At 56.9% G+C, this 57,671-nt stretch carries 46 protein-coding genes and 5 tRNA genes (1 of these 51 running past the window's edge); 26 read left to right on the forward strand and 25 right to left on the reverse strand.

The window, feature by feature from the left end:
• Nucleotides 1–383: autotransporter outer membrane beta-barrel domain-containing protein (locus BLV48_RS13115; RefSeq protein WP_139253923.1), on the forward strand; the 383-nt coding region annotated here is incomplete at its 5' end.
• Nucleotides 384–468: 85 nt separating this feature from the next.
• Here BLV48_RS13115 and ychF read toward each other — a convergent pair.
• The 7 genes from ychF to BLV48_RS13150 form a co-directional block, all read right to left on the reverse strand.
• Nucleotides 469–1,560: a redox-regulated ATPase YchF gene (gene ychF / locus BLV48_RS13120; RefSeq protein WP_091827252.1), complete on the reverse strand. Its 1,092-nt coding sequence runs from the start codon at nucleotides 1,558–1,560 to the stop codon at nucleotides 469–471.
• A 20-nt stretch (nucleotides 1,561–1,580) separates the two neighbouring features.
• A complete protein-coding gene (pth, locus tag BLV48_RS13125; protein WP_091827253.1) occupies nucleotides 1,581–2,168 on the reverse strand; it encodes an aminoacyl-tRNA hydrolase in 588 nt (195 codons plus the stop codon).
• A 22-nt stretch (nucleotides 2,169–2,190) separates the two neighbouring features.
• The gene (locus tag BLV48_RS13130; protein ID WP_091827254.1) at nucleotides 2,191–2,781 is read right to left on the reverse strand and encodes a 50S ribosomal protein L25/general stress protein Ctc; all 591 of its coding nucleotides are present in this window, start codon (nucleotides 2,779–2,781) and stop codon (nucleotides 2,191–2,193) included.
• A gap of 121 nt (nucleotides 2,782–2,902) precedes the next feature.
• Complete coding sequence (locus BLV48_RS13135; RefSeq protein WP_091827255.1) at nucleotides 2,903–3,844, reverse strand: ribose-phosphate pyrophosphokinase; 942 nt, start codon at nucleotides 3,842–3,844, stop codon at nucleotides 2,903–2,905.
• A 63-nt stretch (nucleotides 3,845–3,907) separates the two neighbouring features.
• Nucleotides 3,908–3,982, reverse strand: a tRNA-Gln gene (locus tag BLV48_RS13140).
• Nucleotides 3,983–4,087: 105 nt separating this feature from the next.
• Nucleotides 4,088–4,663, reverse strand: a complete 576-nt coding sequence (gene lolB / locus BLV48_RS13145; protein WP_091827256.1) for a lipoprotein insertase outer membrane protein LolB — start codon at nucleotides 4,661–4,663, stop codon at nucleotides 4,088–4,090.
• On the reverse strand, nucleotides 4,660–6,375 hold the full coding sequence (locus BLV48_RS13150) for a tetratricopeptide repeat protein (RefSeq protein ID WP_139253924.1): 1,716 nt from the start codon (nucleotides 6,373–6,375) through the stop codon (nucleotides 4,660–4,662). The genes lolB and BLV48_RS13150 overlap by 4 nt, the downstream gene beginning before the upstream one ends.
• 199 nt (nucleotides 6,376–6,574) lie before the next feature.
• Here BLV48_RS13150 and hemA point away from each other — a divergent pair, with 199 nt between their 5' ends.
• From hemA to BLV48_RS13175, 5 genes are read left to right on the forward strand one after another with little or no spacing between them, the layout of a single operon-like run.
• Nucleotides 6,575–7,849 (forward strand): glutamyl-tRNA reductase, encoded by a 1,275-nt coding sequence (gene hemA, locus BLV48_RS13155; RefSeq protein ID WP_091827258.1) that lies wholly within the window; start codon nucleotides 6,575–6,577, stop codon nucleotides 7,847–7,849.
• A 25-nt stretch (nucleotides 7,850–7,874) separates the two neighbouring features.
• Nucleotides 7,875–8,960: a peptide chain release factor 1 gene (prfA, locus tag BLV48_RS13160; protein ID WP_091827259.1), complete on the forward strand. Its 1,086-nt coding sequence runs from the start codon at nucleotides 7,875–7,877 to the stop codon at nucleotides 8,958–8,960.
• Complete coding sequence (gene prmC / locus BLV48_RS13165) at nucleotides 8,953–9,825, forward strand: peptide chain release factor N(5)-glutamine methyltransferase (RefSeq protein ID WP_091827260.1); 873 nt, start codon at nucleotides 8,953–8,955, stop codon at nucleotides 9,823–9,825. Before prfA ends, prmC begins: the two co-directional genes overlap by 8 nt.
• Nucleotides 9,815–10,579, forward strand: a complete 765-nt coding sequence (gene moeB / locus BLV48_RS13170) for a molybdopterin-synthase adenylyltransferase MoeB (protein ID WP_091827261.1) — start codon at nucleotides 9,815–9,817, stop codon at nucleotides 10,577–10,579. Before prmC ends, moeB begins: the two co-directional genes overlap by 11 nt.
• Nucleotides 10,569–10,991, forward strand: coding sequence for a CoA-binding protein (locus BLV48_RS13175; protein WP_091827262.1), 423 nt, complete (start codon nucleotides 10,569–10,571; stop codon nucleotides 10,989–10,991). The genes moeB and BLV48_RS13175 overlap by 11 nt, the downstream gene beginning before the upstream one ends.
• Before the next feature lie 4 nt (nucleotides 10,992–10,995).
• Here BLV48_RS13175 and BLV48_RS13180 read toward each other — a convergent pair whose 3' ends face one another.
• The 4 genes from BLV48_RS13180 to BLV48_RS13195 are packed head-to-tail and all read right to left on the reverse strand — an operon-like array spanning nucleotide 10,996 to nucleotide 14,062.
• Complete coding sequence (locus BLV48_RS13180; protein ID WP_091827263.1) at nucleotides 10,996–11,619, reverse strand: ankyrin repeat domain-containing protein; 624 nt, start codon at nucleotides 11,617–11,619, stop codon at nucleotides 10,996–10,998.
• 27 nt (nucleotides 11,620–11,646) lie between these two features.
• Nucleotides 11,647–12,603: an AEC family transporter gene (locus BLV48_RS13185; protein ID WP_091827264.1), complete on the reverse strand. Its 957-nt coding sequence runs from the start codon at nucleotides 12,601–12,603 to the stop codon at nucleotides 11,647–11,649.
• A 53-nt stretch (nucleotides 12,604–12,656) separates the two neighbouring features.
• Entirely contained in the window at nucleotides 12,657–13,163 is a 507-nt protein-coding gene (locus BLV48_RS13190) for a SixA phosphatase family protein (RefSeq protein ID WP_091827265.1), read from the reverse strand.
• Nucleotides 13,164–13,174: 11 nt separating this feature from the next.
• Nucleotides 13,175–14,062, reverse strand: a complete 888-nt coding sequence (locus BLV48_RS13195) for a DMT family transporter (protein ID WP_091827266.1) — start codon at nucleotides 14,060–14,062, stop codon at nucleotides 13,175–13,177.
• Nucleotides 14,063–14,440: 378 nt separating this feature from the next.
• On the opposite strand from BLV48_RS13195, the gene BLV48_RS13200 reads away from it, so the two are divergent.
• Together BLV48_RS13200 and BLV48_RS13205 are read left to right on the forward strand one after the other, a co-directional pair.
• The gene (locus BLV48_RS13200; protein WP_091827267.1) at nucleotides 14,441–15,361 is read left to right on the forward strand and encodes a diacylglycerol/lipid kinase family protein; all 921 of its coding nucleotides are present in this window, start codon (nucleotides 14,441–14,443) and stop codon (nucleotides 15,359–15,361) included.
• On the forward strand, nucleotides 15,361–16,176 hold the full coding sequence (locus tag BLV48_RS13205) for a metallophosphoesterase family protein (RefSeq protein ID WP_217633019.1): 816 nt from the start codon (nucleotides 15,361–15,363) through the stop codon (nucleotides 16,174–16,176). Before BLV48_RS13200 ends, BLV48_RS13205 begins: the two co-directional genes overlap by 1 nt.
• Here BLV48_RS13205 and BLV48_RS13210 read toward each other — a convergent pair.
• The 6 genes from BLV48_RS13210 to BLV48_RS13235 are packed head-to-tail and all read right to left on the reverse strand — an operon-like array spanning nucleotide 16,140 to nucleotide 22,407.
• Nucleotides 16,140–17,555, reverse strand: a complete 1,416-nt coding sequence (locus BLV48_RS13210; protein ID WP_091827269.1) for an MFS transporter — start codon at nucleotides 17,553–17,555, stop codon at nucleotides 16,140–16,142. The two genes, BLV48_RS13205 and BLV48_RS13210, sit on opposite strands and share 37 nt — an antisense overlap.
• Before the next feature lie 12 nt (nucleotides 17,556–17,567).
• The gene (locus tag BLV48_RS13215) at nucleotides 17,568–18,269 is read right to left on the reverse strand and encodes an ABC transporter ATP-binding protein (protein WP_091827270.1); all 702 of its coding nucleotides are present in this window, start codon (nucleotides 18,267–18,269) and stop codon (nucleotides 17,568–17,570) included.
• Nucleotides 18,269–19,033, reverse strand: coding sequence for a high-affinity branched-chain amino acid ABC transporter ATP-binding protein LivG (gene livG, locus BLV48_RS13220; protein WP_091827271.1), 765 nt, complete (start codon nucleotides 19,031–19,033; stop codon nucleotides 18,269–18,271). The genes BLV48_RS13215 and livG overlap by 1 nt, the downstream gene beginning before the upstream one ends.
• Entirely contained in the window at nucleotides 19,030–20,286 is a 1,257-nt protein-coding gene (locus tag BLV48_RS13225; protein ID WP_091827272.1) for a high-affinity branched-chain amino acid ABC transporter permease LivM, read from the reverse strand. Before BLV48_RS13225 ends, livG begins: the two co-directional genes overlap by 4 nt.
• A 12-nt stretch (nucleotides 20,287–20,298) precedes the next feature.
• Complete coding sequence (gene livH, locus BLV48_RS13230) at nucleotides 20,299–21,225, reverse strand: high-affinity branched-chain amino acid ABC transporter permease LivH (RefSeq protein WP_091827273.1); 927 nt, start codon at nucleotides 21,223–21,225, stop codon at nucleotides 20,299–20,301.
• 57 nt (nucleotides 21,226–21,282) lie between these two features.
• Nucleotides 21,283–22,407: a high-affinity branched-chain amino acid ABC transporter substrate-binding protein gene (locus BLV48_RS13235; RefSeq protein WP_091827274.1), complete on the reverse strand. Its 1,125-nt coding sequence runs from the start codon at nucleotides 22,405–22,407 to the stop codon at nucleotides 21,283–21,285.
• A gap of 219 nt (nucleotides 22,408–22,626) precedes the next feature.
• Between BLV48_RS13235 and BLV48_RS13240 the strand changes: the two genes are divergently transcribed.
• The 8 genes from BLV48_RS13240 to BLV48_RS13275 all read left to right on the forward strand — a co-directional run bounded on the left by BLV48_RS13240 (nucleotide 22,627) and on the right by BLV48_RS13275 (nucleotide 31,919).
• Entirely contained in the window at nucleotides 22,627–23,196 is a 570-nt protein-coding gene (locus BLV48_RS13240; protein WP_091827275.1) for a hypothetical protein, read from the forward strand.
• A gap of 23 nt (nucleotides 23,197–23,219) precedes the next feature.
• Nucleotides 23,220–23,570: a putative quinol monooxygenase gene (locus tag BLV48_RS13245; protein WP_091827276.1), complete on the forward strand. Its 351-nt coding sequence runs from the start codon at nucleotides 23,220–23,222 to the stop codon at nucleotides 23,568–23,570.
• A 143-nt stretch (nucleotides 23,571–23,713) separates the two neighbouring features.
• Entirely contained in the window at nucleotides 23,714–24,133 is a 420-nt protein-coding gene (locus BLV48_RS13250; protein ID WP_091827277.1) for a hypothetical protein, read from the forward strand.
• Nucleotides 24,134–24,239: 106 nt separating this feature from the next.
• The gene (locus BLV48_RS13255) at nucleotides 24,240–24,560 is read left to right on the forward strand and encodes a hypothetical protein (protein WP_091827278.1); all 321 of its coding nucleotides are present in this window, start codon (nucleotides 24,240–24,242) and stop codon (nucleotides 24,558–24,560) included.
• 52 nt (nucleotides 24,561–24,612) lie between these two features.
• Entirely contained in the window at nucleotides 24,613–25,203 is a 591-nt protein-coding gene (locus BLV48_RS13260) for a CBS domain-containing protein (protein ID WP_091827279.1), read from the forward strand.
• Nucleotides 25,204–25,331: 128 nt separating this feature from the next.
• Nucleotides 25,332–28,976: a pyruvate:ferredoxin (flavodoxin) oxidoreductase gene (gene nifJ / locus BLV48_RS13265; RefSeq protein WP_175527675.1), complete on the forward strand. Its 3,645-nt coding sequence runs from the start codon at nucleotides 25,332–25,334 to the stop codon at nucleotides 28,974–28,976.
• Complete coding sequence (locus tag BLV48_RS13270; RefSeq protein WP_091827280.1) at nucleotides 28,969–29,970, forward strand: dihydroorotate dehydrogenase-like protein; 1,002 nt, start codon at nucleotides 28,969–28,971, stop codon at nucleotides 29,968–29,970. Before nifJ ends, BLV48_RS13270 begins: the two co-directional genes overlap by 8 nt.
• A 167-nt stretch (nucleotides 29,971–30,137) precedes the next feature.
• Entirely contained in the window at nucleotides 30,138–31,919 is a 1,782-nt protein-coding gene (locus BLV48_RS13275; protein WP_139253925.1) for a sensor domain-containing diguanylate cyclase, read from the forward strand.
• Here BLV48_RS13275 and BLV48_RS13280 read toward each other — a convergent pair.
• Nucleotides 31,894–32,799, reverse strand: a complete 906-nt coding sequence (locus tag BLV48_RS13280; protein WP_091827282.1) for a MurR/RpiR family transcriptional regulator — start codon at nucleotides 32,797–32,799, stop codon at nucleotides 31,894–31,896. The two genes, BLV48_RS13275 and BLV48_RS13280, sit on opposite strands and share 26 nt — an antisense overlap.
• A gap of 192 nt (nucleotides 32,800–32,991) precedes the next feature.
• On the opposite strand from BLV48_RS13280, the gene BLV48_RS13285 reads away from it, so the two are divergent.
• Together BLV48_RS13285 and BLV48_RS13290 are read left to right on the forward strand one after the other, a co-directional pair.
• Nucleotides 32,992–34,254, forward strand: coding sequence for a pyridoxal phosphate-dependent aminotransferase (locus tag BLV48_RS13285; RefSeq protein ID WP_091827283.1), 1,263 nt, complete (start codon nucleotides 32,992–32,994; stop codon nucleotides 34,252–34,254).
• A gap of 105 nt (nucleotides 34,255–34,359) precedes the next feature.
• Entirely contained in the window at nucleotides 34,360–35,991 is a 1,632-nt protein-coding gene (locus BLV48_RS13290; RefSeq protein ID WP_091827284.1) for a methyl-accepting chemotaxis protein, read from the forward strand.
• Here BLV48_RS13290 and acnA read toward each other — a convergent pair whose 3' ends face one another.
• The 6 genes from acnA to BLV48_RS13320 all read right to left on the reverse strand — a co-directional run bounded on the left by acnA (nucleotide 35,992) and on the right by BLV48_RS13320 (nucleotide 48,465).
• The gene (acnA, locus tag BLV48_RS13295; RefSeq protein ID WP_091827285.1) at nucleotides 35,992–38,709 is read right to left on the reverse strand and encodes an aconitate hydratase AcnA; all 2,718 of its coding nucleotides are present in this window, start codon (nucleotides 38,707–38,709) and stop codon (nucleotides 35,992–35,994) included. It abuts the gene before it with no gap.
• Between the two features lie 45 nt (nucleotides 38,710–38,754).
• A complete protein-coding gene (locus BLV48_RS13300; RefSeq protein WP_091827353.1) occupies nucleotides 38,755–41,148 on the reverse strand; it encodes a Lon protease family protein in 2,394 nt (797 codons plus the stop codon).
• A 23-nt stretch (nucleotides 41,149–41,171) separates the two neighbouring features.
• Nucleotides 41,172–42,422 carry an MgtC/SapB family protein gene (locus BLV48_RS13305; protein WP_091827286.1) on the reverse strand — a complete coding sequence of 417 codons (1,251 nt, stop codon included), beginning with the start codon at nucleotides 42,420–42,422 and terminating at the stop codon, nucleotides 41,172–41,174.
• A gap of 158 nt (nucleotides 42,423–42,580) precedes the next feature.
• Entirely contained in the window at nucleotides 42,581–44,950 is a 2,370-nt protein-coding gene (locus tag BLV48_RS13310) for an IPTL-CTERM sorting domain-containing protein (RefSeq protein ID WP_175527676.1), read from the reverse strand.
• Between the two features lie 311 nt (nucleotides 44,951–45,261).
• Nucleotides 45,262–46,776, reverse strand: coding sequence for an acetyl-CoA hydrolase/transferase family protein (locus tag BLV48_RS13315; RefSeq protein ID WP_091827288.1), 1,515 nt, complete (start codon nucleotides 46,774–46,776; stop codon nucleotides 45,262–45,264).
• 327 nt (nucleotides 46,777–47,103) lie between these two features.
• Nucleotides 47,104–48,465: a DEAD/DEAH box helicase gene (locus BLV48_RS13320; RefSeq protein WP_254775043.1), complete on the reverse strand. Its 1,362-nt coding sequence runs from the start codon at nucleotides 48,463–48,465 to the stop codon at nucleotides 47,104–47,106.
• A gap of 139 nt (nucleotides 48,466–48,604) precedes the next feature.
• On the opposite strand from BLV48_RS13320, the gene BLV48_RS13325 reads away from it, so the two are divergent.
• From BLV48_RS13325 to BLV48_RS13360, 8 genes are all read left to right on the forward strand, one after another.
• Entirely contained in the window at nucleotides 48,605–49,066 is a 462-nt protein-coding gene (locus tag BLV48_RS13325) for a C40 family peptidase (RefSeq protein WP_091827289.1), read from the forward strand.
• 516 nt (nucleotides 49,067–49,582) lie between these two features.
• The gene (locus tag BLV48_RS13330; protein WP_091827290.1) at nucleotides 49,583–50,557 is read left to right on the forward strand and encodes an ABC transporter substrate-binding protein; all 975 of its coding nucleotides are present in this window, start codon (nucleotides 49,583–49,585) and stop codon (nucleotides 50,555–50,557) included.
• Nucleotides 50,541–53,333 (forward strand): bifunctional diguanylate cyclase/phosphodiesterase, encoded by a 2,793-nt coding sequence (locus BLV48_RS13335; protein WP_091827291.1) that lies wholly within the window; start codon nucleotides 50,541–50,543, stop codon nucleotides 53,331–53,333. Before BLV48_RS13330 ends, BLV48_RS13335 begins: the two co-directional genes overlap by 17 nt.
• A 78-nt stretch (nucleotides 53,334–53,411) precedes the next feature.
• A tRNA-Ser gene (locus BLV48_RS13340) sits at nucleotides 53,412–53,499 on the forward strand.
• A gap of 23 nt (nucleotides 53,500–53,522) precedes the next feature.
• Nucleotides 53,523–53,598: transfer RNA gene (locus BLV48_RS13345), tRNA-Asn, on the forward strand.
• A 44-nt stretch (nucleotides 53,599–53,642) separates the two neighbouring features.
• Nucleotides 53,643–53,718, forward strand: a tRNA-Lys gene (locus tag BLV48_RS13350).
• 15 nt (nucleotides 53,719–53,733) lie between these two features.
• Nucleotides 53,734–53,809, forward strand: a tRNA-Lys gene (locus BLV48_RS13355).
• Between the two features lie 240 nt (nucleotides 53,810–54,049).
• Nucleotides 54,050–56,893, forward strand: coding sequence for a transporter substrate-binding domain-containing protein (locus tag BLV48_RS13360; RefSeq protein ID WP_217633020.1), 2,844 nt, complete (start codon nucleotides 54,050–54,052; stop codon nucleotides 56,891–56,893).
• Nucleotides 56,894–57,010: 117 nt separating this feature from the next.
• On the opposite strand, the gene BLV48_RS13365 is transcribed toward BLV48_RS13360, so the two are convergent.
• On the reverse strand, nucleotides 57,011–57,671 hold the 3' portion of the coding sequence (locus BLV48_RS13365; protein WP_091827293.1) for a TRAP transporter substrate-binding protein. The gene runs 386 nt beyond the window's last position; only the last 661 of its 1,047 coding nucleotides appear in the window; its start codon lies beyond the right edge, outside the window; its stop codon occupies nucleotides 57,011–57,013.

A 57,671-nucleotide genomic window follows, 5' to 3' on the forward strand; every position in this document is an offset into this window, starting at 1 on the left:
AGCGTAATGATGCGTTTAAGGAATCAGGTGGCTCGGCGGCTCTGGCGGTGGAACGCACGGAGTCGAATACCGGTTTTGCCAATGTTGGTGTACGTGGTGGTGCAGAACTGGGCGCGGACCCCTTGCCGGTGCGTGTACAGGGCTCTATCAGCTGGCGCCATGCTGTTGAGGATATTGACACGGTCAGTGAGCACCGCTTCCTGGGGGGCGACAGCCGTTTCACGATCAAGGGCGCGCCGATTGCCGAAAATACGGTTGTGCTGGACGCGGGCCTGGTTGTCCCGGTATCGAAAAATACCGATATCAGCTTTGGTTACAGAGGTGAGCACTCGGATGAGAGTGATGTGCAGGAGGGATATATTCAGATGAGTGTGCGTTTCTAGTCCAGACGCATGGTCATGGCAGGCGAAGGGCGATATCGCCTGCCATGACGGGGCCTGGCACCGGTGTCGGTGTCAGGCGATGGACTTATACGTTGAAGCGGAAGTGAACCACATCACCGTCTTTGACGATGTACTCCTTGCCTTCCAGGCGCCAGCGGCCGGCGTCCTTGGCGCCCTGTTCACCCTTGTAGGCGATGAAGTCGTCGTAGCTGATCACTTCAGCACGGATGAAACCCTTTTCGAAGTCAGTATGGATCACACCAGCCGCCTGAGGCGCGGTAGCACCGATCTTGACGGTCCAGGCGCGGACTTCCTTTACACCGGCGGTGAAATAGGTTTGCAGGCCCAGCAGGCTGTAACCGGCGCGGATGACGCGGTCAAGGCCGGGCTCGTCCATACCCATCTCCTGCAGGAATTCGATTTTTTCCTCGTCTTCCAGCTCGGCAATTTCAGACTCCAGCTTGTTGCAGATGGCAACTACCTCGGCGCCTTCGGAGGCGGCCAGTTCCTTCACTTGATCCAGGTAGGGGTTGTTTTCGAAGCCATCTTCGGACACGTTGGCGATGTACATGGTTGGCTTGGTGGTCAGCAGGTGGAAACTGCGGGCCAGCTTGCGCTCGTCATCGCTTAGCTCAAGTCCTCGTACAGGCAGACCTTCCGCCAGGTGCGGGATCATTTTTTCCAGCAGTGCCTTGGCTGCAATCGCGTCCTTGTCACCGCCCTTGGCGTTGCGCTGAACACGCAGAAGCTGCTTTTCGCAGGAATCCAGATCCGACAGAGCCAGCTCCATATTGATGGTTTCAATATCTTCCAGCGGATGAATACGGTTGGAAACGTGGATAACGTTGTCATCTTCGAAGCAGCGCACTACATGCGCGATGGCATCGGTTTCGCGGATGTTGGCCAGGAACTTGTTGCCCAGACCTTCGCCCTTGGAGGCGCCTGCAACCAGGCCGGCGATATCCACAAACTCCATGGTGGTCGGGAGGACGCGTTCGGGTTTGACGATTTCGGCCAGTGCATTGAGGCGTGGGTCCGGCATGGGAACAACGCCGGCATTCGGCTCAATGGTACAGAAAGGAAAGTTCTCGGCGTCGATGCCCGCTTTGGTCAGGGCATTGAAGAGCGTGGACTTGCCGACATTGGGAAGTCCGACAATACCGCATTTGAAACCCATGATCAGATCCTGTATTGAGGTTAGCCGTTGAAACTGTGCAGCTGGTTCATGGCACGTGCCCAGTCACCGCTGACGGCAAGGGGCAGCGCACGCAGCGCTTCATCAATGGCAGCCTGTGTCTTGTCGCGTTCAGCCACCGGTGCTTTGCTCAGTACAAAGCCGGAAACCTGGGCAGCGCTGCCCGGATGGCCGATGCCAAGGCGCAGACGATAGAAATTACGGTCGTTCCCCAGCTTACTGATAATGTCGCGCAGGCCGTTGTGTCCGCCGTGTCCGCCGCCCTGTTTCAGGCGAGCGGTGCCGGGCTGGATGTCCAGCTCATCGTGCACGACCAGTATGTCGCTGGTAGGAATCTTGTAGAAGTTGGCCAGGGCTGCCACGGACTGTCCGCTGCGATTCATGTAGGTTGTGGGAATCAGCAGATGGACCAGTTGGTGGTTGATCAGCACCTTGCCATAGAGGCCGAAGAATTTCTTCTCCGATTGCAAGGAGATGTGCTGGTGGGCAGCAAGCTGCTCCACCAGCTCGGCGCCGGCATTGTGACGGGTCTGGCTGTACTCTGTCCCGGGGTTGCCGAGACCGACGATCAGTTGAATCCGGTCATTCATGCCTTTGCCTGTCTGTCAGAACTTACTTGGCGGCGCGAGCACCACGCGGTGCGTAGCAGTAGCCAACGCTCTGGTCGTGGTCTTCACCGCGACGCAGGGCGACGATTTCAACGCCTTCCGGCAGTGAAATGTCGGACAGGTGAGCGGTCTGGCCCATTTCGATCTGGCCCAGTTCCACTTCCAGAGCTTCCGGCAGGTCTTTCGGCAGGCAGGAAATTTCAACGGTGGCAGCTTCCTGAGCGAACTTGGCTGCGGCCTTGGCGGCAGCAGACTTTTCGAAGTTCACGAAGGCCAGCGGAACCTGCAGCTTGATCTTCTGGCTGTCATCGATGCGCTGGAAGTCAGCGTGCAGTACAACCGGCTTGGACGGGTGGCGCTGCAGATCCTTGATGATAACCGGCTGGTCCTGACCGTCGAGGTTCAGGGTCAGGATGGACGAGTAGAAACCGTCTTCCAGCAGCATGCGGTACAGGTCTTTGCCGATCACAGAGATCGCCTTGGGCTCGGAAGAGCCGTAGATGATGCCCGGTACCAGACCTTCACGACGCAGGCGGCGGCTCGCACCTTTCCCCTGATCGTCACGGGCAACAGCGTTTACAGTAAATTTAGCCATGTTTTATATACCTTATATATTAAAGCTGCACACCCCCGCGACCAGAAGCATGCAGCATGTGGGCGGTCCATGGTGGACCTTCAAGTCACGGGACGTGCCCGTGGTTCAGTACCCGTTCCGGTTAGCGGAACATGGCACTGATGGATTCTTCATTGCAGACGCGGCGTACCGCTTCTGCCAGCAGAGGGGACAGTGAAAGCTGACGAATCTTGTCACACTTCTGCGCCTGCTCGGACAGCGGGATAGTGTCGGAAACGACCAGTTCATCCAGCTGAGAGCCGATAATGTTGTTGATTGCCGGGCCGGACAGAACCGGATGGGTCACGTAGGAGACGACGCGGGCGGCGCCCTTGTCTTTCAGTGCCTTGGCAGCCTTGCACAGGGTGCCGGCGGTATCACACATGTCATCGACCAGAATGCAGGTACGACCGGACACATCACCGATAATGTTCATCACCTGGGATTCGTTGGCACGCTCACGACGCTTGTCGATGATCGCCAGGTCGCAGTCAAGCTGTTTGGCAACGGCACGGGCACGGACAACGCCGCCCACATCCGGGGACACCACGATGATATCATCGTACTGCTGATCCACGATGTCATCGAGCAATACCGGGGAGCCGTAAACGTTGTCTACAGGAATGTCGAAGAAGCCCTGAATCTGGTCAGCGTGCAGATCAACCGTCAGTACGCGGTCGATGCCCACGTTGGCAATCATGCTGGCCACGACCTTGGCGCTAATTGGTACACGCGCTGAACGCGGACGACGATCCTGGCGGGCGTAGCCGAAGTAGGGGATAACAGCCGTGATGCGGGTGGCCGAGGCGCGACGCATTGCGTCAGCGAATACAATCAGCTCCATCAGGTTGTCATTGGTGGGCGCGCAGGTTGACTGGATGATGAATACATCCTTGCCACGAACATTTTCCTGGATCTCGACGCTTACTTCGCCGTCACTGAAGCGGCCAACCTGTGCCTTGCCCATGGGAATGTCCAGGCGTTCGACAACTTTTTGTGCCAGCTCCGGGTTTGCATTGCCGGTGAAGACCATCATTTTAGACACGGCGATTACCTTCTCGATTGCGTCGGAGTTAGATGTAGTAGAGAGGAAGTCTGTCATGGTGTTTGGCAGGGGTAGGAGGATTCGAACCTCCGCATGCTGGAATCAGAATCCAGTGCCTTACCGCTTGGCGATACCCCTGTCGTCTCCTGTGGTGTGGACCACGCTCCAAGAAGGCGCATATTCTCAACAAAGAGCCTGTCGAAATCAACCCCTGTGGCAAATTTGTTGCCAAATTCGATCGGCTCAAGGCTGCAGGTCGGTCGTCCAGTGGTTAACAACCAGTGTAATGCGCAGATCCGGGCGGGTCAGGCGTATCTTCTCCGGCAGCACCAGTGTGCCGGCGCGAGTGTAACGGTCATATTCAACCTTCCAGCCAGCCTGGCTGAAACCCTGCTCGTTCATCAACGCCTGCCAGTGCAGGCTGGGGTCGGGTACGCCTCGTACCCAGTAGCGTGCATGGGACAGGGGCAGGTGCCAGCCCAGCAGTTGCTGCATCAGGGCCTCGGGCGTTGTTGCCCGGTGGATTTCGTCAGATCCTGACTGCTGCAGACTGACACTGTTGTCTCGACCCTCGATGCGCAGCCCCCCCTGGCCAAGCGGGCCGGTCAGGGCTATCTGATAGGCAGCCGGCTGCTGCTTCCAGCTCAGATTGGCACTGTTGATTTCGCCATCATGGCGAATGCCGATGCGTCCCTCCAGTGACCAGCTCTCAAGCTGCAGTACCGGACGTGGATCTGTGGGCATTGTCGGCTCACGGGTTTGCAACTGACTGCAGCCACCCAGGAGCAATACCAGCAGCAGTGGTAAAAGGGGCCTCATGGCGTGACTCCGATCATATCGGCGGCTTCCAGCAGGTGTGAGTCATTTGGCTGTTGTTCCAGTGCCTGCAGCAGCAGTTCGGTTGCTCGCTGTTGTTGGTCCAACTCCCATAGCACTTGCACCAAATGAGCCGTTACTTCTGGTTCGGGGTAGCGGGAATGGGCCTGTTGCAGAAAGTGGAGCGCTTCTTCATTGCGCCCCAGCCTGTGCAGAACCCAGCCCATTGAGTCCAGTATGGCGGCATCTTCCGGTTGCTGTGCAAGTGCGCGGCTGATCAGGGCGTGCGCCTCTTCCAGTTCGTCTGTGTAGAGTGTCAGCGTGTAGCCGAGGGCATTCTGCAGCATCGGGTTGTCCGGAGACAGGACCAGTGCACGGCGAAGGTCACTGATCATTTGTTGTGACTGTTCGGGGTCGGTCAGCATGGAACGGGTGTACAGCAGGTTAACGCTGTCGGGAGACTGCTCCAGCGACTGGTTCAGAATGGCCAGTGCCTCGGGGCGCAGGCCAACCCGGTCGAGCCACTCGACTTGCAGGATGATCAGATCTTCCCGCTGATCCGGATGACTTTCTCGACCTGTTGCGATCAGTGCGGTGACTCTGGCCTGATCATCGGCGCTTTCAAACAGGCTCAGGGCGCGGGCGTAGGCCTGAATCAGGTTGGGGCCCTGGTCGACTTGAAGGAAATGTTCCAAAGCCAGCTCTCGCTGCTCCTGCTGCTGAGCAATGACCCCAAGATAGAAATGTGGTGCCGAGTTGTCAGGCTGTTGGTCCAGCAGCTGTTGCAGCAGTCGACGGCTTTGTTCGGGCCGGTTGTTCTCAAGCAACAAAAGAGCGAAATAATAGCGCAGCTGCTGATTGTCTTCCTGCTGTTGCAGCAGTTGCTGGATCGCTTCCCAGGCCATTTCAGTTTGGCCAGACAGCAGCAGCAACTGGGCGCGTGAGGCGGCCAGACGTGTATGTTCTGGTTCCTGGCGCAGGGCGCGCTGGACCAGTTTGAGCCCCTGGGCCGGCTGCCCTTGTTGGCGATAGATCTCGGCACGTTGCAGTACCAGTTCAGCCTGGTCGGGCTCCACGCGCAGACCGGCGTCCAGTAGCTCGGCAGCTGCTGTGGTTCTATCCAGCTGGCGCAGAAGCAGTACCCGAGTCAGCAGATAGTCGAGCTGCTCTGGCTGCTGTCGGTTGAGTCGAGTCAGCAAGTCATAGTAGTGCTCGGCAACTTCGGCCGGCATTTCTTCGCTCTGAGCTGCGATCAGGGTCAGTGCCTCGTCACCACCCTGCTCCAATACCTGTTCGAGCAGGGGAAGGGCTAACTCAAATTGGCGCTCATGCAGCAGGATGTTGGCCCGGATGTGCAGTGGCTCAATGTTGCCAGGCTCGATTTCACTCCACAGCCGGCTGGTCTCCATGACGGCATCCGTGCGGCGCAGAAACTGGGCAATACGCGTGGCGCGCTCGGCTACCGCAGGGTCTCGGGTCAGCCGCGTCTGGTTCAGGTAGTGCTCAAGAGCAAGGTCAAAGCGGCCCTGCTTGCCGGCCAGCTCGGCACTTAACAGCTGGTACAGGCTGTCGGCGTTGAGCTCGCCCTTGATATAGGTGGTGGTTGGCGCCAGCTCAAGAGTATCCGCATTGGCGGAAGAGGGCGTCCTGTCCATTTGGCTGCAGCCGGTGATCAGCAGGCTGGTGATCAGGCTGATCAGCAGAGGTTTGTTCATAAACTGATGCACGTTTCCGATCCTGGTGGGTTGGAAATCTCACTATAGAGCAATTGAGTCGGGGCTGTCATGCCATCTGCAGCTGTCCGACGGCGGGTTGTCCTGCTCTGTACGCAGAACTGCCACGGGTGGGTTAATCCGGACGCGGCAAAGGTGTATGATTACGCGCTTGTCTGTAATGGGGTGATACGAACCTTCTATGGCTCTGCTGGCGTTAGGTATCAATCACAAAACGGCACCGGTCGAAGTACGCGAGCGGGTGGCGTTCGCACCGGAAAAACTGGCTCAGGCGTTGCATGAGGCGCGGCTGCATGCTCGGCTTTCCGAAGTGGCGATTCTGTCCACCTGTAACCGGACCGAACTCTACTGCTCTACTACCGAGCTGGAGGGTAGCCGTGCTCTGCTGGAATGGCTGGGGCGTTATCACGACCTTGACGTAGAGGAGCTGCAGCGCTGTTCTTACGCCTATTGGGACGATGCAGCGGTACGCCACATGATGCGCGTGGCCTGCGGGCTGGACTCGCTGGTGCTGGGCGAACCGCAGATACTGGGACAGCTCAAGTCTGCGTTCTCGGTGTCTCAGGCGGAGGGGCTGGTCAGCGTTGAATTGGGGCGGCTGTTCCGCAGCACATTTTCGGTGGCCAAAAATGTGCGTACTCAGACCGCCATCGGCCAAAACCCGGTTTCGGTGGCCTATGCGGCCGTTAGCCTGGCGCAACACATTTTTGCCGATCTGGGCAAAAGCCGGGCCTTGCTGATCGGAGCCGGTGAGACCATCGAATTGGTTGCACGCCATCTCAAGCGTGCCGGCGTGCAGCAGATTACGGTGGCAAACCGCACACTTGCACGCGCGCTGGCCGTTGCCGAGGAGTTCAACGGGCGTGCCATCGAGCTGGGACAGATCCCCGACGAGCTGCCCCAGACCGATATTCTGATCGCCTCCACTGCCAGCCAGTTGCCGATTTTGGGCAAGGGGGCAGTGGAAGCGGCGCTGAAAAAGCGCAAGCACCGGCCGATCTTTATGGTGGATATTGCGGTGCCGCGTGACATCGAGCCTCAGGTGGGTGAGCTGGACGATGTCTACCTCTATACCGTTGATGACCTCAAGGAAGTGATTGAGGAAAACCAGCGTGAGCGTCAGAGTGCGGCCCGTGATGCCGAAGGTATCATTGAAGCCGGCACCCTGGAGTACATGCGTCGGCTGCGTGAGCTGGATGCGGTTGATACCCTCACCCTGCTGCGACAGAGTGCTCATGAAACGGCAGCACAGGAGCTGGAAAAAGCCATGCGCATGTTGGCCAATGGCAAACCGGCTGAAGACGTGCTGCAGCGTTTCGCCCACGGACTGACTAATAAACTGCTGCATCAACCGACCGTTCAGCTGCGCCAGGCGTCCGCCGAAGGGCGTGAAGAGCTGCTGCAACTGGTACAGGAACTGTATCAGCTTACACCCCCCGACCACAGCGGTTCATGAGACAGCAACAGGAGTCTGCGTCACGATGAAAGCCTCCATACAATACCGGCTTGAGTCCCTTTGCGAGCGTTTTGAGGAACTGGCTGCGCTGCTCAGCGATGCTGAAGTGATCGCCGATCAGGCCCGTTTCCGAGACTACTCCCGCGAATATTCCGAGCTGGAGCCGGTGGCCCAGAGTTTTTCACGCTGGCAGCAGGCGGTAGAGGACCAGTCCTCCGCCGAACAGATGCTGCAGGAAGACGATGCTGAGATGCGTGAGATGGCGCGTGAAGAGATCGAGTCGGCCCGCGAGCGTATCGAACAGCTGGAAGCCGAGCTGCAGATTCTGCTGCTGCCGAAGGATCCCGATGATCACCGCAACGTCTTCCTGGAAGTTCGTGCTGGTACCGGCGGTGATGAAGCCGCAATTTTTTCCGGCGATCTGTTTCGCATGTACTCCCGTTACGCCGAGCGTCAGGGATGGCGGGTCGAGGTAATCAGTGCCAACGAGGGTGAGCACGGCGGTTACAAGGAGATCATCAGCCGAGTGGTCGGTCAGGATGTCTATGCTCAGCTGAAGTTTGAGTCTGGTGCCCACCGCGTGCAGCGTGTCCCCGAGACCGAATCGCAGGGGCGCATCCACACCTCGGCCTGTACCGTTGCGATCATACCGGAGCTGGACGAATCCGCCGAGATCGAGATAAACAAGGCCGATTTGCGTGTGGATACCTTCCGTGCCTCGGGTGCTGGCGGCCAGCATATCAACAAAACCGACTCCGCAATCCGCATTACCCATCTGCCCACCGGGCTTGTGGTGGAGTGTCAGGAGGAGCGCTCACAGCACAAGAACCGCGCCAAGGCGATGGGGCTGCTGGCATCACGCCTGAAGCAGGCGGAACTGGACAAGCAACAGGCGGCACAGGCCAGCACCCGAAAGAGTCTGGTCGGTTCGGGGGATCGCTCCGAACGTATCCGTACCTACAATTTTCCGCAGGGACGTCTCACCGACCACCGTATCAATCTGACGATCTACCGCCTGAATGAAGTGATGGCTGGAGACCTGGATCAGGTAATCCAGCCGCTGCGCAACGAGTATCAGGCTGAGCAGTTGGGTGCCTTGTCCGGTGAATAAATGCCTGACAGTTGCGGCTGCGCTGGCACGTGCGGCCGATCTTGAAGCGGTCAGCGACAGTGCACGCCTGGATGTCGAATTGCTGCTGTGCGATGTGTTGCAACAACCGCACAGCTGGCTGTTTACCTGGCCGGAAAAAAGCCTCACTTCTGATCAGCAACAGGCCTTTCTGGCACTGCTTGAGCGGCGCAGGGCCGGTGAGCCGGTGGCGCATCTGCTGGGCTACCGTGACTTCTGGACCCTGCGTCTGCGGGTCAGTCCTGCCACCCTTATTCCACGCCCGGATACCGAAGTACTTGTAGAACAGGCGCTGCTGCGGCTGGACACCGGCCCTGCCCGGGTTGCAGACCTGGGTACGGGAACCGGTGCACTGGCACTGGCGCTGGCCAGTGAGCGACCCGAATGGCAGCTGGTGGCCACCGACCTGCAGCCGGATGCCGTTAAGCTGGCCCAGATCAATGCGGCCGAATATGAACTGGCTAATGTTGAGGTTCGCCAGGGCAGCTGGTGCGAACCGCTGGACGGCAGGTTTGACATGATCGTCAGTAATCCACCCTATATCGATCCGGATGATCCGCATCTGCAACAGGGTGACGTACGCTTTGAACCTTTGAGCGCCCTGACTGCCGAACGCAAGGGAATGGCCGATATCGAACAGATCGCGACAGCTGTCCGCCAGTACCTGAGCCCGCAAGGGTGGTTGTTGCTGGAACATGGCTACGATCAGGCGCAGGCCGTACGCCGGTTGCTGCAGCAGCTGGGGTATGCACAGGTGTTCAGTGCCCGCGACTACGGTGGCAATGATCGTGTCAGTGGTGGCTGCTGGCCCGGTGATACAGTCCTGCGAGGTGACAATGCTCAGTGATGATCAGCTGCTGCGTTACAGTCGCAGTATCATGCTGCCGGAGGTGGATATTGCCGGCCAGGATGCCTGGCAGGCCGCGCGCATTCTGATCGTGGGTCTCGGAGGGCTGGGTGGCCCGGCGGCTGCCTATCTGGCCGCGGCGGGTGTGGGTGAACTGGTGCTGGTGGATGATGATCGAGTAGATTTGACCAACCTGCAGCGTCAGATTATTCATGCCGAAGCGGCCTGCGGTGAAGCCAAGGTCAGCTCGGCCGAGGCCAGCCTGAAAGCGATCAATCCGTCTGTCCGAATTACGACAGTGGATCAGCGGTTGCAAGGTGAAGCGCTGGAGCGTCAGGTGCGTGAAGTGGATCTGGTACTGGACTGCAGCGATAACTTTGCCACCCGTTTTGCGCTTAACAGTGCCTGCTTTGCCGCCGGCGTGCCGCTGGTGTCCGGTGCTGCAATCCGCTTTGATGGCCAGATCAGTGCCTATGATCCGCGTGATGCCGAGTCGCCCTGCTATCGCTGCCTGTATGAAGAGGGTGATGAAGCGTCACTGACCTGCAGCGAGTCTGGCGTGTTTCCTCCGCTGGTGGGCGTGATCGGCAGCATGCAGGCGATGGAAGCGCTCAAACTGCTGGCCGGTATTGGTGAGCCTCTGACCGGCAGGTTACTGCTGTTGGATGGAAAACGTATGCAATGGCGCAGCCTCAGGCTGCGTCCTGACCCTGAATGTCCAGTCTGTAAAAGGAAAACGCGTGATGCAGGATAACAAGATTAAAACACTGCTCGAACGCAGCCATCGTATTGCGCTGGTGGGTGCCAGTGCCAAATCCCACCGTGCCAGTTACCAGGTAATGTCCTATCTGCTGGCCAGTGGCTATGAGGTGATTCCGGTCAACCCGGCGCTGGCTGGACAGGAACTGATGGGGCAGAAGGTTGTGTCGAAACTCTCTGAGATTGAGGGCAAGGTGGATCTGGTCGATATTTTCCGCAACTCGGTGGATGCCGGTTACGTTGTGGACGAGGCGATCGAGATTGGTGCCCCAGCGGTCTGGATGCAGCTGGGTGTGATCAACGAAGATGCGGCTGAACGTGCCGAAACAGCGGGGCTTGAGGTGATCATGGACCGCTGCCCTGCAATCGAGATTCCTCGTTTGGGGGTGGTAGCCCCCGCCGCCTGAGGCCTTAGCGGCCCAGCATCATGTTCCGAATCTTGATGTCATCCAGAGTCCGGCGCAGCTGAGAGAGCAGCGCCGGGTCTTCCATGCTTTCCAGCCATTGAGGTTCGCACTTGGCACCGGATTGCAGCAGAAACTGCAGTAATGGCAGGTTGCCTGTGGGCAGCAGCCGAAGTAACAATGTGGTGCCGGTATCGTCAGGCTGGTTGATGTCAGCACCGTGCTCCAGCAGCCGGCTCAGGTGCAGCATCAGCTCAGTTTCTCGACAATACTCGATACAGTGATGCAGCAGGGGGCGACCGGTATGGATAAGATTGCTGTCGGCTCCGGCTCTGAGCAGTGCCGACAGCAGGTGAAGACTGGTTTCAGTCTGCCGCAGTGCCAATACGGTTAATGGTGTGCCGCAGGATGCCTTTGGTAGCGGTGCGGGAGTACGCTGAAGCAGCAGCTGCAGAATGCGCGGCTGGCGTGACCGTATGGCCAGTTCCAGCAGCGGTCGGCCATCGTTATCAACTTGCTGCAGCGCGTCTGCCGAGAGCTTGCCTAGCAGTCTGACAGTGCGCTCTTCATCGCCCTTCACTATGGCGGCGGCGAGCTTGTCATAGTGAGATGTAAACAGTGATTTCAGCATATCCACTTTTACCCCTTTGTGTCCGCCTCAGATCACGCCCAGCAGGCGCAGCAGATAGATTCCTCCGCTGAGTGTCAGCACCGACCCCAGTGTGGTTGTCAGTACGATATTGGCGGCCAGCTGAGCATTGCCGCCCATCGCGCGGGCCATGACAAAACTGGCGGCAGCGGTGGGGCAGCCAAACAGCACCATCATGATTGCCAGCTCTTGCCCCTCAAAGCCGTACAGCCAGGCTCCCAGTGTCAGCACCAGCGGCAGGATAACCAGCTTCAGTGCGGTTGCCCAGAATGCCTGCGATGAGGTGTCGTGCAGACTTTTCAGGTTGAGTGAAGCGCCAATGGTGAGCAGGGCCAGAGGCAGGGTCAGGTTGGCAAAGTAGTTGCCGGTTCGGGCCACAACCTCGGGCAGCTGCAATCCAAACCAGGATACCGGAAGGGCCAGTAGCACAGCCAGAATCAACGGGTTTTTCAGAATCTCCAGCAGGGTATCGCTCAGGCGCATCGCTTCGCTGCGTTGCATGGGAATGCTCAGGCAAATGATGGAGAGCACATTGAACAGTGGGATTACCAGCGCCAGCAGCAGCGAAGCCTGAGCCAGTCCATCCTGACCAAACAGGTTGAAGCTGACGGCAAGGCCGATGATGCCGTAGTTGCTGCGAAAGGAGCCCTGAATGAATACGCCCAGATCTTCGGGCGCCTTGATACAGCGTGCAGCCAGCCACCAGATCAGGCCAAAAGAGAGCAGAATGGTGACCAGTACATAGCCCAGCTGTTGTGGATTGAATACGGCATGGAAGTCCATGCGTGCAATGGACATAAATACCAGTGCGGGCAGGGTAATCACGAATACCAGTTTGGAGCCGGTAGCAACGAAAGCATCATCAATCAGTTGTAGGCGACGCAGGAGGTAGCCCAGAAACAGGATGAAGAAGATCGGTGCAACAATATTGGCGGTATAACCCAGTGTTTCGAGGTAGAGGTTCAAAACCACTCTCCATCTGAATGTATCAAAGGGGCTGATTTTAGCGGATCAGGGCATTATTTTCTGGCGGAACGGTGCAGCTTTGGATAGTCGAGCCAGAGCTTACGGGCACACCCGCACTGCAGTGCGGACCAGTGGCTGATCATCAACTGCAGCTGAATGATGGTCCCGGTCGGCAGGCGTTCGGGTGCCTCGGGGCAGAGTTGTTGTACCAGCTCCAGCAGTCCAGGGTTGTGTCCCACCAGCATGGTGTGGTTGACGGAGTTCGGCAGTCTTCGCAGCACGTCCAACAGGGCGGATGCATCGGCTTCATACAGAGTCGGACTGCACAGGGCTTCATCATCGTGCAGGTTGAAGGCGTCCTTCAATGGCTCTGCCGTCAGGCGCGTCCGCAAGGCTGGACTGTAGTGCAGCTGGTCGGGTCTGGGGCCCTGCCGCTGCATGCGCTGCACCAGCCCCGGCAGGTCGCGCTGTCCCCGATGGTTCAGTGGGCGCTCGAAATCGGCCAGGGCAGGGTCGGCCCAGCTGGATTTTGCATGACGAATCAGCGTCAGGATTTTCATCAAGAGTCTCCTCAGGCAGGCCGGCGCAATGGTAATCGGTGGCCCCAAAAGAACAGAGCCAGCCCGGCAACCACGAGCAGACAGCCTTGCCACAGGCTTGCGGTCAGGGGCTCGTCATTCAGCAGGTGTCCAAGCAGCAGGGCGAAGATTGGGGTGATCAGCGTGACCAGCGCCACCGTGCTGGGCGGCAAATGGCGCAAGACATGGAAGTAGCTGACAAAGCCGACCAGTGAGCCGAAAACTGCCAGATACAGGATAGCCCAGAACGAACGACTGTCCGGATCTATCACCAGCGGCTCACCGCCGAGCAGCCACCAGGTCAGGCCAAAACCGGGCAGTGACCAGAGCAAGGCGCCTACGGTATGCGCCAGGGGGTGAGTCTGGGTGCCGGTGCGCTTGACCAGCACTGCGCTCAGGCTGAACAGCAAGACGGCCAGAAACAGCAGCAGAAGGCCCGGCAGGCTGTCCCCTCCCAGTGCCAACTCATTGGTAAAGATCACACCCAGCCCGGCAAAGGCGAGTGCACAGGCGATCCAGCGATACGCCCGCAAAGCAGGCTCCTTAAGTATCCACTGTCCGAGAATGGCTGACAGAATCGGTGCCAGGCCGAACATGATCGAAATCAGCCCGGAAGGCACGTAGCGTGACGCGATATAGGTGCAGCACATGGCTCCGAATACGCCAAGAGAGGCGCAGGCATAAGTAGTCTGTGCCTCGCGGTGCAACGGCAGTGGAATTCGCAACAGTCGCAGCAAACCCAGTCCGAGCAAAGAGGCAATCAACATTCTGACCCAGCCGGCCATGACCGGGTCAACGCTTTCACTGCTCCAGGCAATGGTCAGTGGTGTCGTGGACCAGATCAGGACCACGGCTAGATAGGCAATGGGGACCGATGACATAACCGCTCCGTGTCATTAGACCGCGGTTTCAGCGACAGAGGCCGCAGAAACAGCTGCGGCCTTGGTTCAATGGGATCAGGAAAGATCAGGGCTCGGCAGCACAGCACGGTATCGCACCTTTGGCGAGATACCAAAGGTTTCGACGCGTCGCATGATGGTGGGTGCGCAACAGACAGGCTGCATGAGAGGGTCCTCGCTGATAGCCATTTATCATCCACCATTGTATGTAAGTGGTCAAGCCGGCAGGGCTAAACCGTCGCGGCTAAACCTTCGCGGAGACTGGTCGTAACGACAGGCATTCAGTTAAGCTGGTGCCAACAGCGCCTGACATCCAGAGCTTCAGGGTGCAGGACGGTCCTTGAGTACCAGGAGTTGTTGATGAGTGGAGATGCCAGGCGTCAGTTTCGGATCTGTATCAATACCCGGGCGGGTGACCAGGCTGACGCTGATCTGGAGCAGCTGATTCGGCGCCGGATTCCCGAAAACTGCCTTCAGTCCCTGCAACGGCTGAGGCCCAAGACGGCGCTGCTGCCGCAACTGCAACAGCAGGTCCGGGGTTGTATTGAAACGGGGGCCATATTGGTTGTTGCCGGTGGCGATGGAACACTCAATGCAGCAGTCTCTGCATTGGCAGGCAGTGATGTGACGCTCGGCGTGATTCCCTGCGGGACATTCAATTTCTTTGCGCGTGACCGAAACATCCCGGTCGATACCGAGGCCGCACTCGATGTTCTGCTGCATGGGCGGGAGCAGCATTGTCCGCTGTCCTTTATCAATGACATCCCTTTCTGCGTCAGTGCCAGCATCGGCGTCTACCCTCGAATCATTGCGGCGCGAGAGCAGGTCAGTGCGGTGACCGGCCGCAATCGTCTGGTCTCATTGCTGAGTGGAATCTGGGTGTTCCTGACGCGCGCACGGGGGCGAAGGCTCAGCCTTGAGCATGACGGAAAGCAACATGTCGAGACCGCGCCCATGTTACTGGCCAGTGTCAGCCCGACTCAGCTTGAGAGCTTTGACCTGCCGGAGGTAGAGGCTCTGAAATATGGCAAGATGCTCGTGTTTGTCATGCGCTCGGACAGTCCGCTGGCCCTGTGCCGATACCTGTGGGCAAGTCTTAGAGGTGAGCTTAAGCGACTGGAAGAACTCGACTGTTTCCTGACCGAATGCCTGCGGGTCTCGACCCGAAGGCGCAGACTGACCGTCGCGGTGGATGGTGAGCTGCACCGCTGTCGTTCTCCGCTGGTATTGGAAACCCGACATGATGCCTACCGGTGTCTGGTGCCCACAGGAGGCAGGTGATGCGGCTGATTCAACTGTCGGATCTGCATTTTGGTACTGAGCGGCCTGAGGTAATCGAGGCACTGACCGCCACTATATGCAACCTGCAGCCTGATCTTGTGCTGCTCAGTGGCGATATCACGCAGCGGGCGCGGCGGGGGCAGTTTCGACGATGCGAGTCTTTTCTGGCGCAGTTGCCGGCTGCGCCTGTATTGGCGGTCCCGGGCAATCATGATATTCCACTGTTTAATCTCTGGCAGCGATTCTGGGCCCCTTATGCCCACTTTCGATCAAGCTTTGGTCCCAATCTGGCGCCTGAGTATACAGATGCAGATCTGCTGGTCATTGGGGTCAATACGACTCGACCTGACCGACACGTGGACGGTTGCTTCCAGCCGGAAATGGTTGCGCATGTGGAACAACGGCTGAGGCGCAGCTCGGCATCACTTAAAATCGTGATGGGGCACCATCCCGTTGACCGCGTACTGGAAAGTGATGAACGCAATGTCGCTGAGGGTGCGGAAGCAGCGGTACGGCAGTGGAGTGACGCCGGGATGGTGCTGTATCTGGGCGGCCATATCCACTATCCCTTTTGTGCTCCCCTTGAACGGCGTTACCCCGGGGTTCACTCAGAGTGCTGGACCGCTCAGGCCGGGACTGCAATTTCGCGGCGGGTCCGTGACGGCAAGCCAAACTCGTTCAACCTGATTGAGTGGCAATCTCTGCGCCGACAGCTGCAACTGGAACGTTGGGATTACAGTTCATCCAGCAGTAACGGGTTCGGCTGCGCCGAAGCCTTTCAGTTGCCGTTGCGGGGTGAGTCCTCATCGGTCTGAGGGTGAGGCCTCTCTGCTTCTGTGGAATCTGTGCTTTCACTTTCCGCCACAGGTGGCTCAGGCTTGGCCATGAGTTCGCCTTCGTCACCGCTTTCGACTTCAGGCGATGTCGGTTCCTCCCGGAACAGCTCTTCGATCGGTGTGTCCACGAACTCTTCATTACGCGGGTCGATCTCGGGAATGACATGTACATCCGGGATGGCTGGAATGAAGTGTTCCTGTGCATCTACCGGCATGGGCGGTACACGATACTGCCGATAAAGGGTAAACACTGCCATGCTGACCAGGGCAACGGCGAGCGTATGGAACAGGGCCTCGGGGCCAAACCGTTCCATCAGCGCTGAGCTGACCAGCGGTCCCAGTACACTGCCAAGGCCATAACTGAGCAACAGGCCTGAGCTGGCGGCAATAATCTGGGAGCTGTCCATCATATCATTGGTGATCGCCACGGCGATTGAGTACACCGTAGAGGCCAGCCCCATCAGCACGCAGAGTGCGATCAGGCGCCAAGTGAAGGGGTCATTGACGGTGAGCGCGTTGGCGGCGCTGGCGAGGCCTGCCAGCACGCAGATCACCAGCAGCACATAGCTGCGCTGCACCCGGTCACAGATCCAGCCAATGGGCCAGGCACAGAGCATGGCCGCGAGAATGGAGGCAAACATGTAGATTGATATCTGGTTGTTTTCAAGGCCTGTCAGGCTGGCGAACAGCGGTACCAGTGAGTAGAAGGAACCGAGGAAAATGCCTCCAGTAAAAGCGGCAACAACCCCCAGTGGTGCCAGCCGAAGCAGTTGTAACAGCGACATTTTCTGAGTGGCTTCACTGATCTCGGGGGAATGCATGCGGGATAGTGACAACGGGATGATGCCGGCAATGATAAACAGTGCCGACAGGGTAAAAAGGGCATAGTTGATCGGGTTGCCGTTGCCGATCAGCAGTTGGCCGCCAGCGGCAGCCGAGTAGGCCGCAATCTGGTACATAGAGAAGATTTTGGAGCGGTTGGCGTTGGTGGCCACCGCACTGAACCAGCTTTCTATGGTGATAAACAGCGCCGCGATGGTGAGCCCGCCGATACCGCGCAGAATGCCCCAATACCAGACATTGTAGGTCAGCGGATAGATCAGCGCCGCCATGGCAGCCAGGGCTGCAAATACGGCAAAGGCACGGATATGGCCCACGCGGCGTACAATTCTGTCCGCATACAGTGAACCCACCACAAACCCGGCTGAATAGCACACCATCACCATACCGATGGTGGAAGCATCAATACCGAGCAGACTGAAACGCAACCCGAGCAGGGTGATCAGGAAGGAATTGCCGACAATCAGCAATGTAAGGCTGGCGAAGAGTGCCAGCAGCGAGATCATCAGTAAGCGCATCAGTCCTGTCCGTTAACCGCCGAGATAAGCCTTGCGAACGCTGTCGTCGTTGAGCAGGGCGTTACCGGTTCCGTTCATCACAATGCGCCCATTCTCCAGTACATAGCCCCGGTCTGCAATCTTGAGCGCCTGATGAGCGTTCTGCTCCACCAGAAAAATGGTGACGCCCTCATCCCGGAGTTTTTCGATGATGCCGAAAATTTGCTGAATAATCAGCGGCGCCAGACCCAGTGAAGGCTCATCAAGCAGCAGCAGGCGGGGCTTGCTCATCAATGCACGGCCAATGGCCAGCATCTGCTGCTCCCCCCCGGACATGGTGCCACCGCGCTGATTGAAACGCTCCTTCAAACGAGGGAACAGCTCCAGAACATGGTCGAGCTGAGCCTGAGCTTCGCCACGGGATCGAAAGAAACTGCCCATAAACAGGTTCTCTTCCACGGTCATGCCCGGAAAAATGCGACGTCCTTCCGGTACCACGGCCAGCCCCTTGCGCATGATGTCGGAGGTCTTGAGCTGCTCTATGGGTTTACCGTCAAAAGTGATCTGGCCGCTCTGGGCACGGGGGTCACCACAGATGGTCATCATCAGGGTTGTTTTGCCGGCACCGTTGGCGCCGATCAGAGTCAGGATTTCACCACGGTTCACTTCCAGCGTGACATCGTGCAGTGCCTGGATCTTGCCGTAGTAGGTACAGACCTTATCCAGTTTCAGCATCAGCTCTCTCCCAGATAGGCCTTAATTACATCCGGATTTTCACGCACTTCAAGTGGAGTGCCGTCGGCCAGAGGCGCGCCCTGATTGATCACCGTAATATGGTCGGAGATCCCCATGACAAGTCCCATGTCATGCTCGATCAATAGAACCGAAATGTCATGTTCGTCCCGAAGTCGCAGGATCAGTTGATCCAACTCCGAGGTTTCTTTCGGGTTGAGTCCTGCTGCCGGCTCATCCAGCATCAACAGGCTGGGCCGGGTGACCATACAACGCGCAATCTCCAGTCGGCGCTGCTGTCCGTAGGAGAGATAACCGGCTTCGCGATTGGCAAATGCCAGCAAACCTACCTGTTCAAGCCAGAACACGGCCTGCGCCATCGCCTCGGTATGGCGCTTGCGGTAACGCGGCGTATTGAGCAGCCCGGCAAAATAGTTGGTATTGAAGTGTCGATGTTGGGCCACCAGAAGATTTTCGATTACCGTCATGCTGTTGAACAGGCGCACATGCTGAAAGGTACGGACCAGGCCAAGCCGCGATATGCGATGACCTGTGAGCCGTTCGATCGGCTGGTCGCGAAACAGGATCTGACCGCCGCTGGGGCGGTAGAAACCACTGATGCAGTTGAACACAGTGGTTTTGCCGGCCCCGTTGGGGCCGATGATTGAGTGTACCTGACGAGGCTTGACGGTAAGGCTGACATTATCCACCGCCAGCAGGCCGCCAAAACGCATTATCAGGCCCGAGACTTCCAGCAGATTGGTCATGAGGTTTTAAGCTCCAGCTGGGGGCGTTTCATCGGCAACAGGCCCTGCGGGCGCCACAGCATCATCAGGACCATCACGCCACCAAACATCAACATGCGGTATTCCTGAAATTCACGCGCCAGCTCCGGCAAAATGGTCATGGCAATGGCGGCCAGAATGACACCCAACTGGGAGCCCATTCCACCCAGCACGACAATGGCCAGAATGATGGCTGATTCGATGAAAGTGAATGACTCGGGGCTGATAAAGCCCTGCCGAGCGGCAAAGAAGCAGCCCGCAAAGCCGGCAAAGGAGGCGCCCATGGTGAAGGCCGACAGCTTGATCACGGTCGGATTCAAGCCCAGCGAACGACAGGCTATTTCGTCTTCGCGCAGCGCTTCCCAGGCGCGCCCGATCGGCATGCGCTGCACCCGATTGATCACATAGATGGTGAACAACACCAGCAGCAGTGCAACCAGGTACAGAAAAACCACTCGGTGGCTGCTGTCATAATCGATGCCGAAAAATTCATGGAACGTCTGGCTGCCTTCGGCGGCTCGGCGACTGAACTCCAGCCCGAACAGGGTAGGTTTTTCGATGCCGCTGATGCCATTGGGGCCACCGGTGACATCGGTCCAGTTGTTCAGCAAAATACGGATGATTTCACCGAATCCCAGCGTCACAATGGCAAGATAATCCCCGCGCAGACGCAGTACCGGAAAGCCCAGAATACACCCGAACGTGGCGGCCATCAGCCCGGCAATGGGCAAACAGGCCCAGAAGGAAAGGCCGTAATATTCCGACAGCAATGCGTAGGTATAGGCGCCCACGGCATAGAAGGCCACATACCCCAGATCCAGCAGCCCGGCGAAGCCCACCACAATATTGAGGCCAAGCCCCAGCATGACATAGATCAGCGCCAGGGTGGCCAGGTCCACCGAACCGCGAGACACCATGAAAGGCCAGATGAACAGGCCTAGAACTACCAGTGCAATCAGCCAGGGGGTGAGCCGACTGCGTAGTTGCTCTCGTGGCAGCAGCGCACTGATGTGCGGGGTCGGCAGGCGCTGTTTCAAGGCACTCAGGGGTTGATGAAACAGCTGCACCAGAAAGACGGCCACAACCGCAAACGCGATCCAGCCCCAGGTGGCGGCATCGGCATTGACTACGGTAAGTTCAGGGCCGTCCTGCTCCAGCTTGACACCGATCACCAGACAGGTCAGCAGGAAGGTGACCAGCGCGGAAAACAGTGCCGGGAAAAGTGCTCTCTGCATATTGGCTCCCTCCTATACCTTCTCCACTTCCGGCTTGCCGAGCAGGCCGGTGGGGCGGAACAGAAGAATGAGTACCAGCAGGCTGAAGGCCACCACATCCTTGTACTCGGACGGGAAAAAGGCAGCCGTGAGGGCCTCGGTGACGCCCAGAATAAGGCCGCCGAGCATGGCACCCGGAATGGAACCGATACCCCCCAGTACCGCAGCGGTAAAGGCCTTGAGGCCTGCCATGAAGCCGATGTAGGGGTTGATGGTGCCGTAATAGAGTCCCAGCAGTACGCCCGCTACAGCCGCCAGTGCCGCCCCGATGACAAAGGTAAGCGCGATGATGCGGTTGGTATCGATCCCGAGCAAATTGGTCATCTTCAAATCCTGAGCGCAGGCGCGGCAGGCACGTCCCAGGCGTGAGCGCGAAATGAACAGTGCCAGTGCCGTCATCGAGACCAGCGTCACACTCCAGATGATCATCTGCATCCATGAAATGCTCACCTCAAACAGGGCCGGATCACCGAAGCTGATACCGCCCGAAATCAGCGAGGGCATCGCCAGGTCGCGTGAACCCTGGGCCAGTCGGATATAGTTTTGCAGGAAAATCGACATGCCAATCGCCGTGATCAGGGGTATCAGACGCGGGCCGCCACGCAGGGGCCGGTAGGCCACCCGCTCGATTGCATAACCATAGGTGGATGAAATAATCACCGCCGTGATCAGTGCCAGCAAAAGGATGATCGGTAATGACCCCACCCCCATGGTGACCAGTCCGATGATGGTGATGAAAGCGGTATAAGTACCGATCATGTAGACCTCGCCGTGGGCGAAGTTGATCATGCCGATAATGCCGTACACCATGGTGTAACCGATGGCGATCAGGGCGTAGGTTGATCCGATGGTCAGTCCGTTGATCAGCTGCTGCAGGACATAGAGGGCGGTTTCACTCATCTGCATTCTCCAGGCTGCGAGCCCCGTCAGGTAGACGGGGCTCAGACGGGACGGAGTTTATTCGCTGAGAGCGGTCTTGCTGCCATCGGCGTGGAGGCGGTACACCATGAAGGTGGATTCGGTCAGGTCCCCCCTTGCGTCGAAACCAATCTCGCCGATGGTGGTATCAAAGCGGTTGGCTCGAAGATATTCTGCCAGCGCATAGGGGTCGGTTTCGCCAGTGGCCTTGATGGCGTCGGTCATAACCTGTATTGCGGCATAAGCCGGGAACACGAACGGACCTGAAGGGTCTTCATTGCGTGCCTTGAAGGCTTCGGTCAACGCGGCATTTTCCGGGTTCTGGTCAAAGCTTTTCGGGGCGGTGGCCAGTACGCCTTCCATCGCCTCGCCTGCAATGGCAGCCAAGTCCGAATTCACTACACCCTCAGGACCCATGAACGGTACATCAAAGCCCTTTTCACGGGACTGTCGCAGAATCAGCCCCAACTCCGGGTGGTAACCGCCGTAGTAAACGAAATCAATATTGTTGCGCTTGAGCTTGGCGATCAGTGCCGAGAAGTCCTTGTCGCCAGGGGTAACACCTTCAAACATCTCGGCTTCGATGCCATCGGCAGCTAGCAGATCCTTAACGGTTGTGGCAAGGCCTTCACCGTACTGCTGTTTGTCGTGAATAACGGCCAGCCGCTCCGGTTTGACGTGATCACGGATATGCGCCGCCGCCAGGCTGCCCTGAAGACTATCCAGGCCGATGGTGCGGAAAATCAGCTCATATCCCTTTTCGGTAATGGTGGGAGAAGTGGATGCGGCGGTGATCATCAATACGCCCTCTTCCTCGTAAATATCCGAGGCCGGTTCGGTTGAACTGGAGCAGAGGTGGCCGATTACGTGCCGAATATCATCATTGACGATGCGGTTGGCGACGGCCACAGCCTGTTTGGGGTCGCAGGCATCATCGTAAATAATGCCTTCAAGCGTCTGACCGTTGATGCCACCGGCCTCATTGATCTGGCGGATCGCCATCATCGCGCCGATCTTTTGCATGTCACCATACTGGGCAACGGGGCCGGTAACAGGGCCTGCAATACCGATTTTCAGAGATTCAGCCTGTACGCTGGAGACTGCGGCCAGCAGTGAACCTGCCGCCAGCAGGGTTTTTCCGAAAGATCCGAACGTCTGCTTCATGTTATTCCCCTATGGGCTTCTAGTCAGGGCGGCTGTCCCGGCTGAGGTGCCGCCTGTTATATTTGTTGGTGACTATCGGTTTGATTATTACACAGTTTTTTTATATCTGCGTAACCTCGATAGGTGGCCCCTGCAGGATCTGCTACACTCGCGCCATCATACGGGGCCGCGATTGAAACCAGCAAAACCCTTGCCACTTTTAACACCCGGGAGGTGCCTATGCGCGCGTATTTCTCATCTTGTTTTCTGTTCATGTTCCTGCTTGCACTCCCGTTGGGAGTGCAAGCAGACAGTTTGGGTGAAGCGGCGATAGAGGCTTATATCGATAGCCTGGGGCCGGTGCGGCAGCTGGGTGAAAAGCTGCAGGCCGAAGGCAAGCAAAGCTTCCTCGAACGTGAAATCACACCGCGCAACGGTGAGCTGTTTGACCCCCACACCCGGGGGGTAAAAGTGTTGCAGCGAGAATCAGCTGATGACTACAGCGAGCTGGGTCGGATTGTGCGCCAATATGGCTTTACCAGTGCGGAGAGTTGGGCGCTGACCGGTGACCGTGTTGTGCTCGCTTACGGTGCGATCAAGGCCGAGGCGGAAAGCCCTGAAATCCTGCAGCTGGCACAGCAGATGCAGGGAATGGATCCGCAAATGCTGCAGCTGGTGCCACCGGAGATGCGTCAGCAGATGGAGCAGGCGGTGAGTATTGCACGCACACTGGCGCAGGTACCGGCGGCAGACAAGCAGAGTGTTAGGCCCTACACAGCTCAATTGGACCGTATTTTTTCCCAACCCTGAACACCAAAGTAAGGAGAGGCGGCATGTCCTCACTGGTTTATTGCACTGCCCAGTTTAAGCCTCGGCCCGGCAAGGAAGCCGAGCTGTTTCGCGCATTACAGATGCTGGAACCCAACGCCCACCGTGAAGATGCCTGTGTGCAGTACACGGTGACGCGTCAAATCAGCAGCCCCTTTGCCGAAGGCACCAGTTTTCCGATTGTGTTCCACGAAATCTGGAGCGATATGGAAAGCTTTGAGGCGCACTGCCAACGCAGGGAAATCGTCGAATTTTTCGAGCGTTACTGCAAGGCTGAAGATGGTCTGGCCGAAGACTGGAATGTTTGTATATATACTGACGAGCCGGAAAACTTCGACGCGCCCCAGTTCGGATAGGTCTTTGCACCATTTAGGTGCGGTTTTCCGGCCGACGGACCCGTTCTAGCCCTGACAGCGCGGTGAGTGGGACTGGTCCGTTTCTTGCTTGAGTCCTTCTGTATCCGAGTAAAGTTAGCGGTCATGGATAAACGGAGGCAACCATGGGCACACTTGCGGCTGATTTCGGTGGACTGACAGCGCAACTCTTTGAACTTGTTCAACAGCGGGCAACAGGCACCCTGTTTGTGGTCAGTGCAGATAATCATGCGGCTCAGGTTGTGCTGTCCAAGGGGCAACTGCTGGGTGTTGCATATAACGGGCTGCACAATGAAAACGCGGTGGCTCAGCTGGCCAGTCTGGCACCACTGCGCTTTTCCTTTACACCCGAGCTGATCTATCCACTGATGGAAACCCTGTTGCCTGACCAGGCGGAGCAGTTGCTGGAACGCCTGGGGTATCGCGACACGCCGGCTGTTGCACATCCGCTCGTTGAAGAGGATGAGCCGACCGACTCTGTGGCAGCGCCGGATGGGTCAAGAACCCCACTGATGGTGTACCGCGGACGTGTGATTCAGGGGTAACCCTATTGACACTCAAGCTGACAGGCCTATCCTGAATTTGACACCTTTGTCTGTTGAGGTTGATCCGTTGCGATCAAAATTTGCCTGTTGGTTTCATGTTGCCGAGATGCCTTCGGCAAGAACGATCGGAAAGCCGACCGTTCTGTTTCTTTTGGCAGTATTGCTGTTTTACGGTTTTGAGGGCGGTGCAGTCCCCAAACCGGGAGACGAAAGCCTTGCCGTCAACAGTACCGATTTGCTGCTGGATAACACCCAGACTGACACCGATTTGTTTCTGCCGCAGCCATTACATATCTCCTGTGACAGCCTGCCTGCTCCTTGTCTCGACGAAATAGCTGATCAAAGGGCATCAACCTTTGAGGCTTCTTACCAGTCACGCGCACCGCCGGTCGCCTTTTTTTGTGGCAGCCATAACACTATCGGCTAGAGGCCGGTCTGGATTACCGAACGGAGCGCTGGTACAGCGCGAGGAAAAGAACATGAAGAACTACCATGAGTTGAAAACCATCGGCCTTGAGGACTACACCCGCCTTGCTGAAGGTGCAGATCACGCCATCACCAACTTGGATTCACCGGCACAACTGGTGATGACCGATTTTCGTCAAACACCACCACTGACCATGAATCTGACCGAAAGCATCAGTGATGCCACCCAGGCGATGCGCAAAGTGCATGTGCGTTCGGTCATCGTCACCGACAGCAGCAAGGCTTTCCGCGGCATTCTGACCGTGATCGATCTGGAAAGTCGCAAGGTGCTCAGCCAAGCCACCAGCCTGGGCCTCAAGCGTGAGGACCTGAGTATCAAGGACGTGATGGTCAGTCGTGACAAGCTGCGCGGAGTGCCATTGTCAGCCCTGCAACAGGGTACCATCGGCGATCTGCTCAAGACGCTGCGTCATGAAGGTAGCATGCACATGCTGGTGGTTGACCCGGAGTCACAGGAGATCTGCGGCATTATTTCTGCCAGTGAAATTGCCCGTCGTTTGCAGGTGCCGGTCGAAATCAATCTTCAGGCGTCCAGTTTCCGCGATCTTGTGGATGTGCTTTTCGGTCGTGGAGAGTCTGTTTGATCCCTTTGTTCACGGGCCCTAAGTTCACGGGGCGTTGAATGAGCGTAGCTGAGGTTGGCACAGGTCAATCTCAGCTACTACAGGATCTGCCATACTGAACGCTTAATCCCGGATAACAGGAGTTGGGCATGGCCAGGTCAGAAATACGGATGATGGATGGCAACGAAGCAGCCGCCACCATCGCCCACCAGCTCAATGATGTCATCGCCATCTATCCGATAACGCCGGCTTCGGTGATGGGTGAGCTGGCTGACAGCTGGAGCAATGCGGGGCGTCCCAATCTCTGGGGCAGTGTGCCGGAAGTGATTGAGCTGCAGAGCGAAGCCGGTGCCGCTGGTGCCGTGCACGGTTCACTTCAGGCCGGAGCCAAAACCTGCACCTTCACCGCCTCGCAGGGGCTGCTGCTGAAAATCCCCAACATGTTCAAGATTGCCGGTGAGCTGACGCCGACGGTGTTTCATATTGCGGCGCGCTCGGTGGCAACTCACGCACTTTCAATTTTCTGTGACCACAGCGATGTGATGGCTGCACGCACCACGGGCTTTGCCATCCTGGCTTCAGGCAATGCTCAAGAGGTGATGGATATGGCCACCATTGCCGAGATGGCCACGCTGGAAGGGCGGGTGCCGGTGCTGCACTTCTTCGATGGCTTTCGTACCAGCCACGAAATCAGCAAGGTTGAGCTGGTTACAACGGCCCAGCTGCAGCAGCTGATCGACCCCGGTTTGATCAGGGCCTGCCGTGACCGAGCACTGTCTCCCGAGCACCCCTTTATTCGCGGCACCTCACAAAACCCGGATCTCTTTTTTCAGTCACGCGAAGCGTGTAACCCCTATTACGACGCCTTTCCGGCCATTGTGCAAAACGCAATGGATCGCTTTGCAGCGGTGGCGGGCCGCCAATATTCGCTGTATGAGTACAGCGGAGCCGACGATGCCGAACGGGTCGTTGTGGTGATGGGATCAGCCAGCCAGACGGTGGTTGAAACCGTAGAACATCTCAATGCCGAAGGTGAAAAGGTTGGGCTGCTGAACGTACGCCTGTTCCGGCCTTTTGCCTCTGAGCGGCTGCTGCAACAGCTGCCGGACACTGTGCGTGCCATTGCGGTGCTGGATCGCACCAAGGAGCCCGGATCGGATGGCGAGCCGCTGCTCAAGGATATCACCACAGCTGTTTTCAACGCCTGCAGCGAAGATGCCTGGCGGGGCACTGGGCTGCCGCGCATTCTGGGTGGGCGCTTTGGCCTGTCATCAAAGGAGTTTACTCCCGGCATGGTCAAGGCGGTGTTCGACCATCTGGCCCGCCCGGAAGGCAAGCGTGAATTTACCATCGGTATTGACGACGATGTCACGCGCCTGAGCCTGCGTTGGGATGAAAGCTTTCGCAACCGTGCCGCGAGACAGCAGGTGCAGGCCGTTTTTTACGGCCTGGGAGCAGACGGAACGGTATCCGCCAACAAGAACAGCATTCGCATTATCGGAGAGAAGCCAGGTCGGTTTGCGCAGGGGCACTTTGTCTACGATTCGAAGAAATCCGGTGCGGTCACCGTCTCGCATCTGCGTTTTGGTCCTGAGCCAATACGCTCGGCCTACGAGGTTCAAAGCGGTGAGGCTGATTTTGTTGGCTGTCATCAGCCCGTCTTTCTGGATCGCTATCCGATGCTGGAAAAGGCAAAACCGAAAGCCACCGTGCTGATCAATACGCCTCTGACGGGAGAGGTTTTCTGGCAGTCGCTGCCGCAGCCGGTGCAGCGGCAGATGATCGACAGGCAGCTGAAGGTTTGGCTGATCGATGCCTATCAAGTGGCGGCTGATGTCGGGCTTGGCAAACGCATCAATACCATCATGCAGACCTGCTTTTTTGCGCTGACCGATATTCTGCCAAGGGATGAGGCGATTGCGCAGGTAAAAGCCGCTGTTGAGTCCACCTACGGCAAGCGCAGCGCGCGTATTGCACAGATGAATATTGCAGCCATCGACAATGCGCTGGCACATTTGCAGCCCTTTGACGTGCCGGATCAGGCACAGAGCCTGATACCGATGCACCAAGTGAATGCTGCTGACGCGACTACTTTTGTGCGCGAAGTCACGGCAGAGTTGATTTCTGGGCGCGGCGACCGGGTACCGGTCAGCCGGGTGCCCATCGACGGTACCTGGCCCAGTGGCACGGCGGCCTATGAAAAGAGGGATCTGGCACTTGAGTTGCCGCAATGGGAAGAGGAGCTCTGTACCCACTGCGGTAAATGCGTATTTGTCTGCCCGCACTCGGTGATCCGTTCCAAGGCGTTTCCCGAGACACTGGTGAAAGGGGCGCCTGAGGGCTTCAAGGCAGTGCCGATCAAAGGCGCGAAAGACTTCCCTGAGGGTACATTGATCAGTTATCAGATCTCGCCTGATGATTGCACTGGCTGTACCCTCTGTGTCGAGATATGCCCAATTCATGACAAATCGAACCAGAGCCGTAAGGCGCTGAACATGGTCCCCAAGGACGATATCCTGGTACGTGAACGGGCTAACTGGGAGTTTTTCCGCCAGCTGCCGGAGTTTGACCGTACCGGGCTCAAGGCCAGCACCATGAAAGGATCCATGCTGATGCAGCCGCTGTTCGAGTTCAGTGGCGCCTGCTCCGGCTGTGGTGAGACGCCTTACATTCGGCTGCTCAGCCAACTGTTCGGTGATCACATGCTGGTTGCCAACGCCACTGGCTGTTCGTCTATTTATGGCGGCAACCTGCCGACTACTCCCTGGACGATGAACGCGGAAGGGCGTGGACCTGCCTGGAACAATTCCCTGTTTGAAGACAACGCCGAATTTGGCCTCGGCATGCGGGCCGCGCTGGACAAGCAAACGGAATACGCTATTGAGCTGCTGCAGGCCTTGAGTGACCGACTGGAAGCGCACCTGGTGGAGGAGTTGCTGCAGGCTGATCAGAACGATGAGGCCGGTATCCGTGCCCAGCGAGAGCGGGTTGCGAGGCTGCGCCAGCGCCTGCAGGGAATGGATGACTTGCGTGCGCATGAGCTCTATCACTTGGCAGACAAACTGTGTCGTCACAGTGTCTGGATTATCGGTGGTGATGGTTGGGCCTACGATATTGGCTACGGTGGGCTTGATCATGTGCTGGCGTCCGGTCGTAACGTCAATATTCTGGTGCTGGATACCGAGGTCTATTCCAATACCGGTGGCCAGACTTCCAAGGCAACGCCGCGCGGTGCCGTCGCCAAGTTTTCCGCCGGCGGCAAGCCGGTGGCGAAGAAGGATCTAGCCCGTATCGCCATGGATTACGAGCACGTCTATGTCGCTCATGTTGCCTATGCCGCCAAGGATATGCAGACATTGCACGCCTTTCAGGAGGCTGAAGGCTGGGACGGTCCTTCACTGATCATCGCTTATTCACCCTGTATTGCGCATGGTTTTAATCTGGCTGGCGACAACCATGAGCATCAGCGCCTGGCGGTGGAATCCGGTCACTGGCCACTCTTCCGCTACGACCCGCGCCGGGCCGAGCAGGGCGAGAATCCGCTCAAACTGGATTCCAAACCGCCTTCCATCCCCTATGCTCAGTTCGCCCGTTCCGAGGCGCGTTTCAGCATGCTTGCACGGGCCAACCCCGAAGCGTCCAAGGTGTTTCTGGAGCAGGCCCAGAGGGAGGTTAACGAACGCTACCACCGCTATGAACAATTGGCCGGACTGAGCTGGTCCGCCGTAGAAAGTGCATCGGCAGAGAGTGCGCCTGCCGGCACAGAGCCGGAAACAGGAGGCCAGAATGAGTAAGCGATTGCATACCCGCTATCTGGGGTTTGAACTGGATAGTCCACTGGTGCCTTCAGCTTCACCGTTGACAGCCACACTGGATGGCGCCTGTCGGCTCGAAGATGCAGGAGCCGCGGCCATTGTCATGCACAGCCTGTTTGAGGAAGAGTGCAGCCGTGACCATGAGCTGCTGCATCATTTCTTGTATGAACAGGAAATAGGGCACTTTGAATCGGATGATTTCCTGCCCGTACCTGATGCCTTCCGTACCGCTGAAGAGCATTATCTCGAACGGCTGCAGAGTATGAAGTCGCGCCTGAAAGTACCGGTGATCGCCAGCCTCAACGGGGTCAGCCGAGACGGCTGGGCAGAGCATGCCGTGCAACTGGCACAGGCCGGCGCCGATGCACTTGAGCTGAACATCTATCATATAGCGGCTTCGGTACGCGAGAGCGGCGCCGAAGTGGAACAGCGTTATCTGGATATCCTCACCTCAGTACGGTCAGCCGTACCGCAGTTGCCGCTGGCGGTGAAGCTGTCGTCCCGCTTTTCCAGCCCGGTGCATATGGTGAACCTGTTGCGTGAAGCGGGTACTGATGCGGTGGTCCTGTTCAACCGCTTTATTGAGCCAACGCTGGATCTGGATACGCTGAAGATAAAACCCCAATTGCAGCTGTCCAGCCCGGCCGAGTTGAATGAGCGTCTGCGCTGGGCTGCAATTATCCGTGCTCAGGTGGCGCTGGATATGGCGATTACCGGTGGCGTGCATACCGGTGAAGATGTGATTCGCACTCAGCTCGTCGGTGCTGAAGTCGCTCAATTGGCCAGCGTGCTGATGCAGCAGGGAGAGGGTGTGCTGAAGCAAATGCGGGACACGATTCTGAACTGGCTGGATCAACATGAATATGAATCTTTGGATCAGCTGCGCGGCAGTGTCAGTTATGCTCGTGCCGAGGATCCCTCCGGCTGGGAGCGGGCCAACTATCTGGATACACTGGATCAGTGGTGCCCTTGAGGCGATACGCGAAAGAAATGTCTCATGAGAGAGAAAAGATTTTTCATGGAGCGGAATTTTTACTTTTCTCGGTTAACCGATCAGTTATCATCTATAGTCATTCAATACATTTATATGTCATTAAATAGTGACACACCCTCAAGGTTGAGGAAGGGGAGAAGTGCTGGTTGAATCTTAAATCAAGGCTCAGCCTCCTCGCAGTCGTACTGATACTTGCGTCAGCCGCCGCTGTCTGGATCTCGGTTCAGACCCTGGCAGAACGGATCATTACGGAGTGGGCGCTCAGATACGTTGAAAAGCAGGTTCTTTACGATAAGGAGCGGGTGCTGCAACCGCTGCTGCGTGAGATCGTGCTTGCACGTCAGCTGTCGAGCTCACCGGTGTTGATCGAATGGCTGGAAGACCCGGACAACATCCTCGCCGAGTACCGTGGCCTGATGGAGCTTGAGCGTTACCGCGAAAGCTTTACCGACAGCAACTATTTCCTCGGTATATTGCGCAATGGGCACTATTATTACAACAATGCCGAAAACGAGTTTGCCGGTGACCAGATGCGTTACCAGCTCAATGCCTCTGAGCCGGCGGATCGCTGGTTCTTCGATTTGATCGAGCAAAACCGCGACCTGCATATCAATGTTAACCCTGATGCTCACCTCGGCGTTACCAAGCTATGGGTGGATGTGCTGCTGCGTAATCCCTCGGGTGAGGTTCTGGGAGTTGCCGGTACCGGCCTCAATCTCAGTAGTTTCCTCAATGATATTGTCGACAGCGGTGAAGAGGGCATCACCAGTCTGTTCGTGAATCATCAGGGCGCGATCCAGCTGTATCGTGATCAGTCGATGATCGATTTTGCCAGTCTCACCAAAAGTGACAACGAACAGAGCCGTTTGAGCGTAATGATGCCGGGCGAAGACTACACACAGTTGAAGCAGGCCATGGCGCAGGTGAAGGAAGATCCCCAGGAAGTGATCAGTCGGTTTGTCACCCTCGATGGCAAACGCTATCTTGCCGGGGTGGCGTATCTGCCTGATATTGATTGGTATGAAGTCACCCTGATGGACCTGCACCGTTTGCTGCCGCTAAGCCGGTTTAACTCCATTCTGATGATATTTGGTATTTCGCTGCTGATTACGGTACTGGTGTTTCACATTGTACTGGGCCGGGTGGTGCTGGAGCCTCTTCAAGCGCTGGACCGGGCCATTCGACGTTTCCGTAAGGGAGAATACACCGGCGAGCCACTGAATGTGCGTGCCAGTGGTGAAGTCGCACGGCTGGTGGAAGAGTTCGAAAAAATGAGTCGTGAGGTATACGAGGCGCGCACCAACCTTGAGCAGAAGGTACAGGAGCGGACCGAAGCGCTGAACCAGCTCAGCCAGACCGACCCATTGACCGGCTTGCTGAACCGACGCGGCATGGATCAGCGTTTGCGGGAAGAGCTCAAGCGCAGTGCCCGCGAAGGTCGTCCACTGGGCATCATCTGGATCGATCTGGACCTGTTTAAGGAGATCAATGATCGCTACGGTCATGCTGTCGGCGATGAAGCCCTGGTGGTGGTGGCGACGGTGTTGCGTTCGGTGTTGCGTGAGTATGACGCGGCCTCACGCTGGGGGGGAGACGAATTCCTGATCATGATCCGTGATGCAGACAGGGGCTTGGTCGAACATATCTGTGAGCGTCTGCTGCGAGTAATCCGCGGTCAGGTAGTCAGAACACCCTGCGGTGCATCCCTGAGCATGACCTTCAGTATTGGTGCCAGTCTGACCCACACCGAAGACCATGAAGAGGTGCTGCGGCAGGCTGATGCCGCGCTCTATGCGGCCAAACAGGATGGACGTAACGGTTATCGGCTTTACACTGAGGTACTGGAGACTCAGTCCATCCTTGAAGTTGTGGATCAGACGGAAGATCTGGCGGAAGCCGGTATTAAAATTCGTCATTCAGCCGATTGATTAACTCCTCTCGCAGGCTCAGCCGTTTCACCGCATCTTCACCGAGCAGGCGGGCCGTTTGCAACAACAGGGTTTCACTCAAAAACTGGCTCGCGATCATGCTGTTGGTGTACAGCGGACTGTCGCCAGAGCTGATCAGGGTACAATCGGCCAGCTGTGCCAGGGGGGAGTGATGGCTGTCGGTGAGGGTCAGCAGGGGCAGGCCATATTGATGTGCCACCTGGGCAAGCATCACCGAATCCCGACTGTACGGCTCGGAACCGAACATCACCAGCAGGTCGCGCTTGCCCAGCTCGGCCAGCGCCTGCGCCTGACCTTCTCCGGCCGCGCCGACCACCGCCGTATCATCGCGAATCAGTCCCAGCATGTAACTGAATATTACCGCCAAGCCGAATGACTGACGCCGCCCCGCCACACGGATACGGCGCGCCTTGACCAGCATCCCGGCAGCCGTCAGCAGCTGCTCTTCATTCAGTTGGCCGGCGCTTTGGGTCAGGTTGTGGATCTGACGCTGCAGATGCTGACCGACCCGGCTGGATATACTTGCATTTTGATCACCGCTCACCAGTGCGCTGGCCTGTGCGCTGTAGTAGCGTCCCGGTTGGCTCAGTGCCTGACGGAACAGGGCCTGAAACTGCACAAAACCGGTAAAGCCCAGCAGCTTGGCCAGCCGGGTCAGGGAGGCGGGGCTGACCCCCGTAGCTTGTGCCAGCTCGGTGATGCTTTGGGTCGCGACCAGGCGAGGATCATCCAGCATCAGACAGAGCGCGTTCAGCAGCCGTTTGCCCATTGGCAGCTGCAACTCGCCGCGCTTGAGCAGGGATGGCAGCTTGCGCAGCTGAGCCAGCGAGCCGGGTGGAAAGGTGAAAGGGGTACTCATCGCATTTTTATTCCTTTTTATCCCGTTTTTGCCTCATATTCATATCTTTATGAAAATAAAAGATAAATAAGGAATTTGGTGGAAAATCCATCTGAAATATGAAAATAATTTTCCATATGATAGTCGATTATTGAAAAGATTTTCAGCTGGTCCATATTACCCCACATATCAATACCCACAGGACCCGCAATCATGTCAGTCGATGCCTATCTTCGCCCCATCAACCACTCTGAAACACTGCTGATCAACGAGCGCTCCGGTGCACTTGAAGCCAGCCGCAAGGTGTTTCGTTTCGGTTTTGGCCAGTCACCCTTTCCGGTGCCGGCGGAGGTGTCGACACGCCTGAGCGAGCACGCCGCAGAAAAATCCTACCTGCCGGTGCAAGGGCTGAAGCCTCTGCGTGAAGCTGTAGCCACATTTCATCGAGAACAGGATGGTGTGGACTGGCAGGCTGAGCGTGTACTGGTAGGTCCGGGCAGCAAGCTGCTGATTTATGCAGTGATGGCGGCGTTTACTCGCGCCGAAGTGCTGTTGATTTCTCCCAGCTGGGTTTCCTATGAGCCGCAGGCGCATTTGGCTGGTCATGCGGTACATCGGCTGCAGACCACAGCAGAAAGTCATTGGCGGCTGAGCGCCGAGCAGCTGGAGAAGTTCTGCGCCGCGCGTGAGCAGCCCGAACTGCCGCTGATTCTGGTGCTGAACTATCCAGGCAACCCCAGTGGCACCACCTACGGCGAAGCCGAACTGCAGGCGCTGGTTGGTGTGATGCGACGCTACAACATTCTGGTGATCAGTGATGAGATCTACGGCATGCTCAACCATACAGGTCAGCATCGTTCACTGGCGCGCTACTATCCGGAAGGCACACTGGTAACCGGTGGGCTGTCCAAGTGGTGTGGAGCCGGTGGCTGGCGCTTGGGCGTTATGCATGTGCCTGAAGCATTGGCGGGAAATCTGTTGCCGCGTCTGCTTGGTGTGGCATCCGAGACCTGGTCCTGCGTCAGCTCTCCTGTGCAGTATGCCGCCATCAAGGCCTATACATTTGGACCGGATGTTCAGGCCTATGTAGCGCGTGAGCGTGAAGTGTTGAGCCTGATCGGCAACGCGGCTGCAGCCCGTTTGAACGAGGCGGGTGTTGCCACTGCTTCACCTGAAGGCGGCTTTTACCTGTTCCCGGACTTTGCCGCCTGGCGTGACCAGCTGGCACGACGTGGAATCCACGGCTCGGATCAGCTCTGCACTGCACTGCTGGAAGAGGCCGGTGTTGCCCTGCTGCCGGGCACGGCATTCGGCATGCCGGCGCAGGAACTGGTCGCGCGGCTCTCCTATGTGAACTTTGATGGCGACTTGGCGCTGCAGCCGGATGCCGATCTGGAGCAGGTTGCACAGCCGGTACTGGAGGGTATTGGTGCCATCAATCACTGGCTGACGCAGCTGGGCCAGGAGGCAGCCTGAAACTGCAACACAGCGTTGCTGATTTGAGTTGTGCCTTCTGCGACTGAATACGCGAAAATCCTAATCGTTTTCAGTCGCATTTAAACAACAGTTTAGAAGGCCCTCATGAAACTCAACCATGTAAAAATTCGTACGGCACTGCTGGTCATTCTGCTGACCTTCAGTGCCGTACTCGTTCTGACCAGTATCAACGCCTGGCTGGCCGCCCGTGATGCTCATCGTGCATTGGCCGAACTGGATCGGATCACTCGTGAACAAACGGTGCCCGTCACCAACACCCTGATCACCGTGCTGCGTGCTCGACTCGCGGTGATAGGTGCCGAAGCCGAATACCAGAATGGTAATCTGGACAATGCCCGCTTCAGTCATGATGCTTCGGTGCGCTTTGCGCGGGAAGCGGCCGAGCTGTTCCAGCCCTTTGTTGTTACGCAAAAGTCTGACCTGATCCGGCCGATCGCGCAGCAGATGGAGCGCCGTTTCACACAGTTCCAACAGGCGATTGAACGTCTGAACCAGGCGCTGGAGGCCCGTAACCGCGACGCATTCCTGGCTGCGAACCTGGAAGCCCGGGACGCCAGTGAGGGTTACTATGCGGCGCTGTTGGAGTTTCAGCAACAGATGCGTATCAACAACGCCAAGCGCATGGAAGCGGCGGAAGGCACCTACCATCTGGCCACGGGAGAAGCGATAGCGGTGACTTTGCTGGCACTCCTGCTGGTGAGTCTGAGCCTGTGGTTTGTGCGGCGTCAGGTGATCGACCCGCTGCTGCTGGCGCAAAGCCACTTTCAGGCGATCGCATCGGGCGACCTGACCCGTGCAATTGATACCGCAAGCCGTAATGAAATCGGTGATCTGTTCCGTTCGTTGCAGGAGATGCAGCAGACCAAGCGCAGCATGATCCGCTCGCTGATGGAGTCATCCAGCCAGCTGGCATCGGCGGCGGAAGAGCTTAATTCGGTGACCGATGAAAGCCAGCGCGGTCTACAGCAACAGAGTGATCAGTTACAGCAGGCCGCCACGGCCATAACAGAGTTGAGCACGGCGGTGGATGATGTGGCCGTCAACGCGGTGACCACTTCCGAAGCATCGCAGGCATCCAATCAACTGGCGGTGCAGTGCCGTGAAGGGGTGCGTATTACCACTACCGACATCCATGCGGTTGCGGAAAATGTGGAGCATACAGCCAAACAGGTCGGTGAGCTTGCCGAGCACAGCCGCAACATCGGTCAGATTCTGGATGTTATCCACAATGTGGCGGAGCAAACCAACCTGCTGGCGCTGAACGCAGCGATCGAAGCGGCGCGGGCGGGAGAGGCCGGGCGCGGTTTTGCTGTGGTGGCGGATGAGGTGCGCACGCTGGCACAGCGTACACAGTCTTCCACCTCGGAGATTGAGCGCTTGATTCAGGCGATGCGTGAAGGTACCGACAACGTGATGCAGTCGATGCAAACCAGCCGTGAGCGCGCCGAACGCACATTGCAGGGGGCCAATGCTGCCTCAACCGCCCTGGAAGAGATCTTCCAGTCAATTGGCCAGATCAATGACCGCAATCTGGTGATCGCCAGTGCCGCCGAAGAGCAGGCACAAGTCGCCCGTGAAGTGGATCAGAATCTGGTCAACATCCGTGATCTGTCCACCCAAACCGCTGCCGGTGCCAACCAGACCAGTGCCGCCAGCCGCGAACTGTCACGGCTGGCGGTGGAAATGCACGATATGGTGGTGCACTTCCGAACCTGATCAGGCGGCGCCGATCATCCGGCGCAGCACATAGTGCAGAATGCCGCCATGGCGGAAGTAGGCCAGCTCGTTGCCGGTATCGATGCGGCAGCGCACGCTGGCCTGAACATCGCGCCCGTCAGGGTAGCGGATGCTCAAGGTCAGCTGCTGCTGTGGCTTGAGCTGATCCAGCCCGGTCAGGCTGATCTCTTCCTCGCCGGTCAGGTTCAGCTGCCTGCGGTCGGTATCGACAAACTCCAGCGGCAATACCCCCATTCCCAGCAGATTGGAGCGGTGGATACGCTCGAACGACTCGGCTATTACCGCTCGCACGCCGAGCAGACGCGTACCCTTGGCGGCCCAGTCGCGTGACGAGCCGGTGCCATATTCCTTGCCGGCGATCACCACCAATTCGCGTCCGTCCTGTTGATAGCGCATGGCCGCATCGTAAATCGACAACTGTTCACCACTGGGAAAATGGCGGGTTTCACCCCCTTCTACCCCGTCCAGTATCTCGTTACGAATACGTACGTTGGCAAAGGTGCCACGCATCATCACTTCATGGTTGCCACGGCGAGAGCCGTAGGAATTGAAGTCTTTCTGCGCTACTCCAAGTTGCTGCAGGTAGCGACCGGCAGGGCTGTCCGGTTTGATCGCACCGGCCGGGGAAATATGATCGGTGGTCACGGAGTCGCCCAAGAGAGCAAGAATACGAGCAGATGTGATGTCCCGTACCGGGTCAGGCTCGCGGCTCATGCCGTTGAAGAACGGCGGTTGTTGTATATAGCTGGACTCGGGCCAGTCATAGGTTTTGCCGGTGGCAACTTCAATCGCCTGCCACTGAGCATCGCCATCAAAAACTGCCGCGTATTCACGCTGGAACATCTCGGTGTTGACCCGCTCCAGTGCTTCGGCAATCTCGGCCTGGCTGGGCCAGATCTCTTTCAGGTAGACCGGTTTGCCATCTTGGTCAGTCCCGAGCGGCTCATCGGACAGGTTGATATCCACCCGACCAGCCAGCGCAAAGGCAACCACCAGCGGTGGTGAAGCCAGCCAGTTGGTTTTGACGGCAGGGTGAACACGGCCCTCGAAGTTTCGGTTACCGGAAAGTACGGATGCCACCGTGAGATCCTGTTCGCGTACCGCGATTTCGATTGGTTCCGGCAGCGGGCCGGAGTTGCCGATACAGGTGGTACAACCGTAGCCCACAAGGTTGAAGCCCAATTGATCCAGTGCGCTATTCAGCCCGGCTGCCTGCAGGTACTCGGTCACAACCTTGGAGCCGGGTGCCAGTGAGCTTTTGACCCAGGGCTTGCGTTTCAGGCCCCGGTTGATGGCCTTCTGGGCCAGCAGTCCCGCCGCCAGCATGACGCCGGGGTTTGAGGTGTTGGTACAAGAGGTAATGGCGGCAATGACCACCGCACCATGATTGAGTCGGAAACGTTCTCCGGCGTATTCAACGTTCGCTCCACCCTGAGTGCCCGGTGCGGTCTGCCCACCTTCGGCTTCCAGATCGCTCACTGCATCGGCTGGAGGGGCACTGAGGTTCAGCGCCATCAACTCGTCAAAACGGGATTTCAGCTGGCTCAGCGCGACTCGATCCTGAGGTCGCTTCGGGCCTGCCAACGACGCTTCTACGGTATCCAGATCCAACTCCAGTGTTGAGGTAAAAATCGGCTCATCGCCTGTGTTGCGCCACAGGCCCTGTTCCTTGCAGTAAGCCTCGACCAGCGAAACCTGCTCCTCGCTGCGACCAGACAGACGCAGGTAGCGCAGGGTTTCCTCGTCCACCGGGAAGAAACCGCAGGTAGCACCATATTCGGGCGCCATATTGGCCAGAGTGGCGCGGTCGGCCAGTGGCAACTGCGCCAGACCGTCGCCGTAGAACTCGACGAACTTGCCCACCACCCCATGTTTGCGCAGCATGTCGGTCACGGTCAGGACCAGGTCGGTGGCGGTGATTCCTTCGCGCAGCGCGCCGGTGAGCTTGAAGCCTACAACCTCGGGAATCAGCATGGAGATCGGCTGCCCCAGCATCGCAGCCTCGGCCTCAATGCCGCCCACGCCCCAACCCAGAATGCCAAGGCCGTTGATCATAGTGGTGTGGGAATCGGTCCCCACCAGTGTGTCCGGGTAAACCCAGGTTGTGCCGTCGCGCTCCTCACGCCAAACCGTCTGACCCAAATACTCTAGGTTGACCTGATGGCAGATACCGGTGCCCGGTGGTACAACGCGGAAGTTGTCAAACGCGGTCTGACCCCAGCGCAGGAATGCATAACGCTCGTGGTTGCGCTCCATTTCGAGTTTGACGTTGTCATGAAAGGCATCGGCGCTGGCAAAATGGTCTACCATCACCGAATGGTCGATCACCAGATCCACCGGCGACAGCGGATTGACCTGTTGTGGGTCGGCCCCGAGCGCTGCAACGGCATCACGCATAGCGGCTAGGTCAGCCACACCGGGAACGCCGGTAAAGTCCTGCATCAATACACGAGCCGGGCGGTAGGCGATCTCACGCTCGGAGTGGCCGCCTTGATGCTGCCAGTCCACCAGTGCCTGCAGATCTTCAAGCTGTACCGCATCGGTATCGATATTGCGCAGCAGATTTTCCAGCAGTACCTTGAGTGAACAGGGCAGTCGGCTGATATCACCCAATGAGTCGGCAGCCTGTTTCAGACTGCTGTAAGTGTATTGTTTCGACCCCAGTGTAAGGGTTTGTGTCACCTCATCTGCGTTCATCGTTTGAATCCTCCTGCCTGTGGCGTGAGTGAAAGGTTTACAAGACTAGTCATCTCCCTTGGCGGCGAGCTTGCGCGCCTGTTCTGCCCAGTCCGACAGTTGCAGCTGCACCATGCCGTTTACCGTAGAGGGTGGGTAACGCCCGTCACGGTCGGCAGCCCCGGCTTCTCGTCCGAACAGCAGTTCAATCAGCTGATCCAACTGGCTGACAGCGTGAATGGAAAACTGCCCTTCGCGACAGGCATCCACTACTTCTTCACTCAGGATCAGATGTGGCTCGTTACTGGCCGGAATGATGACGCCATGACTGCCATCCAGCCCACGGGAGCAACACAGCTCAAAGAAGCCTTCGATTTTTTCGTTGACGCCGCCAATTGCCTGAATTTCACCATGCTGGTTGATCGAGCCGGTAACGGCAAAACTCTGTTTCAGCGGTAAACCTGTGATGGCGGACAACAGCACGCAAAGCTCGATGGCTGAAGCACTGTCGCCATCCACCGGGCCATAGGACTGTTCGAACACCAGACTGGCGTTGAGTGAAAGCGGCTGGTTACGGGCATAACGGGCACCGATGCAAGCCCCGAGGATCATCACCCCCTTGGAGTGTAGCGGCCCCCCCAGCTTGATTTCACGCTCGATGTCCAGCATGCGCCCCGTACCCATTCTGGCGGTGGCCGATATTCGACTGGGTTTGCCGAAGCGTTGATCGCCCAGCTGGAATACCGACAATCCGTTTGCTTGCCCAACGGCGCTGCCGCTGGTGTTGACGATCAGGGTACCGCGTTCGATCTGCTGTTGCAGCAGTTCGGAATACTGGCTGCTGCGGTAGCGCTGCTGCTCAATCGCTTTCTGCACATGGCTGCGACCGGTCTGTGATGCGCCCTGGCGCAAGGCCCAGAAACTGGACTCGCGCAGCAGGTCGATCAGTTGCCCGCGGTTAAGCGACAGCTTTTCGCTGTCGTCCATCTGGCGCGAGCTGTGCTCGATCACCGCTTCCAGCGCACTGCGGTCAAAATGCGTCAGACCCTCTTCACGTACCAGCATGGCGATCAGGCCGATATAGCCCTGCAGGTTCTCGCGGTCACGATCAAAGCCTTCGGCGAAGTCGGCATAGACCTTGAACAGGGTGGTGAACTCCGGATCGTAATGCTTGAGCAGATAGTAGAGGCGCCGGTCTCCGATCAGCACCACGCGCACATTGAGCGGTACCGGCTCCGGCTCCAGCGAGCGGGTGCCACTGATGCCGTACATCTTTTCCAGCGGGTCGATGCGAATCTCACGGTTGCGCAGGGCACGTTTCAAGCCCTCCCAGGCAAAAGGGAAGGAGAGCAGTTTCTGGGCATCCACCACCAGGTAGCCGCCGTTGGCGCGGTGAAGAGCACCGGGCTGGATCAGGCTGAAATCGGTGCTCAAAGTGCCGAAGTGGGCTTCGTACTCAATTCGACCGATTAGATTCTGGTAGCTGGGAATGTCCTCGTAGACGACGGGCGCCCCACCGTTTTTCTCATGCCCCACCAGCACATTGATTTGATAGCGGCGGAACTTACCGGAGCGGGCACGTTTGTGCAGCGGGGCACGCTCCTCTTCTTCAGAGGGGAGAAAGTCGTCCACATTCTCAATCATGTCCTGATGGATGGTATCGAGGAAGTCGAGCACTTCGGTATGGCTGCCGTATTTCTGCCGGAGATTATTCAGTGCCGGGTCTATGATACCCTGTGTGGTTTCCTGCTCCAGCTCGCGGATGCGTGCCTGATGTTCCTGATGCATTTTGGGAACCTCATGCACCAGCTCGGTCAGTTCCTCGTTCAGCTCGTCCACCGCTGCCTTGATTCTGGCCCGCTCTTCCTTCGGCAGTTGGTTGAACTGATCCGGCGTCATCAGCTTGCCGTCGCGTACCGGCCCCAGTGTATAACCACCGGGGGTACGCATCAGGGTGATACCGGACTCGCGCGCCTTTTGCCCCAGTGCCTTGAAGTTTTGCTCCTCTCGCGCCTGAAACTCGTCGTTCAGTTGCTGCAGCTGGTTACGATACTCATCACTTTTAAACTGCGCCGGAACACGCAGCAGCAGGACTTCAATCAGCTTGCGAAGATCTTCATGCAGGTTTTGCCCCATGCCTCGGGGCATGATCAGTTTGAACGGCTGGTTGGGGCGGTCGAAATTGTGGATGTAGCAACAATCACTCGGTTCTTCACCGCTGGCGGCCTCGGCGCTGACGATGCGGGATACCAGCTCCCGTTTGCCGACGCCGGTAGAGCCGCTGACAAAAATGTTGTAGCCGGGATGATCCATGCCGATGGCAAACTGAATCGCGTCCAGCGCCCGTGATTGCCCCAGAACCGAGTAGTCCGGCGTGATATCGGTGGTTGAGGTGATGCCCAGCGCTTCAAGGTCACAGCGATGGCGCAACTGTTCGGGTTTCAGCAAGGTCTCGTGCATGTCAGCATCCATTGATTGCGGATTCAGAGTATCCATAAGGTTAGCAGTGCCAGGGCAACTGCGAACAGCAAGCCGGGCCAGAGCGGGCGACACAGTGAAGCATGGCCGGCAAACAGCGCCAGACCACCCTTGACCAATGTGTTGGTGATCGCGGCCAGGGTAATTCCGGTGACGGCCGTTTCGCTGCCGATGCTGTCCTGTGCCATGCGAGCCAGCGTCAGCGTGATGGCATCAACATCGGTCAGGCCGGCGACAATAGACACCAGCCACAGCCCCTGCTCGCCCATATGCTCTCGAATGCCGTGAGCGATCAGCAGGATGGCCGCCAGTAAAAGGCCGAACTGAAGGGCCGGGATCAGTTGGAAGGGCTGTGTCGAGAGCTTGCTGGTATCCACTTCTGCATAGGGTTCTCGTTTGATCCAGAGCCACACTGCGCTGATTACGCAGGCCAGCATCATGGCCAGCATCGGAGGCAGGAGCGGCGGCAGTAACTCGGGGTTGATCACAGCCACTTCGAGCAGAATGCGTGGATACATGATGGCCGAGGCCAGCAGAATGCCACAGGCCAGCAGCCGAGGCATGGGCACGCGGGCATTCATGCGTGCCAGACTCAGGGTCAGTGCGGTACTGGATGCCAGCCCTCCCAGAATGCTGGTAATCATCACCCCCTTGTCGGGCCCGGTCAGGCGCATGGCAAAGTAGGCTGCCAGACTGATACCGGCGATCAGCACTACCATCAGCCAGATTTCGTAGGGGTTAAGTGCATCCCAGGGGCCGTAGCTCTGGTTGGGCAGTACCGGCAGCAGTACAGCCGAGATCAGAGCCAGCTGCAGGATACCGCGCATCTCGCTGTCGCTCAGGTGCTCCAGCGCCTGATGCAGTGTCTGCTTGAAGTGCAGCACGATGGTGGTGATGACCGCCACGGCAACGGCCAGACTCAGGTCACCCAGTACGGTGAGCAGGCCGGTCAGGTAGGTGACGATCCCGGCCACAACGGTGGTCATGCCGTAGTCGTGGTCATCGTTCGAATCGAGCCAGTGCGCCAGCCCCAGCAGCAGTGTCACTGCCAGCCCCATGGCGATGGCGATGCCGGGTCCCAGTGGCGTTGTCAGCACTCCGGCCAGTGCGCCGCTGAGGGCCAGAAGACCGAAGGTGCGGATTCCGGCAATACGACCGCCGGCGGGTGTATTGCGCTCGTGCCAGCCGCGCTGCAGCCCGATCAACATGCCCAGCGCCAGCGCCACCAGTAACAGCAAGAGTTGAGAGTTGTCCATGTACCCTCCTGCAGGGCTGCCAAGGCAGCCCGATTGAATCACTACAGGGTAACAGGTCCTGAATAGAAAGGGAGTGTGACCAGAGGCAGCCGCGATGCAACGTCTGGAAAGGTTAACAACCTGACCAATGTACCGCGGTTATATTTTGCAGCGTGTTCCTAGCGATAACGTAGACGCTTTAAACCGACCCCCCCGAGCAGCAGTGACATCAAAATCAGCATCCAATGCTGTGTGGTGGGAATACCGACAGGAGAGTTGCCGGTGCCAGGTCCCGAGTTCGCACTGAAAATGCCGATACCACCAGGGTCTTGGATAAAGCCATTCGCCGTACCATCGTTATCCCCCTGGCCGCCATCGACAAGTTCAAAAGTGGCGGTGTTGCCGTTGATGGTAAGGGGAATAGTGTACCAGCCGGACTCTGCTGTCTCTGTGCCGGGTATCAGGCCGTACTTCCAGTACTGGCTATTTTCGGCCAAGCTCTCGGGAAACGTGAGCTCTACAGTGACTGTGGCGCCGTCATCACAATACTGAAGGTTGAGTTCCAGCAAGTCGTAGGGAAAGCTGACATTGGCCGGGAGTTCACTGGCCAGCGCCTCTGGGGCGATCGATGCGGAGCTCTGGATATTGCATCCATCGCCTCCGCCGATGATACGGCCTTCAATGGGATGGATATTGCCTTCGGGTATAAGGCTGAAGTCGGTTGTGGGCGCTGCAGAGCCCAATGCCAACCACTCATTTACGGCCACAAAGTTGGTTCCGTCATATCCGCCGACCGTTGCAAGGTAAGCCACACCATCAACCTCCAGGGTTCCAAACCCCATCAGGTTGCTTGCGGCTGTCGGTTTTGTAGGGCCTGATTCCCAGGCCTGCGTCTCGACATTGAAGGCCCAGGTGTCTGCCTTTGCACTGCTTCCTGTTCCCGTTGGGTCTCCGCCGGTGAAATAGACATATGGATCCCACGCCCGGTTCAACGATACACCAGCATGCCTTCCAAGCGAGCCTCCGGGATAGTCTTGAACGGCTGACCAGTTAATAGACGTGAAGTCTGCACCAATTTCACCAGCATAGGCCTGTTTCGTCTGACCATCTGTTTGGTTGTATCCTCCCGCGACCACGAGCTTGCCTCGGGCAATGCCCCCTCGAACGCCTGCTACAGCGGTACCCGGGAAGGGGGTTGCCATGTGCCATTCATCGGTCTGGGTATCGTATACCTGTACATGGTTGACATCTTCGTTGCCGGTATACCCACCGATGATATACAGCAGTGATTCCTGGTACTGTGCTGCTGCGTAGTCGCCAACGGCAACGGGCATATTGGTGCCAGTACTCCAGGAATCAGTTGCGATGTCGTATATCTGCACGTTGTTGTTTGACAGCGGAGAAAAGGCAGCGACGTAACCGCCGATCAGAAATATCTTGCCGCCAGAAAAAAATGCCTGTGCATGTTGGACCGCTTGCGGTGCTGAGGAGAGGGATGACCAACCGCCTGTATCTGGATCGAATGACAGTACTTCGCTAACGGTGGAGCCTGATCCATTGTTACCCGCGAGAACCAACAATTGGTTGTTTGGCCCGGCTTCGGTAGTTGTGTAACCGACAACCGCCGAAGCCCACTTGCTACCTGGTAAAGGATCTTCAGAGACCCAGCCCTGGTTGGGGAAAGTTTTGAGGACAGTAACTGCTTTGCTTAGGGTGTTGTTATCTGAAATTTCGTCACTTGCCAGTTCAACGGTGGCTGTCAAGGTTTTAATGCCCGGTTCCGGTGTCCAGGAGTCGAAAGTGACAGTTTCCATTTCATGTGTAGCCAGCGCGTCTACGGTTCTTGTACTGATATAGTTTCCTTCCGCCTCCAGGCGCACAGTAAATGGCTGGTTTTGAATACCTCTGTTCGATACCGTTACTTTTGGCTCTAAAGTGGTTGCTGCGATGGGGCCTTCTACCTCGATACTCATCACTTCGATATCCACTTGAGGGCGTGTACCCAGAGCAACCTGGTCAATGTACACGCCATCTCCATTCTCGTTGGTATTACGAAAAGCAATGTGGATTGTTTCCCCTTCATACGCGCTGAGCGAAAGAGTATGGTTATCCCACGTATCCTCTGCAGGGTAGTTGACGCCTTCTTTCAGGTTGAGAATTTCGTCTGTAAAGTTGGCAATCAGAGTGCCCGTGCTCGAGACGCGCACCGAGAGCTCATCAGGTGTGTATCCACTGAAATCTGTACGTATGTAAAACGAGAGTTCATCTCCTGCGGATACGGTAAATGCAGGTGAAATTAACCAGTCTTCTCCACTGGGGTCGGCATAGCTTATGTAAGCACTGGCTTGCCCGAAACGTGCTTCGTCTGTGGATCGCTCCCACTGATTATTGCCGATAATGCTGGTTCGGCTCCATCCTTCGGGGGGAAAGGAGCTGCCTTCAAAGCCCTGTTCATAAAATATACTTTGTTGCGCATAAGCACCTGTAAACAGGAAGCAACACAGCAAACCTGAAAGTAATCGCGAGAGTGAAAGGATCCCTTTTTTCACAAGTATCACCATTGGCTAAATTATGTACAGATAGGGAGGCTACATGATTGTTTGTATCGTGACCAGTTTTTCAAACATTCGTTTTGCTACTTGTAATTACGGTAAATTCTTACTTGTCTTTCGGTAGGCTAGTAAGTTGGTTTACATTGGAAGGGAACTTCAAAGCGCTGGAGTATGTCTGGGAGCCAGTGATGATGAAAGCGGAAAACTTCCCGGCAGACCTCTACCGGCGTCTGGCGACGGGTGCGTGAATAAAAAAGGCGCCTCAGGAGGGGCGCCAAACGCTTAGAGCATCGGGATTGAGGGGTGGGTTACATCCGCCCCTCGGTTTCGTAGCGCTGGTGCCAGCTCAGGGCTTCATCCAGCAGGTGTGGCGTATGCATGCCGCGACCGCTGGCACAGGCGCGGTTGAAATAGTCCAGCAGGCGTTCGCGGAAATCCGGATGTGCACAGTTGTTTATGATCGCATGGGCACGCTGGCGGGGTGACAGTCCGCGCAGATCCGCCAGACCCTGTTCGGTGACGATGATCTTCACGTCGTGCTCGGTGTGATCCACATGGGACACCATCGGCACGATGGAGGAGATCGCGCCGTCCTTGGCCGTGGAGGGCGAGACAAAGATCGACAGATAGCCGTTGCGGGCAAAATCCCCTGAACCGCCGATACCGTTCATCATCCGGCTGCCCATGATGTGGGTCGAGTTCACGTTGCCGTAAAGATCGGCTTCGATCAGCCCGTTCATGGCGATGATGCCGAGCCGACGGGCAAGCTCCGGATGGTTGGAGATGTCCTGCTGGCGCAGAATGATCTTGTCGCGGTACAGGTCGATATTCTCATCGAACTCGCGGATGCCGTCGGGACTCAATGAGAAGGCGGTGGCCGAGGCAACGCCCAGGGTGCCGGACTTGAGCATCTTCAGCATGCCGTCCTGAATCACTTCGGTGAAGGCAGTCAGGTTCTTGAACGGGCCTGCATCCAACCCTTCCAGTACCGCATTGGGGATGTTGCCCACACCGGACTGAATCGGCAGCAACTCTTTTGGCAGGCGACCGATTTCGATCTCGCGCTGGAAGAATTCGAGAATGTGCTCGGCGATCCGCCTGGAGGTGGCATCCGGTGCCTTGAACGGGGAGTTGCGATCCGCCGCCGAGGTTTCCACCACTGCAATCACTTTATCCACAGGGCAGTGCAGATAGGCTTCACCGATGCGATCCGCCGGATGGGTCAGCATGATCGGTTTGCGATTGGGGGGCAGGGCGGTACCGTAATAGATATCGTGCATCCCTTCCAGCTTGGCGTTTTGCTGGGCGTTGACCTCAAGAATGATTTTGTCGGCCTGCTCGATCCAGGTCTTGTTGTTGCCGACGGACGAAGAAGGGATCAGGCTGCCATCCTCGCGGATACCGGCGACTTCGATCAAGGCGATATCCATCTTGCCGAGAAAGCCTGACCAGGCGTATTGCGACACTTCAGACAGGTGGTAATCCACATACTCCATCGTGCCACTGTTGATCCGCCCGCGGCAGATCGGGTCGCTCTGGAACGGCAGCCGCATTTCGATACCATCCACCTCCGCCAATGCGCCATCCAACTCGGGAGCAGTGGAGGCACCGGTCCAGACATTGATCCGAAACGGTTTACCACCGGTGGCATTGTGATGGCGAATACGCTCGGCCAGCGCCGCGGGTACAGCCTTGGGATAACCGGCACCGGTAAAGCCGCTCATGCCGACGTTGGCGCCGGGGGAGATCAGTTCAGCAGCCTGTTCGGCGCTCATGATGCGCTCACGCAGACGCGAACACAAAATTCGTGAAGTTGAAGACATGGTCGTTCCTGTTTGTTGTCAACAAGCCTGCATATTCTGATAGTGATTAATATTTATGCAGTCTGGTGGAGGCGGATTCTAGCAGTGAATGCGGGAATGTATGTAGTTTGATTGTTGCAAATTTGTAAAACAATGGCCTGAATTGGGCAAAAATAGTGATTATTGTTGTCTATTTTGCGAAATTAAGTTGCGATTATGACAACAAAAAGCGATCGCTCTTTGTGTGAGAGCTATGATGCGCTGGGGACAGGTCGGGGTGGAGGCGATGGTGAAAGCCGGTCACTGCAGGAAGCAGCGGGCCGGCATCAGTGGCAGTACAACGCGGGATTAGCTGTCGCTGTCGGAACGTTTTTTCTTCAACGGCATAAAGCCATCAGCCAAATCGGCAGGGGGCTTGGGTGCTGCGGTAGTACGGCGCTTGCCCACCTGTTTGCGATCACGCAGGCGCTGTTTGCCCTCGGGTTTGGCGGCTGACTTCTTGCCGTCCTTGCCGTCACTCTTTTTCTTTTTGGTACCGGCAGCCTTGCCCGAGGCTTTCAGCTTCTTCGGCCCTTTGTAGTTGGCTTCCACGCCTTTCAAGGTGCGGCGCTCGAATTTGATGCGCAGGTAACGCTCAATGCTGGACATCAAATTCCATTCGGTATGCTCGATTAAGCAGATCGCCAACCCCGGCTTGTCCTGGCGTCCGGTACGGCCGACGCGGTGCAGGTGTTCGTCACCCTTGCGTGCCATATCGAAGTTGATCACCATGTCCAGCCCCTGAATATCGAGGCCTCGGGCGGCCACGTCGGTGGCAACCAGAATATTGATCTTGCCGCTGCGCATCAGCCCCATCACATGCTTGCGCTCATCCTGACTCATCTCGCCGTGCAGGACTCCGGAGCGGCGGTTCTGGCGCTGCAGGCTCTTGGCCAGCCACTGCGCCTTGACACGGGTGTTAGTGAAGATGATCACCTTGTCATAGGTTTCGTTGGCCAGCAGCCACTCCACCAGACGCTCCTTGTGCTTGTCGTCATCGGCCAGAATGATCTGCTGCTGGATGTTGGCCTGCGCGTTTTGCGGCGTGTTCAGCAGCAGCTGTTCCGGCTCGTTCAACACTCGCGGCAGCAGGTCATGCACCCCGGGGTGGGTCAGGGTGGCGGAAAACACCATCGACTGGCGATCCTTGCGGCAGATCTCGGTGATCGCCAGCACCTCATCACGGAATCCCATGTCCAGCATGCGGTCGGCTTCGTCCAGAACCAGGAATTCCAGATCTCCGAAATCCAGGGTTTCACGCTCAAGGTGCTCCATCAGGCGGCCTGGAGTCGCCACAAGAATTTCCGGGTTCTTGCGCATCTCGGCGGCCTGCTCCTTGAAGCCGGTGCCGCCACAGACGGTCATGGTGGTGACGCGGGTAAAGGTGGCCAGATCCTTGACGCTTTGACACACCTGCTCGGCAAGCTCGCGCGTGGGGGTCAGGATCAAACCACGGGTGCCGGTGTTGGGCGATGGGTTATCCAGAAAGTGCTGCAACATGGGGATAACAAAGGCGAGCGTTTTGCCGCTGCCGGTTTCGGCGCCCACGATCAGATCCTTGCCCTCCAGTGCCGGGGGCAGTGCCGCCAGCTGTACGGCTGTAGGTTGGGTAAAGCCAAGTTTATCGATCGCCTTGAGCAGGCGGTCATGCAGCATCAGGTCAGCAAACACGGGTTTTTTCTCGCTTGAAATCAGTTGCGAGCATACTAGCAGAAAGCGCGTGATAGAGCTGCACTGAAGCGGGTTATTGGCTTGACCTTGAATGCCTTGAGTGGTTAAACATTAAACATGAATACTTCAGGAGACGGTCATGCCACGCTCATTTACGTTGCTGACACTCATGGCGCTGCTGCTGGCGGGCTGCAGCAGCGCTCCGCGTTATGGCCATACGCCCGCTGATCTGCATCATCCACAGCGACAGCAACTCCTTGACCACTACAGCCAGTGGGCAGGTACCCCCTATCGTTACGGTGGCCAGGACCGTTCAGGTGTGGACTGTTCCGGCTTTATCCAGCGGGTCTATGCAGATCTAAATGGCACCCAGTTACCCCGTACAACCGAAAAACAGGCCCGTATAGGTTCTCCGGTAAAGCGGCATCAGCTGCAACCGGCTGATCTGGTATTTTTCAAGACTGGCTGGAAGCAGCGACATGCCGGCATCTATATCGGCAATGGCGAATTTATCCACGCGTCTACCAGTCGTGGCGTGATGATCTCGCGGCTGGATAACCCATACTGGGAAGACGCGTGGTGGATGGCGCGGCGTCCCTGAGGGGCGTTCTGGACTTTCATCCTCAGCCCATACAGGTTTCATGCACAAGCCAAAGGGAAATGTTTTACGATCCTGTCTGAGGTGTGAATAAAAATCAGGCTCTACTTCAGATAAAGCGTTAACTTAACGGAATTGGTGTCGGGATTGGGGTTGACAAAACGGGCCTGAGGAAAACCATCTCTATCTCGATCAAGAATTGTACGCTTTTGAAATATCTTTTATTTACAGATAGTTATTGTTTTGTTTTGCACACTGTCCCGAACTTATCCATGAGGTTTTACACAGAATATGTGAGCAAAACGGGTCAGGTTATCAACCGCATCGAAAAGGCTTGTGGATTGTGAATACTTAAGTGCATAACATGTATGCATAAAGGCAGTTCGGCTCGGATCTGTAGAGTAATTCACAGGGTATGGAACTTTGGTATCGGGCATCCCGTTTGGGTTCCGGCAGCGAGGACTTGGCTGCTCGGTTGCGGTAAACTGTCGTCATATTTAGTCATGAAGAGTTGCCGGGATGCGGCTGAAGAGACGACTGCAAACACTGTGTCTACTGCTGATCCCCTTTCTGGTGACAGCGGGCTGTCTGTCGCCCCCTTTATCCCCTATCAAGCTGGGCACAAACCTCTGGCCCGGTTATGAGCCGCTTTATCTTGCACGCGAACAGGGCTATCTGTCGGGAAATGACGTTGCGCTGGTTGAACTCCTGTCTGCCAGTGAGGTTATGCGTGCCTACCGCAACGGTGCCATTGACGCGGCAGCGCTGACACTGGATGAAGTGATCAGTCTGCGTGAAGCAGGCCTGAGGCCGGTGATTGTTGAGGTGGCGGACATATCCAACGGGGCTGATGTCATTCTGGCGCGTCCAGGTTTTAAGCAGATACAAGACCTGCGTGGCAAGCGCGTCGGGGTAGAGGCGACTGCACTGGGTGCCTATATGCTGTCACGTGCGCTTGCATTGCATGGGATGAACGCCACGGATGTGGAGATTGTTCACCTTGAAGTTAACGAACACCATGAAGCTTGGCTAAAAGGGCAGGTGGATGCGGTGGTGACGTTTGAACCCGTCCGTCAACAGCTGGTGGCGCAGGGGGCGGTCATACTGTTTGACTCTTCAATGATTCCCGGAGAGGTGGTGGATTTGCTGGTGGTGCGTGAGTCACTGCTGAAATCCCACTGCAGGCAGATCCATCATCTTATAGATGCCTGGCATCGGGCGTTGGAGTATCTGCACCAGTCGCCAGAGCCGGCGGCCGAGGTGATGACGGCCCGCATTGGTGGTTCGGCCGCTGAAGTACTCAGAAGCCTGCAACAACTGGAACTGCCGGGCCCGAAACGCTCCTCAGTCCTGATGAGCGGCAAGCCTCCTGAGCTGCAAAAGCAGGCAGAGGCGCTGGCAAGGCTGATGCTTGAACAGGGACTGATGCAACAATTGCCTGACCTGTCAGGGCTGGTCTACGCGGATTATCCGAGCTATGAAACTGATCACTGAGTTGCCGCTGCGGCGTATCATTCCTATTACCATCGTGCTGTTTGCACTTCTGATGCTGGTACTGGCCTTTGGTCTGATCAAACCCTATCTGGGCCAGCTTCTGCATCAGAACATGGAAGACAGCCTGCGCTATACGCTCAATCGACTGCAGGGTACGACCGAGTACATGCTGGGTCACGGCGATCTGGAAGGTGTAAAACGCGAAGTCGCTGCCAGCAGCGCACATCGTGAAGTCAAATACCTGTTGGTGACCGACTCCCGGGGGCAGGTGATAGCATCCAGTCGTATTGCGCAAGTGGGCAAATCCCTTAACAGCCTTAACCTGCATTTTGATCCAGAGCTGATTGCCCAAGCGATCAGCTCCCGACAGCCGGTATATCAACATCAGGGTGCGGGGGAAAATATCCTGTATGGCTTGATGCCCTGCATTTACTTTGATCAGAGCGCTTCTCTGCAGGATAACTGGGGGTTGGTGCTGATTGAGCTGGATCTGGAGCGCTCCATGGCGCCCTTGTTGCACCGGCTGGACCGGCTTTTTGTGTGGGTAGCATTGGCTGTGGTGCTGCTGGCGACCCTGGCATGGGTGTTGATTGAGCGAGCGGTGAGTCGTCGCTTGCTGTTGATCACCAATACGGCGGCGGCACTGGCTTCCGATGAGCTGGGGCAGCGTACGGGTCTCAAGGGGCGCGATGAGTTGAGCCTGATCGGACAGGCCATCGACAAGATGGCGGCGCGACTTGAGCAAAGCCGGGGGCAATTGCTGCAGGCCAATCGACAGATGGAAAACATCCTGCGTTTTATCCCCTCCATGGTGTACATCAAGGACCCCAAGGGGGTTTACCGCATGGTCAACGAGCGGTTTATCGAAACCCTTGGTAAACCGGACGAGAATGGCTCAACCGTGTTTGATCTGGTTCCCGAACCCTGGGCAGGTGAGGTTGCAAAGCGTGATCGCGAGGTGATGCAAACAGGCAAGGCAATGCAGTTTCAGGCAAACTTTCCGGTCAAAGGGGAGATGCACAACTGGTTTATGGTCAAGTTTCCCCTGATGGGGGAAGATGGCATGCCCTATGCCTTATGTACCGTTGCAACCGATGTGACCGAACGGGAGCGCCACGAGAATCTGGCACGTATCGCCCAGCGTATTTTTGAACACTCAGCCGAAGGGATCATGATTACCGATGCTGAGAATCGCATCATGGACGTGAACCAATCGTTGCTTGATATGACCGGTTACGATCGCGAGGAACTGTTGGGGCAGCTCCCATCAATTCAGAAATCCGAGCATCAGGACGCGGCATTCTACGCCCACATGTGGCAGGACATTCAGCACAATGGCAAATGGAACGGTGAATTGTGGAACCGGCGAGCTGACAAAACGGTCTATCCCGTGCGCCTGTCAATCAGCACCATACTCAATCGCAAGGGTGAACTGGATGGTTACTTTGGCATTTTTCAGGACATCACCGAAAAGAAAAACGCAGAGCGAAACCTGCATCAGCTTGCCTACCACGATACGCTGACCGGCCTCTACAATCGCACTGAGTTCATGCGCCGAGTGTCAGAAGCGCTTCGCCGGGGCAAGCGTTACGATGAAGCTTTCGGTTTATTGTTCATCGACTTGGACCTGTTCAAGGAAGTCAACGATAGCCATGGCCATGCCGTAGGGGACCAACTGCTGTGTCAGGTGGCTGAGCGGCTGAAAGGCTGTCTGCGAGAGTCCGACACCGCCTTCCGTCTGGGTGGGGACGAGTTTACCGTACTGCTGCCACAGCTGGGGGAGGATGACAGCTTGGCTGCGGTCGCCGACAAACTAATTGATCAGCTGAAAACCCCATTCAAGGTCGAAGGGCATGATGTGCGCATCAGCTCCAGTATCGGCATTGTCAGTTATCCGCGTGATGGTGAGGATCAGGACACTCTGGTAGGCCATGCCGATGCCGCCATGTACTTTGCCAAAGAGCAGGGTCGAGGGCGCTACGCGTTCTTCGATCCACAAATCAATGCTCGTAACCAGCGCAACATGCGGATCAAGGTGGGTCTCAACGATGCGCTGGAGCGTGACGAGCTGTATCTGGTCTATCAGCCCAAGGTATTGTCTGGCGGAGCAGTCTGCGGCTACGAGGCGCTGATGCGCTGGCACAGCCATGAGTTGGGGCTGGTATCGCCGGCCGAGTTCATTCCCATTGCCGAAGCCAGCCAGGCGCTGGAGTCGATGACGGTATGGCTGTTGCATCAGGTGGGGCGAGACCTGCAAAAAAAGCCGTTGAAAGGCCTTCAGGTCGCTATCAACCTGTCGCCACGCCAGTTCCAGAGTGGCAGCTGGGTGGATGCACTGCGTGAGGTTTTGGAAGAGTACCACCTTGGGCCAGAGCAGTTCTGTATCGAAGTGACGGAGAGCGCACTGGTGGAAAGCTTCAACACCACTGTGGCGCAGCTCTCCGAGGTGCAGGCACTCGGTGTTGAAGTGGCGATTGATGACTTTGGTACCGGTTACTCATCACTGGAGTACCTCAAGCGCTTGCCGATTGACTACCTCAAGATTGATCGCTCTTTCGTGCGAGATATTGGTACCGATGCTGATGACAGGATTATTGTGCAAACCATCATCCTGCTGGCCCATTCGCTGGGGTTGAAGGTGGTGGCCGAAGGGGTTGAAACAGCCGAGCAGGCGGAATTCCTTGGGCAGCAGGCCTGCGATGAACTGCAGGGCTATCTGTTTGCTCCACCGCGAAGGCTTGAAAATCTGGGCGATACAGCCGTAAAAAGGCAGTGAATTCGGTAACTTGCAAAATAATTTAGCCTTCGTGCTTGACACTTCGGCGCAGGGCTGTAGAATCTGCGCCCATCCTTTGGAGGGATGGCTGAGTGGTCGAAAGCACCGGTCTTGAAAACCGACGGGTCGAGAGGCCCCCAGGGTTCGAATCCCTGTCCCTCCGCCATTAAGGATGATGATTTGGACAGTTCCTCGATAGCTCAGTTGGTAGAGCAGTAGACTGTTAATCTATTGGTCGCTGGTTCGAGTCCAGCTCGAGGAGCCAAATCATGATGACCTTGCCTGTCTGGCATGGTCACTGCAAAGAGCGGGTCGTTAGCTCAGTTGGTAGAGCAGTTGGCTTTTAACCAATTGGTCATAGGTTCAAGTCCTATACGACCCACCACTCTTCGCTGCCGGAGGGTCGTTAGCTCAGTTGGTAGAGCAGTTGGCTTTTAACCAATTGGTCATAGGTTCAAGTCCTATACGACCCACCATTTCCGGATTCCTTTCTGATCCAAGCCATCGTTTTTCCTGCCAAAGCCGTTATCATGTTCAGAGCGTGATTGGCTTATGCTTTTGCATGTCTAATTCTGTTGTGCTGTTCACATCATAGTGGCTGTTTTATCCGCTAACGGCTCCATAACCACAGGGTTGCCTGGTGTGAATAAGAAGCTGTGGTATCAATAATGGATTTTATGAAGCCCTTTCGACTTCATTTTGCTGTGTTCATAACAATGGCCTTGTACCTGTTGACGTTCCAGGTCAGGGCGGAGCCTGAGCTCTCTCCGGTCACCATCGGTATTGTTGCTGACAATGCACCCTATTCAAGCCTCGGGCCCGGCGGTCTGCGTGGTTTCTCCATTGATATCCTCGAAGAGTTGAGTCGCACCAGTGGTGTTGAGTTTGAGTATCGCGTCGGGAGTTGGTCGGAAATCTATGGCGCTTTTTTGCGTGGTGAGCTGGATGCGGTAGATGAGATTTCATGGCGCGAAGACCGAGCTGACAAAATGCTGTTCACTCGGCCTTACCATCTGCGCCATACCGTTATCATGCATGATGAAAATCGACCGCTGCCTACCATCGAAACGTTGTCCAATCTGAAGGGATATCGGATTGGCACTCTGACCGATATCTATTATGCAGGCATCTTGAGAGAGTCCGGTCTTGAGATCGTGGAATATGGCTTGCAGCCGGATCTGGTACGTGCGTTGGCCTTTGGCTGGGTTGATGCGATTATCGGCCCGGAAGTGACATTGCGCTACATGGCTCGCCAGCAGGGGTTTGTGAATATCGAGCCCTTGGCTGCAGCACCCCTGAGTGGGAAGGAAACGGAAGATTTCAGAATTGCCGTTCACCTGGATCAGCCCCAGCTGTATCAGAAGCTTGATGAGGGGCTGGCGGCCATTGACCCGCACTGGATTGAAGCCTTGCGCGAACGCTGGCAGGAGTTCGGCGGCAAGGCTTTGGACAACAAGACCTTGAAGCTTACACCGGCGCAGCAGCTGACAGTGCGTCAACAGGCACCCTTGAGAGTTGGGCTGATGAGCGATTATGCGCCACTGAGTTTTGAAGACGGTGGGCGCGTGCAGGGACTCTCGGTAGACATCCTGACTCGCGTGATGGATTTGACCGGCTTGCAGGCAACGCCTGTGGTTGATCAATGGAGTGTCCTGATTGAATTGTTGCAACAAGGGGAAATAGATGTCATCGCGAATATCTCCGATCTGAAAGAGCGCAGGAGCTTCACGCGTTTCACACAACCTTTCCACCACGTGCCTATCGTGGTTTTTACCCGCAAGCCTGGCTTCCGCCTGAACTCGCCTGATGATTTCCGTGGTCAGAAAATCGCCATCAGTACTGGGATCTTCTACGAACGCAAGGTACGTGATCTGGCGTCTGAAGGGGTCGTTAGCTTTGACAGTCAGGCCTCCATGTTCCGGTCCTTGGCCTCCGGCACGGTGGATCTGGTACTGGCTGCCTTGCCAAACGGCAATCACTGGGTACGTGAATTGGGCCTCACAGATGTCCGCATTGCTGGTGAGCTGAGCCTGCCCGATGTGAGTGGCGAGGATCTGCGCTTCGGCTTGCGTCCCGAGCTTGAGCCACTGGTTCCGATCATCGATGCGGCCCTTGCCGCCATTACACCAACGGAAATGCGAACTATCGAGAATCGCTGGTTGGGGGCACAGCTTGAGACCAACTCGGCGTTTACGGGATTCAGTGCTGCAGAACAGGATTTTCTTGAAATACGCAACAACAGTCTCAGCTACTGCATTCATCCTGACTGGATGCCACTTGAGGGGCTGGATAGCAAAGGCCAGCATCAGGGGCTTTCGGCAACACTGTTGGATATCTTCAGCCTCCGCTCAGGGGTGGCCTTTAATTTGCGTCCGACCCGGCACTGGAGGGATTCTCTCGCAGCGTTGAAGCAGGGACAATGTGACCTGGTGCCGCTTATTGGGCGCTCAGAGGGGCAGTCTGAAGGGCTTGTCCTCACTTCTGCATTTTACACATTGCCAAGCATTGTACTTGGTCGCATAGAGGCGCCCTTTATCAGCAGTCTGAGTGATATTGACCAGCACCCGATCGCAATTGTGCGCGATTCACCATTATTGTCAGAGTTGCGCCGAAGCTACCCGGGTTTGAACCTGATAGAAGTAGACAGCGAAACGGAGGGGGTGCAAGGGCTGCAGCGTGGGGAGTGGTATGGTTACATCAGCACATTGGCAACGGCCAGTCAGAAGCTGGAGGATCTTGGGCTAGCTGATATTCGTGTTATTGGCCGTGTCCCCATGGACCTTGAGCTGGCCCTGGCAACCTCAGCGACCGATCAACATCTGGGTACGCTGATGCAAAAGCTGGTATCAAGCCTGAGTAGTGAAGACCTGCATCGAATGGACAGTGAGTGGCGTACCGTCAGGCTCCAGCAGAGGGTGGATTACTCCCTGTTGTGGAAGATTCTGTCGGTAACAGCCATTGTTTTGTTTATGCTGTTTTACTGGAATCGCAAGCTGGGTGCCCTCAACCGGGAGCTGGCAGCTGCCAACGAACGACTTGCTGTCACAAGTACAACGGATGAGCTTACCGGCCTCGGAAATCGAACCAGTTTTGAGCAACACTATGAAGCCTGTTACCAGGTATGTCAGCGCAACGGCTTGTCGTTTATGGTGGCCATGATGGATGCCGATCACTTCAAACAGGTCAATGACCGGTTTGGACATGCAGTGGGAGATGAGTGCCTGCGTGCAATCAGCCGTACCATGCGTGAACACTTCCGGCGCGAAACCGATCATCTGATTCGCTTTGGCGGGGAAGAGTTCGTTATTTTTGCAGTGGCCAATTCGCCTGCTGATGCCGCTGAGCGGCTGGAAACACTCAGGCGCGGCATTGAGCAACTGCGAGTGCCAACCGCTGATGGTCAGGAAGTTCGTGTGAGTGTCAGCATCGGTTATTGCCGACTGGTGCCCGAAATAGGGCAGCGCTCTGAACAGTGGCTGCGCATGGCAGACCGAGCGGTTTACGAAGCCAAGCGCAAGGGACGCAATCGTGTTGTCGATGCGGGAAAGGATGTTGTCTAGAACGGGCATGGTGCGGGCCTTGGGCTTTGGTCGAACCGGGCTTGCGTGACTAAGCTTCGATTCAAACAACCTTTCACGAAAGCCCTCTCCCGTGCAATCAGGAGAGGGCTGAGGAGTTTAATTGCTGGTGGCAGTACCCTGCATTTTTTGTTTAAGCTCCAATGCCAGGTGACGCAAATGTTCTAATGCTTCTGCCGCGTCTGGATGATCACGCTCAACCTTTTTGCTCCAAGCCTGGTCCATACCTGATGTCGCTTGCTGAATCTCCTTCATTAGTGGATCGTTGGCATCGACAAAATGTATATTCACACCCTCTTTCTTTGCCATTTCAATACCTTCTCGGTCAGACTGATCCCAAGCCTTACCGGCCATGGCTGACAGGCGTGCCCCGGATACTGACATGATTGCTTCACGATCTTCAGGGCTCAGGCTATCCATGAAATCTTCATTGGCAATGATTGCAAAGCTGCCCAGATAAAGCCCTCCGGGCAGCAGTGTCAGGTGGGATGATACTTCGGCCAAGCGAAAATCACGTTGACTGGCTGCCGGCATGAATACACCGTCCACGATGCCCTGCTGCATCATCTCGTACACCTTGGGGCCAGGTGCCGCAACTGGCGTGATCCCCAGACGCTTGCCCAACTCCTGTTGAACACCACCGCCAAGGCGGATTTTGGCACCTTTGAGATCACTCATCGAGTTGATCGGCTTACGGCTGTGGATCTGGCCCGGGCCATGAGTAAACAGTCCCATCAGGACAAGCCCCTGGTGTTCAGGT

The organism is Marinobacterium iners DSM 11526 (assembly GCF_900107855.1).
Taxonomy (GTDB): domain Bacteria; phylum Pseudomonadota; class Gammaproteobacteria; order Pseudomonadales; family Balneatricaceae; genus Marinobacterium; species Marinobacterium iners.

Coding starts and splice junctions, on each gene's coding strand:
- ychF (WP_091827252.1), bottom strand. CDS start 1,560: ATGGGTTTCAAATGCGGTATTGTCGGACTTCCCAATGTCGGCAAGTCC.
- pth (WP_091827253.1), bottom strand. CDS start 2,168: ATGAATGACCGGATTCAACTGATCGTCGGTCTCGGCAACCCCGGGACA.
- BLV48_RS13130 (WP_091827254.1), bottom strand. CDS start 2,781: ATGGCTAAATTTACTGTAAACGCTGTTGCCCGTGACGATCAGGGGAAA.
- lolB (WP_091827256.1), bottom strand. CDS start 4,663: ATGAGGCCCCTTTTACCACTGCTGCTGGTATTGCTCCTGGGTGGCTGC.
- BLV48_RS13150 (WP_139253924.1), bottom strand. CDS start 6,375: ATGAACAAACCTCTGCTGATCAGCCTGATCACCAGCCTGCTGATCACC.
- hemA (WP_091827258.1), top strand. CDS start 6,575: ATGGCTCTGCTGGCGTTAGGTATCAATCACAAAACGGCACCGGTCGAA.
- prfA (WP_091827259.1), top strand. CDS start 7,875: ATGAAAGCCTCCATACAATACCGGCTTGAGTCCCTTTGCGAGCGTTTT.
- moeB (WP_091827261.1), top strand. CDS start 9,815: ATGCTCAGTGATGATCAGCTGCTGCGTTACAGTCGCAGTATCATGCTG.
- BLV48_RS13175 (WP_091827262.1), top strand. CDS start 10,569: ATGCAGGATAACAAGATTAAAACACTGCTCGAACGCAGCCATCGTATT.
- BLV48_RS13180 (WP_091827263.1), bottom strand. CDS start 11,619: ATGCTGAAATCACTGTTTACATCTCACTATGACAAGCTCGCCGCCGCC.
- BLV48_RS13190 (WP_091827265.1), bottom strand. CDS start 13,163: ATGAAAATCCTGACGCTGATTCGTCATGCAAAATCCAGCTGGGCCGAC.
- BLV48_RS13195 (WP_091827266.1), bottom strand. CDS start 14,062: ATGTCATCGGTCCCCATTGCCTATCTAGCCGTGGTCCTGATCTGGTCC.
- BLV48_RS13200 (WP_091827267.1), top strand. CDS start 14,441: ATGAGTGGAGATGCCAGGCGTCAGTTTCGGATCTGTATCAATACCCGG.
- BLV48_RS13205 (WP_217633019.1), top strand. CDS start 15,361: ATGCGGCTGATTCAACTGTCGGATCTGCATTTTGGTACTGAGCGGCCT.
- BLV48_RS13210 (WP_091827269.1), bottom strand. CDS start 17,555: ATGCGCTTACTGATGATCTCGCTGCTGGCACTCTTCGCCAGCCTTACA.
- BLV48_RS13215 (WP_091827270.1), bottom strand. CDS start 18,269: ATGCTGAAACTGGATAAGGTCTGTACCTACTACGGCAAGATCCAGGCA.
- livG (WP_091827271.1), bottom strand. CDS start 19,033: ATGACCAATCTGCTGGAAGTCTCGGGCCTGATAATGCGTTTTGGCGGC.
- BLV48_RS13225 (WP_091827272.1), bottom strand. CDS start 20,286: ATGCAGAGAGCACTTTTCCCGGCACTGTTTTCCGCGCTGGTCACCTTC.
- livH (WP_091827273.1), bottom strand. CDS start 21,225: ATGAGTGAAACCGCCCTCTATGTCCTGCAGCAGCTGATCAACGGACTG.
- BLV48_RS13235 (WP_091827274.1), bottom strand. CDS start 22,407: ATGAAGCAGACGTTCGGATCTTTCGGAAAAACCCTGCTGGCGGCAGGT.
- BLV48_RS13240 (WP_091827275.1), top strand. CDS start 22,627: ATGCGCGCGTATTTCTCATCTTGTTTTCTGTTCATGTTCCTGCTTGCA.
- BLV48_RS13245 (WP_091827276.1), top strand. CDS start 23,220: ATGTCCTCACTGGTTTATTGCACTGCCCAGTTTAAGCCTCGGCCCGGC.
- BLV48_RS13250 (WP_091827277.1), top strand. CDS start 23,714: ATGGGCACACTTGCGGCTGATTTCGGTGGACTGACAGCGCAACTCTTT.
- BLV48_RS13255 (WP_091827278.1), top strand. CDS start 24,240: ATGCCTTCGGCAAGAACGATCGGAAAGCCGACCGTTCTGTTTCTTTTG.
- BLV48_RS13260 (WP_091827279.1), top strand. CDS start 24,613: ATGAAGAACTACCATGAGTTGAAAACCATCGGCCTTGAGGACTACACC.
- nifJ (WP_175527675.1), top strand. CDS start 25,332: ATGGCCAGGTCAGAAATACGGATGATGGATGGCAACGAAGCAGCCGCC.
- BLV48_RS13270 (WP_091827280.1), top strand. CDS start 28,969: ATGAGTAAGCGATTGCATACCCGCTATCTGGGGTTTGAACTGGATAGT.
- BLV48_RS13280 (WP_091827282.1), bottom strand. CDS start 32,799: ATGAGTACCCCTTTCACCTTTCCACCCGGCTCGCTGGCTCAGCTGCGC.
- BLV48_RS13285 (WP_091827283.1), top strand. CDS start 32,992: ATGTCAGTCGATGCCTATCTTCGCCCCATCAACCACTCTGAAACACTG.
- BLV48_RS13290 (WP_091827284.1), top strand. CDS start 34,360: ATGAAACTCAACCATGTAAAAATTCGTACGGCACTGCTGGTCATTCTG.
- acnA (WP_091827285.1), bottom strand. CDS start 38,709: ATGAACGCAGATGAGGTGACACAAACCCTTACACTGGGGTCGAAACAA.
- BLV48_RS13300 (WP_091827353.1), bottom strand. CDS start 41,148: ATGCACGAGACCTTGCTGAAACCCGAACAGTTGCGCCATCGCTGTGAC.
- BLV48_RS13305 (WP_091827286.1), bottom strand. CDS start 42,422: ATGGACAACTCTCAACTCTTGCTGTTACTGGTGGCGCTGGCGCTGGGC.
- BLV48_RS13315 (WP_091827288.1), bottom strand. CDS start 46,776: ATGTCTTCAACTTCACGAATTTTGTGTTCGCGTCTGCGTGAGCGCATC.
- BLV48_RS13325 (WP_091827289.1), top strand. CDS start 48,605: ATGCCACGCTCATTTACGTTGCTGACACTCATGGCGCTGCTGCTGGCG.
- BLV48_RS13330 (WP_091827290.1), top strand. CDS start 49,583: ATGCGGCTGAAGAGACGACTGCAAACACTGTGTCTACTGCTGATCCCC.
- BLV48_RS13335 (WP_091827291.1), top strand. CDS start 50,541: ATGAAACTGATCACTGAGTTGCCGCTGCGGCGTATCATTCCTATTACC.
- BLV48_RS13360 (WP_217633020.1), top strand. CDS start 54,050: ATGGCCTTGTACCTGTTGACGTTCCAGGTCAGGGCGGAGCCTGAGCTC.